Origin of the sequence: Sulfuricurvum sp. PD_MW2, assembly GCF_002633015.1 — a bacterium.
GTDB lineage: Bacteria > Campylobacterota > Campylobacteria > Campylobacterales > Sulfurimonadaceae > Sulfuricurvum.
The window spans coordinates 1-45,458 of the sequence record NZ_NSIU01000018.1 but is presented as its reverse complement, the minus strand read 5'-3'; the positions used below and the strand labels follow the sequence as shown (position 1 = coordinate 45,458).

General features: G+C 42.0%; 43 protein-coding genes. 17 read left to right on the top strand and 26 right to left on the bottom strand.

The annotated features are described in order from the left end of the window. Positions 1–2,755, bottom strand: a 2,755-nt coding sequence (locus CJD30_RS08700; RefSeq protein WP_294918386.1) for a filamentous hemagglutinin N-terminal domain-containing protein, incomplete at its 3' end; no start/stop codon positions are given. Positions 2,756–2,943: 188 nt separating this feature from the next. Here CJD30_RS08700 and CJD30_RS08695 point away from each other — a divergent pair. Both CJD30_RS08695 and CJD30_RS08690 read left to right on the top strand, forming a co-directional pair. Next, a complete protein-coding gene (locus CJD30_RS08695; protein WP_294918382.1) occupies positions 2,944–4,779 on the top strand; it encodes a 7TM diverse intracellular signaling domain-containing protein in 1,836 nt (611 codons plus the stop codon). Then, entirely contained in the window at positions 4,772–5,488 is a 717-nt protein-coding gene (locus CJD30_RS08690; protein ID WP_294918380.1) for a response regulator, read from the top strand. The genes CJD30_RS08695 and CJD30_RS08690 overlap by 8 nt, the downstream gene beginning before the upstream one ends. A gap of 163 nt (positions 5,489–5,651) precedes the next feature. On the opposite strand, the gene CJD30_RS08685 is transcribed toward CJD30_RS08690, so the two are convergent. From CJD30_RS08685 to pheS, 5 genes are read right to left on the bottom strand one after another with little or no spacing between them, the layout of a single operon-like run. Continuing rightward, positions 5,652–5,837, bottom strand: a complete 186-nt coding sequence (locus tag CJD30_RS08685) for a hypothetical protein (protein ID WP_294918379.1) — start codon at positions 5,835–5,837, stop codon at positions 5,652–5,654. Next, positions 5,834–6,664, bottom strand: coding sequence for a 4-hydroxy-3-methylbut-2-enyl diphosphate reductase (locus CJD30_RS08680; protein WP_294918378.1), 831 nt, complete (start codon positions 6,662–6,664; stop codon positions 5,834–5,836). Before CJD30_RS08680 ends, CJD30_RS08685 begins: the two co-directional genes overlap by 4 nt. Further along, positions 6,661–7,938: a 3-phosphoshikimate 1-carboxyvinyltransferase gene (gene aroA, locus CJD30_RS08675; RefSeq protein WP_294918377.1), complete on the bottom strand. Its 1,278-nt coding sequence runs from the start codon at positions 7,936–7,938 to the stop codon at positions 6,661–6,663. Before aroA ends, CJD30_RS08680 begins: the two co-directional genes overlap by 4 nt. Next, positions 7,935–10,265: a phenylalanine--tRNA ligase subunit beta gene (pheT, locus tag CJD30_RS08670; protein WP_294918376.1), complete on the bottom strand. Its 2,331-nt coding sequence runs from the start codon at positions 10,263–10,265 to the stop codon at positions 7,935–7,937. Before pheT ends, aroA begins: the two co-directional genes overlap by 4 nt. Next, positions 10,262–11,254, bottom strand: a complete 993-nt coding sequence (gene pheS, locus CJD30_RS08665; RefSeq protein WP_294918375.1) for a phenylalanine--tRNA ligase subunit alpha — start codon at positions 11,252–11,254, stop codon at positions 10,262–10,264. The genes pheT and pheS overlap by 4 nt, the downstream gene beginning before the upstream one ends. A 159-nt stretch (positions 11,255–11,413) precedes the next feature. On the opposite strand from pheS, the gene CJD30_RS08660 reads away from it, so the two are divergent. Further along, positions 11,414–11,770, top strand: coding sequence for a histidine triad nucleotide-binding protein (locus CJD30_RS08660; RefSeq protein WP_294918374.1), 357 nt, complete (start codon positions 11,414–11,416; stop codon positions 11,768–11,770). A 3-nt stretch (positions 11,771–11,773) separates the two neighbouring features. On the opposite strand, the gene CJD30_RS08655 is transcribed toward CJD30_RS08660, so the two are convergent. The 14 genes from CJD30_RS08655 to CJD30_RS08590 form a co-directional block, all read right to left on the bottom strand. After that, entirely contained in the window at positions 11,774–12,238 is a 465-nt protein-coding gene (locus tag CJD30_RS08655) for an OsmC family protein (RefSeq protein WP_294918373.1), read from the bottom strand. Beyond that, on the bottom strand, positions 12,235–13,620 hold the full coding sequence (argH, locus tag CJD30_RS08650) for an argininosuccinate lyase (protein WP_294918372.1): 1,386 nt from the start codon (positions 13,618–13,620) through the stop codon (positions 12,235–12,237). Before argH ends, CJD30_RS08655 begins: the two co-directional genes overlap by 4 nt. A gap of 87 nt (positions 13,621–13,707) precedes the next feature. Beyond that, positions 13,708–14,043: a cytochrome c gene (locus CJD30_RS08645; protein ID WP_294918371.1), complete on the bottom strand. Its 336-nt coding sequence runs from the start codon at positions 14,041–14,043 to the stop codon at positions 13,708–13,710. A gap of 98 nt (positions 14,044–14,141) precedes the next feature. Continuing rightward, complete coding sequence (locus CJD30_RS08640; protein WP_294918385.1) at positions 14,142–15,956, bottom strand: menaquinone biosynthesis decarboxylase; 1,815 nt, start codon at positions 15,954–15,956, stop codon at positions 14,142–14,144. A 9-nt stretch (positions 15,957–15,965) separates the two neighbouring features. Further along, positions 15,966–16,907, bottom strand: a complete 942-nt coding sequence (hemC, locus tag CJD30_RS08635) for a hydroxymethylbilane synthase (protein ID WP_294918369.1) — start codon at positions 16,905–16,907, stop codon at positions 15,966–15,968. 3 nt (positions 16,908–16,910) lie between these two features. Beyond that, on the bottom strand, positions 16,911–17,747 hold the full coding sequence (locus CJD30_RS08630) for a thioredoxin domain-containing protein (RefSeq protein ID WP_294918367.1): 837 nt from the start codon (positions 17,745–17,747) through the stop codon (positions 16,911–16,913). Next, positions 17,701–18,120, bottom strand: coding sequence for an FxsA family protein (locus CJD30_RS08625; RefSeq protein WP_294918365.1), 420 nt, complete (start codon positions 18,118–18,120; stop codon positions 17,701–17,703). The genes CJD30_RS08630 and CJD30_RS08625 overlap by 47 nt, the downstream gene beginning before the upstream one ends. Then, positions 18,117–19,820 carry a proline--tRNA ligase gene (locus tag CJD30_RS08620; protein ID WP_294918364.1) on the bottom strand — a complete coding sequence of 568 codons (1,704 nt, stop codon included), beginning with the start codon at positions 19,818–19,820 and terminating at the stop codon, positions 18,117–18,119. The genes CJD30_RS08625 and CJD30_RS08620 overlap by 4 nt, the downstream gene beginning before the upstream one ends. After that, entirely contained in the window at positions 19,820–21,112 is a 1,293-nt protein-coding gene (gene hemA, locus CJD30_RS08615; protein WP_294918363.1) for a glutamyl-tRNA reductase, read from the bottom strand. The genes CJD30_RS08620 and hemA overlap by 1 nt, the downstream gene beginning before the upstream one ends. Beyond that, positions 21,112–22,002 carry a polyprenyl synthetase family protein gene (locus CJD30_RS08610; RefSeq protein ID WP_366722936.1) on the bottom strand — a complete coding sequence of 297 codons (891 nt, stop codon included), beginning with the start codon at positions 22,000–22,002 and terminating at the stop codon, positions 21,112–21,114. The genes hemA and CJD30_RS08610 overlap by 1 nt, the downstream gene beginning before the upstream one ends. A 9-nt stretch (positions 22,003–22,011) precedes the next feature. Continuing rightward, positions 22,012–22,422 carry a hypothetical protein gene (locus CJD30_RS08605; protein WP_294918362.1) on the bottom strand — a complete coding sequence of 137 codons (411 nt, stop codon included), beginning with the start codon at positions 22,420–22,422 and terminating at the stop codon, positions 22,012–22,014. Positions 22,423–22,560: 138 nt separating this feature from the next. Further along, positions 22,561–22,839 carry a hypothetical protein gene (locus tag CJD30_RS08600; protein ID WP_294918360.1) on the bottom strand — a complete coding sequence of 93 codons (279 nt, stop codon included), beginning with the start codon at positions 22,837–22,839 and terminating at the stop codon, positions 22,561–22,563. A 6-nt stretch (positions 22,840–22,845) separates the two neighbouring features. Then, entirely contained in the window at positions 22,846–23,769 is a 924-nt protein-coding gene (gene rsmH / locus CJD30_RS08595) for a 16S rRNA (cytosine(1402)-N(4))-methyltransferase RsmH (protein ID WP_294918358.1), read from the bottom strand. A gap of 56 nt (positions 23,770–23,825) precedes the next feature. Further along, complete coding sequence (locus CJD30_RS08590; RefSeq protein ID WP_294918356.1) at positions 23,826–25,121, bottom strand: adenosylmethionine--8-amino-7-oxononanoate transaminase; 1,296 nt, start codon at positions 25,119–25,121, stop codon at positions 23,826–23,828. A 119-nt stretch (positions 25,122–25,240) separates the two neighbouring features. Here CJD30_RS08590 and CJD30_RS08585 point away from each other — a divergent pair, with 119 nt between their 5' ends. The 4 genes from CJD30_RS08585 to CJD30_RS08570 are packed head-to-tail and all read left to right on the top strand — an operon-like array spanning position 25,241 to position 29,602. Next, positions 25,241–26,707, top strand: a complete 1,467-nt coding sequence (locus CJD30_RS08585) for a peptidylprolyl isomerase (RefSeq protein WP_294918355.1) — start codon at positions 25,241–25,243, stop codon at positions 26,705–26,707. Between the two features lies 1 nt (position 26,708). Beyond that, positions 26,709–28,133, top strand: coding sequence for a cell division protein FtsA (gene ftsA, locus CJD30_RS08580; protein ID WP_294918353.1), 1,425 nt, complete (start codon positions 26,709–26,711; stop codon positions 28,131–28,133). Positions 28,134–28,151: 18 nt separating this feature from the next. Then, entirely contained in the window at positions 28,152–29,300 is a 1,149-nt protein-coding gene (ftsZ, locus tag CJD30_RS08575; protein WP_294918351.1) for a cell division protein FtsZ, read from the top strand. 11 nt (positions 29,301–29,311) lie between these two features. Next, a complete protein-coding gene (locus CJD30_RS08570) occupies positions 29,312–29,602 on the top strand; it encodes a J domain-containing protein (RefSeq protein ID WP_294918349.1) in 291 nt (96 codons plus the stop codon). On the opposite strand, the gene CJD30_RS08565 is transcribed toward CJD30_RS08570, so the two are convergent. From CJD30_RS08565 to CJD30_RS08540, 6 genes are all read right to left on the bottom strand, one after another. Beyond that, positions 29,599–30,351 carry an ABC transporter ATP-binding protein gene (locus tag CJD30_RS08565; RefSeq protein ID WP_294918347.1) on the bottom strand — a complete coding sequence of 251 codons (753 nt, stop codon included), beginning with the start codon at positions 30,349–30,351 and terminating at the stop codon, positions 29,599–29,601. The genes CJD30_RS08570 and CJD30_RS08565 overlap by 4 nt on opposite strands. Continuing rightward, positions 30,348–30,827 carry a DUF4149 domain-containing protein gene (locus CJD30_RS08560; protein WP_294918345.1) on the bottom strand — a complete coding sequence of 160 codons (480 nt, stop codon included), beginning with the start codon at positions 30,825–30,827 and terminating at the stop codon, positions 30,348–30,350. The genes CJD30_RS08565 and CJD30_RS08560 overlap by 4 nt, the downstream gene beginning before the upstream one ends. Beyond that, the gene (prmC, locus tag CJD30_RS08555) at positions 30,820–31,653 is read right to left on the bottom strand and encodes a peptide chain release factor N(5)-glutamine methyltransferase (RefSeq protein WP_294918343.1); all 834 of its coding nucleotides are present in this window, start codon (positions 31,651–31,653) and stop codon (positions 30,820–30,822) included. The genes CJD30_RS08560 and prmC overlap by 8 nt, the downstream gene beginning before the upstream one ends. Next, positions 31,638–32,885, bottom strand: coding sequence for a M48 family metallopeptidase (locus CJD30_RS08550; RefSeq protein WP_294918341.1), 1,248 nt, complete (start codon positions 32,883–32,885; stop codon positions 31,638–31,640). The genes prmC and CJD30_RS08550 overlap by 16 nt, the downstream gene beginning before the upstream one ends. 34 nt (positions 32,886–32,919) lie before the next feature. Next, the gene (locus CJD30_RS08545; protein ID WP_294918340.1) at positions 32,920–33,117 is read right to left on the bottom strand and encodes a hypothetical protein; all 198 of its coding nucleotides are present in this window, start codon (positions 33,115–33,117) and stop codon (positions 32,920–32,922) included. 115 nt (positions 33,118–33,232) lie between these two features. Then, positions 33,233–35,242, bottom strand: a complete 2,010-nt coding sequence (locus CJD30_RS08540) for a TonB-dependent receptor (RefSeq protein WP_294918338.1) — start codon at positions 35,240–35,242, stop codon at positions 33,233–33,235. 94 nt (positions 35,243–35,336) lie between these two features. On the opposite strand from CJD30_RS08540, the gene CJD30_RS08535 reads away from it, so the two are divergent. The 10 genes from CJD30_RS08535 to CJD30_RS08490 all read left to right on the top strand — a co-directional run. Beyond that, positions 35,337–37,067 carry a sensor histidine kinase gene (locus CJD30_RS08535; RefSeq protein ID WP_294918336.1) on the top strand — a complete coding sequence of 577 codons (1,731 nt, stop codon included), beginning with the start codon at positions 35,337–35,339 and terminating at the stop codon, positions 37,065–37,067. Between the two features lie 66 nt (positions 37,068–37,133). Continuing rightward, positions 37,134–37,853, top strand: coding sequence for a response regulator transcription factor (locus CJD30_RS08530; RefSeq protein WP_294918334.1), 720 nt, complete (start codon positions 37,134–37,136; stop codon positions 37,851–37,853). Positions 37,854–37,965: 112 nt separating this feature from the next. Next, the gene (locus CJD30_RS08525) at positions 37,966–38,346 is read left to right on the top strand and encodes a PAS domain-containing protein (protein ID WP_294918332.1); all 381 of its coding nucleotides are present in this window, start codon (positions 37,966–37,968) and stop codon (positions 38,344–38,346) included. Positions 38,347–38,358: 12 nt separating this feature from the next. Next, positions 38,359–39,468, top strand: coding sequence for a methyl-accepting chemotaxis protein (locus CJD30_RS08520; protein ID WP_294918330.1), 1,110 nt, complete (start codon positions 38,359–38,361; stop codon positions 39,466–39,468). Positions 39,469–39,830: 362 nt separating this feature from the next. Then, positions 39,831–41,045 carry a TolC family protein gene (locus CJD30_RS08515; RefSeq protein WP_294918329.1) on the top strand — a complete coding sequence of 405 codons (1,215 nt, stop codon included), beginning with the start codon at positions 39,831–39,833 and terminating at the stop codon, positions 41,043–41,045. Beyond that, complete coding sequence (locus CJD30_RS08510) at positions 41,042–42,250, top strand: efflux RND transporter periplasmic adaptor subunit (protein ID WP_294918327.1); 1,209 nt, start codon at positions 41,042–41,044, stop codon at positions 42,248–42,250. Before CJD30_RS08515 ends, CJD30_RS08510 begins: the two co-directional genes overlap by 4 nt. Before the next feature lie 2 nt (positions 42,251–42,252). Beyond that, positions 42,253–42,939: an ABC transporter ATP-binding protein gene (locus CJD30_RS08505; RefSeq protein WP_294918325.1), complete on the top strand. Its 687-nt coding sequence runs from the start codon at positions 42,253–42,255 to the stop codon at positions 42,937–42,939. Beyond that, positions 42,936–44,147 (top strand): ABC transporter permease, encoded by a 1,212-nt coding sequence (locus tag CJD30_RS08500; RefSeq protein ID WP_294918323.1) that lies wholly within the window; start codon positions 42,936–42,938, stop codon positions 44,145–44,147. Before CJD30_RS08505 ends, CJD30_RS08500 begins: the two co-directional genes overlap by 4 nt. Positions 44,148–44,291: 144 nt before the next feature. After that, positions 44,292–45,161: a serine hydrolase gene (locus CJD30_RS08495; protein ID WP_294918321.1), complete on the top strand. Its 870-nt coding sequence runs from the start codon at positions 44,292–44,294 to the stop codon at positions 45,159–45,161. A 1-nt stretch (position 45,162) separates the two neighbouring features. Then, on the top strand, positions 45,163–45,458 hold a 296-nt coding region (locus CJD30_RS08490), incomplete at its 3' end, for a hypothetical protein (RefSeq protein ID WP_294918319.1).

Genomic DNA, 45,458 nt, shown 5'->3' with positions numbered 1-45,458 from the left:
CTGTTCTATTCGTTGCTACTACATAAAACTCTTGACTGACACCTTTTGGAAGTGTTACCCCTCCATTAATCAAATCGACAACACTGCCATTCCCCAAAGGTACACGGATTTCACCTACACCTTGAGTGAGAGCAGCACTTTGGAGTTGATCCATGCTTACCGTTTGTACCGGAGCATTGCCATCAGTAGTTCCGACAAGATTGTACGATCCTCTATAAGTATCGCCTTTAGGCATCATTGTTTGTAGGAGTTCTGTGGTTTTTATTTGTGCTTGAGTCGGTTTCGGTGCTATAGGTGCAATAACTCGTGGTATGGGTGGAGTTACCGCCGTTGAATTTACGATTGTTGTGATATCATAATGTGGTCGGGTTAAAGGTGTTGGTCTGGCTCCGCCTATTACCCAAACAGATGTTCCCGCATTTAGTCCTGATTTCGTCCATCTCAGCTGCGGATAACCATTTGACAGGGATGAGTCTTCTACAATGTCCCATGCAGGAGTAGTACTATTAAAAGTAGCCAAAGATTTCATCTCAGATGTTGTTTTACCTATAACTGTACTTCCTGCTAGTCCATTTGATGATTGTCCACTTGTATCGCTATTCCAAAAACTATTAGTTCCTATACCTGCACCATAACCAGCAAAGCCACCTATATATGTTTCGGTACCAACGACAGTACCAATTGAGTAGCTATTTACTATCTCACCGCTTCTAACCTGTCCCACTAAACCACCTACTAGACCAGCAGCAGTTACATTACCAGTAGAATAACTATTAGCTATACTACTACCATCACTGTTACCCACTAAACCACCTGCTGTATGAGCAGCAGTTACATCACCGGTTGAGTAGCTTGATGATATATATGCAGCATTCTTATTCCAACCGACTAAACCACCTACATAATTATTACTAGCTGTTACATCACCGGTTGAGTAGCTTTCCATTATCCCTGAACCATCATTAACACCAACTAACCCACCTACAGATTCACCATGACTAACTGTTACATCCGCAGTTGAGTAACTATTGAATATTAAACTAGAACTGCGGTTGTATCCAACTAAACCACCTATATAAAAAGTAGGATTAGCCGTAGAAGCTACAGAACCGGTTATGTAGCTATTTATGATTTGATTGCTATTTGTAGCAAATCCAACTAAACCACCGACATAACTTCTACCCGTAATATCTGCATTGATCAATCCAACACTTTCAATCTTTGCACCCATTGTACCACCAAATAAACCTATATAAGACGTTGTAGACCTGTCTATCAAAAGATTTGAGATAGTATGTCCAAGTCCATTAAATATACCTGCAAAATAAGATGAACTACTTCCTATAGGATTAAACCCAGCAGCACTCCATGTATTAGCTGTATCAGCCGCATCAATATTAGAACCAAGTACATAATTGCCACTTAAATTACCGTTGATACCTTGCAAATCTGTACCTGTTGTACTCCCTTCTGCTCCAAGAGAGTTAATAATAGTATAAGCCGTACCATTGATATTAATACTTGAAGTAGAAGCTAAATCAATACTACCTTTAAATGCACCTGTACTATAATCAATACCTATAAATACATGTCCGCCATTGCTTTGATTTGTGGAATCTGTAATCAATACCAATCCGGCTGTACCTGTCGCACGCATAATAGCATTGATATTAATATGTTGATAAGCTTCTAGTGTTAAAGTATTTGTATTCCAAGAGATCCTGTCATTTACATTAATATTACCATCTGTTCCATTGCGTCCTTGTGAGCTTTGGATTATTACATTACCGTTTGCTAAGTTGGTTGTAAGTGTTGTACCTGTCATATCTCCCCCACTAGCAGCAATAGTAAAATCTACAGGGTCAATCAACCATGTTCCACTAATGCCCTGATTTGCCTTGGTTATAATACGAGCACGATCATCTATTTTAACTTTGTCACCCGATGTTTCAATAAATCCTCCATTTCCATCATTGGGTGCGCTTGCATCAATGGTTCCGCCGATATTAGCTGTCCCACCGTGAGCAAATAAAATTACTTTACCTGTTACATCGTTCAGTGTTTGTGCTTCGATGATACCGGTGTTGTTGACCATACCATCAAGAATTGTATTGAGGGCTTGGGTTGTCAGGTAGACTTGACCTCCGTCAGCTTTGATGAGTCCTTTGTTCTCTACTAATGCATCCATAGTTCCTTGGTCAATAGTGAGTTTAACGAGGGAGTTACCGTTTAGGTTGAGGCTGATCTTTTCACCTGATGCCATCTGCACATTTCCCATTGTTGCTACGATGGTTCCCTTATTGGCAACATGTTTACCCATCATAGCAACATAGCCGTTATTGGCAGTAATCGTTCCCATATTGATAATGGAGTTTTGGGAGTTACCTTCGAAGGTGTAGTTACCTGCTTGGAAGTTTGCGTCGCTAAGATTAAGGGTAGAAGCGACGAGCCCTCCTACGTTTACTTGTGCACCGTTAGCGAAGAGTACACCATTTGGATTAAGAAGAAATACTTGACCGTTAGCGTTCATGGCTCCTTCGATAAGAGATTGGGTTGTTCCTACAACACGGTTCAAGGTAACTGATTGTGCTGATGGTTGTACGAAGTTGACCGTTTCAGTTTTTCCGATACTGAAATCTTGCCAGTTGATTGAAGCTTTGTTCGTGGATTGGTTGATCGTCGTGATTGATCCGTTTTGGTTGATCGTTGCGCTACCGCTTGTTACGCTCCCGCCGCTCGGTGCCGCAAAGCTCATGGTTGAACCGGCTAAGAGTGCCGATACAACAAGGGAGATTTTGCCCCCTTTGAGTATCCGAAAACGGGAGTTGTATTCTATCTGTCGTTTCATTTATACTCCGATTTTATATTTTGGGTTATCGTAACAAACTGCTGACGGAAAGCTGACGGAAAATTGACATATTTTTTCATGGTATAATCCATATTATGGTCAAGTATCTTTTTTTACTCCTTTATTTATTCGGTACACTTCACGCCAATACTCTCATTTTAGACGACAGACATCTATCAATCAATGATTTCCGATTTTCTTATCTCAAAGATGAACACTCCACCTACACGATCGCCGATATTCAGCATCAGAAATTTCTCGGAAACTCATCCAATGCATTTGCTCTAGGCTATACAAAAGGGACACTGTGGATCAAAATCGATGTACGTAATATAAGCGATCATGAAAATTTTGTCCTGAGTCTCGGAGAACATTTTTACGAAAAAGCAAATCTTTATTACCTGAAAGATCATCAATACATTCAAAAACACAATGGCCTTTTTGTACCCGTAAGTCAACGGGAGATATACGCCAATCAACTCTTATACAAACTCACTATCCCAAAAAATACTACCCAAAGCCTCTATCTGGAACTTCAAGGGAAATATGCCTATTTCGGATACATTACCCTCACTAAGGAAAAGGATTTCCACCCTTATACGTTACTGAATATCAATACGGTCTATCTTCTGCTGCTCGGGATTACAGCTATCATCATGATTTTGAACCTCTTTTTATACTTCAAGGTCAAAGAGAGAGTCTACGCCTACTATGTAGGATACGGTTTTTTCAATCTCATCTACATCATTAATATCAGCGGACTGCTGGTTTACCTGAATCTACAGCACTATATCTACAAACTTCAGTTTACAGCCTCGTTTATGATGGGTTTTTTAATTCTATTTTCAATTGAAATATTAGAGATGAAAAGGTATCTCCCTCGAATCGGAAAAGTAGCTCCCTATTTTTCCTTGCCTGCTTTTTTCTTTGGGATCATGATTTTGTTTACCTATCAGCCATGGAACAAACTGATAAACGATTATGCTGGGCTAGGAAGTTTAATTTTGATAGTACTCTCCATCATAATCTATCTTGAAGGGCATAAAAAAATCAAATACTATATCTTTGCGATGGTAACCTTTTTTGCTTTTGTGATACTGTTTACGTTTATGGTAGCAGGGGTGTTTGAGTACTCTTTTGGAACACGGTACGGCTATGTATTTGCTTCGGTCATTGAGATTATCGTATTCTCATTGATCCTCTCAAACCGATATTACGATATGCGCGAAGATTTTATCCGTTCGCAAAGTGAACTCATCGAAATCAAAAGCAAAAATGAGGCTTTTTTGGAAAACGAGGTCAGAAATCGAACCGAACAACTGGAAAATCTTTTAGGCGAGAGAGAGATGCTGGTCAAAGAAGTACACCATCGGGTAAAAAATAATTTTCATACTCTCATCGGGCTCTTATGGCTGGAAGAGCAAAACGGTGCATCGGATGAGAACAAGTTTCAAAATCTTCGCAATCGCATCAAATCAATGTCGATGATCCATGAAAAGCTCTATCAATCCAAAGATATCAACAATATCCCCATCAAAGAGTACATAGAGGAGATTATCGCCAATCTGCTATCCGCACAAAAAGTGGTTCACGTACAGCTTCATCAAGATATCAAAGATACCATTTTCAAGTTCGATTATGTCGTATCACTAGGGATTATTGTCAATGAGATTATCAGCAATACTCTCAAACACAATCAGGGTACAAAAAATCTTGCAATAGAGGTGAACTTTACCTATGAAGGTGGTATCGCAACTTTGATAATCAAAGACAACGGAAAAGGGTTTGAAAGGGAGAACGTGACTGAAGGACTAGGTATGAATATCATCCAAAGCTTTTCAAAAAAACTTCCAAATAGTACTTGGCATTTTGATACGAATGATGGGGTAGTATTTACACTTCGTTTTCAAACAGGGGAATTTGATGGATAAACAGATCAATATACTAATCGTCGAAGATGAAATCTTCGCCCAAAAGTATCTATTTAAGATCTTGCAATCACTCGGATTTTCAAATATCGATGAAGCCTCAAATGCCAAAGAGGCTCTTGAGATCGTCAAAAACAAACCGATCAATCTGGCTTTTATGGATATCAATATTGATGGTGCTGTGGATGGGATCGAGTGCAGTAAACTGCTCAACAAAGAATACGATCTGCCCGTGATATTCACCACGGCGTATGGGGATAGCCGAACAATCAACGAAGCCAAAGAGGGGAATATCTACGGATATCTGATCAAGCCGTTTGAACAAAACGATGTGGACGCGGCCCTCGGCGTCGCCTTGAAAATGATCTCTCTGCATCAACGATTTGAAGACAAACAATCGGTTTGTAATGATAGTGATGCAATTGATTTGGGTGAAGGTCACATTTACCATTTTTCTAGTAAAACGCTGTTTTGGCAAAATAATTCTCTCAATCTAACTAAAAAAGAACTGGATGTTCTGGATTTTTTTTGCCGAAATATCAATCAGAACCTCTCGTATGACACACTCAAGGCTCATGTATGGGAAAACAGAGATGTATCGGATTCAACTATCAGAGATACCATTTCTAGACTTAAAAGGAAAGTACCCTTACTACAGATAGGAAATATTTTGAGTTTTGGATACATTTTACGATCTAGCTGCAATAATTAACCCTGCACTTAAATCTACAAAGTTGCAAACGATCCGAACAAAACTTTTTTCACTCAAATACCATGTAAACATTTTCTAAAGAAGATTTTATTCAAACCTATCGACAAGAAGAATATATGTGGGAAAATTAAAACAATAGAAAGCCACTGTTTGTTTGCACATATCAAACTCTATTTATGAATTTTGCACCGTAGAGTTCATACGAACCATCCAGTCCGAGAGTATGTAAAAAATTTTTGAATTTTCCCTGCTCTCGGACACCGTATCCTTGAACTTCGAGTGTAGCGAACAATGGAGAGGATAGAATAAAACAAGAAAAGAAAGTAATCGATTTCGATGAAGAACTCATTCGCTGATAGTTTGAATTGCCTTAATAACCTCGTCGATAATCCAATCAGGAGTTGACGCTCCGGCACTAATCCCACAAAACTGTTTATTCTTAAACCATTCGTTTTTCAAATCATCTTTGCTTTCGATATGGTAACTATCGAAACAATACTCTTTTGCAATCGAATGGAGTTGTTTGGTATTGGACGAGTTCTTCCCACCGATAATAATCATCACATCGGCTTTTTGCGCCAAATCACGCACCGCATCTTGGTTATCGAAGGTAGCATTGCAAATCGTGTTAAAAACACGTACCTCTTTATGCTTCGCCATCAATTTTCCGACGATTTGTTGGTATTCTTCAACCTTGCGGGTTGTTTGAGCTACCGTAGCGACTTTTTCGCGAAGTTTTAACGCATCAATCTCATCGGGGCTATTAACGACAAAAACATTCCCGATCGCATAGCTTTTTACCCCTTTGATCTCAGGATGAGCTTCATCTCCAAAAATCACAATATCATACCCTTGTGCAGACATCTCCTCGACAATCTGTTGCGGCTTTGTCACATAAGGGCACGTAGCATCGACTACATTGACCTGACGTTCATTGAGGGTTGAAAGCTCTTGCTTCGGAATACCGTGAGTTCGGATGACCGCCGTATCTCCGGCATGAAAAGAATCGAGGTTTTCGCTGAGAGCAACGTTGAAATCATTTTTGAGTCGATCAATTTCATTGGCGTTATGAATAAGCGGACCATATGTTGCCGAGTTTCGGTTCTCTTCGGCAATTTTTATCGCCCGTTTCACTCCGAAACAAAACCCGTAACTCTCCGCCAACTCAATTTTCATCTCTCGACCTTTGTACACATCTCCAAAAGTTCAAAAAAGTTCGGGAAAGAGGTGTTGATACACTCGATATCTTCTACCTCCATACCGCAACGAAGACCCGCAATTAAAAAACTCATTGCAATGCGATGATCACCATAGCTGTTCACTACAGCCGATGTCAATTCTCCGCCTTTTACCGCATACCCATCCGGATACTCTTCGGTTTCGATACCGCAAAGGTTCAGATTATCCACGACGGTTTTAATGCGATCAGACTCTTTCACACGCAACTCTTCGGCATTTTTGATAATGCTTTTCCCCTCAGCGCACGCCATAGCGATAGAGAGTGCCGGCAATTCATCGATCAGCCATGCGATGTTCTCTTCTACCGTGACAGCATGAAGCGGAGCATGTTCTACCCGAATCGTCCCGATCGGTTCATAACGCTCGTCGGTAATGGTATACGTAATTTTCGCCCCCATACGTTCCAAAACTTTGAACGCTTCGATACGGGTAGGATTGAGAGTTACCCCTTCAATTGTTGCGGAAGAATTCGGTGTAATCGCTGCGGCAACCGCAAAGAAAAACGCGCTTGACGGATCGGCAGGAACACGAATATCAAGCGGTTTGAGCGGTTGTTCTAAAGGCCAAATTTTCGTTTCCAGACCGTTGATTTCAACGCGTGCACCCATCCCACGAAGCATTCGCTCGGTATGATCACGGCTGAGCTCCGGTTCACGAAATGTACAAACGCCATCCGAACGTAGAGCCGCAAGCATCATCGCACTTTTCACCTGAGCCGATGCAATCGGAGAAACATAATCAAAGGCTTTAAGAGAAGCCCCACGAATCGAAAGCGGAGCAAGATCTCCGTTGTTACGACCGTCCAATTTTGCTCCGATAGAACGGAGCGGCTGCGTAACCCGTTTCATCGGTCGACGTTTGAGATATTCATCGCCAGTAAGGACAAAATGCCCCTCTGCGGAGCTTAAAAGGCCGCAAAAAAGTCGTATTCCCGTTCCTGAATTACCGCAATCAAGGATTTCAGAGGTCTCTTTGATCCCGTTAGATCGGATAGTGATAATTTTTCCATCATCGCTAATATCAGCACCCAAATGACCGACGATTTTGAGGGTATTGAGGGTGTCTTCCGCACGAAGAAAATTCTCGATTTTACTCTCACCTTCTGCCAAAACCGAAAACATGGCCGAACGATGCGAAATCGATTTGTCCGGGGCAATCGCATCACTTTTAAAATTAAAAGCGTGTGCAGAAAAAACCTTGGCAGAGATCATCTCAAACCTGCCCCAAGTTCATCACGTAATCCACCGAGTATCCACTCCATAGCTGCATTAATGTCCTCTTCTTCAAGCGTTTTTTCATCGGATTGAAGTACAAATCGAAGGGTCAAACTCATTTGATCTCCCAAACTCTCTGATACGTACCGATCTACCGGATAAAAACGGCGAATTTGAGGTGATACATGTTTTTCTATGACTGTTTTGATCGTCTCATAACTCACCTCTTTAGAGATCAAAACACTGAGATCTCGATACGAAGCTTGGTATTTTGAATACGGTTGTGCTTCAATCAGGTCGTATGGCAATACATCTATACTGAGTTCACACATAAATGTTTGGGAAAGATCAAATTCTTCTTCAACCTGAGGGTGCAAACGGAACAATTCTCCCGCTTCCTGACCATTAATCAATACTTTTGCACATACATACGGATGTGCCAGGGAATGACTTGGTGTGTGTGCAACAAGTTCGAACGAACCGGCTACATCAGCAATCAATTTTGTAAACGCTGCAAAATCAATCACGGCAGGTTTGCCGGCATTAGAGATCTTATCGCTTTCCAATGCACCCGATACGATAAATCCGATACGCTTCGATTCACGACGTGCAGAATCAAAGATCATCCCTGTTTCAAACAATGCGATCTTCTTTTGGTTGACTTTTACGTTTGCAGAAGCCGAATTCAAAAGCCCTACCAATAGTGTTGGACGCAATGTATCGAATGTTGCAGTAATAGGATTCAGGAGTTCTTTATCTTCATCCGTACAAACGAATCCGAACTTTTCTACCTGAGCACGTTCATTGAAAACGAAATGGACCGATTCATAAAATCCGCTTTGTGCCGCGCGATGACGGTAAAGACGTGTTTTTTTGTATTCAGCCAAATCATCGCTCATCTGATTTTTTTCAGCGAATACAAGAGGTTTCGAAGGGATATTATCGATTCCGACAATACGAACAATCTCTTCAATAATATCTTGTTTATTCACAATATCATGTCGAAATTTCGGAACCGAAATAGCAAATGTCGATCCCTTAGGTTTACCGATATCAAGGCCCAAATGTTTAAAGATTTGAGTAATACGGGTTTTATCGATTTTTAGACCGATAAACGATTCAAACTCTTCTTCGACCATACTGATCAAACGGGGTTCATACGTTGTAGTAAGCTCGATGTTCCCGCCGTACAGTTGAGAATCCGAATATTTTTCAAACAACTCTGCCACATACGCCGTTCCAAGGGCGATACTCGGTTCGCTTCCGCGTGAAGTACGGTAATAGTGAGGGCAGCTAGGGACTTTTTTCTCTCCCATTTGTTTGGAAATAAGATCCGGTGCAATATAACTCGCTTCTATAACGGCAAGCCCTTCATTAGCACTAAAATGAGCCTCTTTTTCTTGTGAAACGCCTATAACAGAGACTTTCTCTTTTCCGTACAACGCTGCATAGCCGTTTTCATCATTTTGGAGAGTAATAATCCCCTTTGAATCCGCGTCACCGAACTTTTCGAACGGATACGCCCGCAGAATAACACCTGTGCTGTGGGTAGCATACGCCAACAAAGCATCTACGGCCGTAGCACTTGTCTCTTCAATCATTGCCAAACGCAACGAGATGATAAACGGTACATGCAAATTTTTAACATCAACGGCACCGAATAAAAGATCCGCACTAAATGTTTCAGTATGATGAAGCTGTAAAATACGTCCGATTCCCAAGCGGTTATCTTGTTCGTCTTTTGTATTTTTTTCTCTCAAAGGACGTGACAACGCCGCACGCAAATCACGCGCTACCCCGTGAATACTGAGACAATCACCACGATTTGCGGTCAATTCAATCTCAATTACATCGTCATTAAACGCAACGTATTCATTAAGATTTTTCCCCAGTACCAATTCACCGATACTCTCATCGAGGATCATAATCCCCTCACCCATCGACGGCAAACCGATCTCTTTGCTAGAGCAGATCATACCGTGTGATTCAACACCACGAAGCTTTGCCTCTTTGATTTTCAATCCACCTGGAAGCTCCGCACCGACTGTTGCTAATGCAATGTGAATCCCTTCACGGACATTCGATGCACCGCAAACGATTTGACGTACTTCACTCCCGACATTGACTTGACACACATTCAATTTATCGGCATCAGGATGTTTTTCACATTTCTCGACAAACCCGACAACTACACCGTCTGCGACGCGGATCGCTTCATGCGCATCAACTTCCAGCCCGATCGCATTGAATGTTTTGCACAACTCCTCAGCACTGATACCGTCCAGATCGATCCATTCATTTAACCAATTTTTTGTAACGATCATCTAAACTGCTCCAATAATCTCGTATCACCCTCAAACAATGAGCGCAAATCACCGATACGGTGAATCAACATAGCAAAACGCTCGACTCCAAGACCGAATGCGTATCCGCTAACATTCTCATATCCGACCGCTTTGAATACGTTCGGATCGACGATACCGCATCCAAGAACTTCAAGCCAACCGGTTTTCGAACATACGCGGCACCCTTCTCCGCCACAGAAAATACAGCTGATATCAACTTCTGCCGAAGGTTCCGTGAATGGAAAAAAACTTGGGCGAAAACGGACGTTAACATCCCCGAACATTGTTTTTAGAAAGTCTTCCAGAATAAATTTGAGATTTGCAAATGAAACTTTCCCCGCTTCTTCGACTACCAATCCCTCAACCTGATGAAACATCGGCGTATGGGTAATATCATAATCACGACGGAAAACAGCCCCCGGAGCAATCATCCGAATCGGCGGTTTTTGACTCAGCATAGTACGGATTTGTACAGGTGAAGTATGGGTTCGAAGAAGCATTGAGTCTTTGAAATAAAACGTATCTTGCATATCACGGGCAGGATGGTATTTCGGCAAATTCAGCGCCTCAAAATTGTGAAAATCATCTTCTACCATCGGTCCTGTTTTAACCGAAAAATTCATCGCAACAAAATGCTCGACAATACGATCCATAGTCTCCATAACCGGATGCAATGAACCGCGTTCCGTTGTAGTCGAATAGAGACTAACATCGATCGCTTCCGCTTTCATCGTTGCTTGTAAATGCTCCATCGCTAAAAAAAGCTTGCGGTCGACCAACAAAGCATTCAATCCCTCTTTGTGAATATTCAGCTCTTTAGCAAACGAGCCTTTTTCAGCATCGGGAATATCTTTCATACGGGCGAACTCAGCGTTCATAATCCCTTTTTTTCCGAAAATAGCGATTCGGATCTCTTCGATTTTATCAATCGAGTCGGCCGATTTTATAGCGTCATACCACTCTTGCAAAATAGAGTCTCCATTGTGATTTTCTGAAAGCTTTAGTATAGATCTTTACAATTGTAGAAAAGTGCTTTCAATTTAGTGGATATTGTAGTCAAATCTCTTTTATAAATAGCTTCAAGCGATCTTCCATGTGCTACAATAGCATAAAAAAAAAGGTTTACAATGTGCATTTTCTGCAAAATAATTAATAAAGAAATCCCATCAAATGCCGTTGCCGAAAACGAAGAATTTTATGCGTTTCATGACATTAATCCAAAAGCGCCTGTTCATGTTTTGGCGATCCCAAAAGAGCACTACCAAAGCTTTAACGACATTCCATCAGAGCTTATGGGACGTATGACGACATTTATGCAAGAAGTAGCGAGTACGGTAGGAATCAAAGAGAGCGGATATCGTATTATCACCAATATCGGAGAAAACGGTGGACAGGAAGTGGGACATTTACACTTTCATATCCTCGGCGGAGCAAAGCTCAAATGGGGTCATTTTGCAGACGCCGATCCTAAGGATTTCTTTTAATCCTTAGGCATTACACCCTTGAAGTGAGCCAAAATCGACGCTGTTGCCTCCGCCACTGATCATCTCTTCATTTTCACGAATTACATTGCCATTATGAATAATCGTATAGGTTATTTTTGTAGTATCACGGATCGTATTGATTGTTGAACAATAAGTCTCAACACTCGCCATCACCCAACGAGCTGCAGTAGTATCATCAGCATCCGAATCAAAGCTGTATTCCAAATGCAATGTATTGAATTTTCTCGGCGGGGTTTCGTTGCGAACAACTTCTCCTGAAACACTCAAATTTTTGACGCTATTTCCACTTTTTTGGGGGAGCATGACGATATCGGTCGCGGTACATCCGATCAATCCGCTCAAAAAATACTCAATCGGAGAGACCTGAGGGCAATCGATGATAAAACTCCCTTTTTCCGTTTTTGCTTCAAAACGCATTGCGTCTTGATGAGATACAACTATTTTCATTTTACATCCTTAAGATAATGGTCAAAATAGAGAATTTGCTCTAGCGTACGTACTTCTGCCGTACCGCCTTGAGAAATACGGGCATTCATTGAATGTTTGATTGCCAAGAAGCCGATCACATCTTCTTTGATTCGGTTGTCAATCGCGTGAAGCTCACTGTAGGCTATATCGCTTAAATCGATTCCCAATACTTCGGCACGGGCAACTGCACGACCTGTAATGTGGTGTGCTTCACGGAACGGTACCCCGCAATGCTCAACCAAATAATCGGCCAAATCGGTGGCGGAGAGATGACCGAGCTTACACGCTTTTTCCATGTTATGCGGTTTTACGGTCATTGTTTTGAGCGCTTCACGGAGAATCTCTAATGAAATCTCGGCTGTTTCAACGCTGTCGAATACTCCCTCTTTGTCTTCTTGGGTATCTTTGTTATACGCAAGAGGCAACCCTTTCATAACGGTTAAAAGCCCCATCAGATTTCCGAAAACACGCCCTGTTTTACCGCGAAGCAATTCAGGGACGTCCGGGTTTTTCTTTTGCGGCATGATAGAACTACCGGTAGAGTATTCATCTGAGAGTTCTACGAAACGGAACTCATAACTCGACCAAAGGATAATCTCTTCAGCCAAACGGGAAATATGCATCATCAATGTCGAAATATTGAACAAAATTTCCAAAGCAAAATCACGATCACTGACGGTATCAAGACAGTTTACGCTGACTGAATCAAAGCCTAATATCTTAGCTGTCATCTCTCGATTGATATTATGCGGTGTGCCGGCTAGAGCCGCACATCCGATCGGAGAGATATTGTTACGCTCAGCAGAGCTTTCAAAACGCTCAACGTCACGTTTTAACATAGAAGCATACGCTAAGAGATGAAAGCCAAAATTGATCGGTTGTGCATGCTGCAAATGGGTCATCCCCGGAAGCAGTGTCGTCGTATGCTCACGCGCGATGTCGACAATCACATTCATCAATGCTTTGATATGTCCCACAATTTCAAGATTTTTACGAAGTACGTATCGGCGGAAATCAAGAGCTACCTGATCGTTACGACTACGGGCTGTATGGAGTTTTTTTCCTGCTTCTCCAATGATCGCAGTAAGCCGTTTTTCAATCGCCATATGCAAATCTTCATCGGCAATTTTCCATTCAAATACGCCCGATTCGATCTCCTCTTTTACTTGTGCCATCCCTGATTCGATTAAAGCACACTCTTCATTCGTTAGAATTCCTTGATGTGCCAGCATTTTCGCATGTGCAATTGATCCTTCGATATCTTCTCTGTAAAGTTTTTGATCAAACATGATCGAAGCATTAAATTTTTCCAATAAAGTTGACGCATCTTGTGTAAAACGTCCCGACCACATCTTTTCCATGGTGTCTCCGAATAGTAATTAATAAGGGGATTTTAGCGAAGTTTGGTTTAGAAAACATTACCTATTACAGGTAATGTCGAAGAAGAGTTAATTACAGGCGGGAACGTTACCGCTATCTTTGGCATATTCGACTAAAAAATCTTCAAGATGTTTTGCATTTTTAGAGTATACACGGTTATTAAAATATTCCCACGCAGGCTCTGCTTTTTTAGAATTTAAATGGATTTGGGCGAGTTGATCCCCATTATTATCCATAATTTTTTTCCATTCTCGCTGTTTTTTTGACGCAGCCAATGCTTGCCCTCCGCCATGGCACTCTTTACATGTTTCTATGTAGATTTTCTGCCCTTTGTAGGTAGCTGCATTAAGTGCACACGAGCCGGCTAAAAGTGTTATCACGACTGCAGCAGAAAAAGTATGCATAAATTCTATATCCTATTTTAACTGAATTGGTTAATACTACATTAGCAATAATAATAAATTGCTTAATCTAAACAGCCCTAAAGAAGGAAAAATTCCGTTTAGAGCTGATATTTTTTCTCTAATTTTTGATCTAAATCCCAAAGCCCTAATGTTCTCAAACGTTCGACCACAGAAGGTGTGCATTCTACATCTCCAGGCCATTCACGTTCAAATCCGTCTACAGTTGTTTTGGTTGTTCCATCAATCGCCACAATCGATTCTGAACGGTACAAATCTCTCGCCGCGTCCATATTGTTGGTAACCCGCCATAGCAGCATATACGGATTATGAATATCATTTTTTGCTTCATCAACAAAAATAACGATTCTCAAATACCTATTTAAAGATTCCAATGCACCGAATACATTTCTAAGCGAACGTTGCTTTTGTACACTCACTACAGTAATCGGATTCGCCGTATGACGCATATACTGCGTCACCCCTGTGACTTCAGGAATCACTGAACGGATTTGTTCGAGTAAAGTAGAACTGTCAATACTCTCCGGTGCTACAGGTGAATACGATGCTGTAAAATCAATTCCCAATTTTCCTCCGACTAAACTCTCCGGACTCGAGTGATCCAAAGCATCGGTAATCCCTTCTGAGACAAAGAGGCATTTTGGCAAGAATCGATTGAGAGCATAGGTAACCAGTGCTTCGTAGTTATTGAGTTTCGGTGCATCTTCGCCAAAAAACAAGGCATGTTTTACAAAACTCATTTGACCCGAGCCCCAAAAAATATGCATAAACTGTTTTGCATGCCCTTTGTAAAGCGGTTTCATTTTTGCCAAAATAAGGTTGTGAAATACACCGTTTTCCGGCATATGATAATCGATCAAATCAGCCGCATTGGTTTTGAGTAACGGCAAGAAAATGCGCTCCGTCGCCCATCCCATATATTTATCTTCCAGTGGCGGTTTTCCGACAACCGTGGCCAAATAATATGGATCTTTGCGATGAGTGATTGCAGTCACTTCCAACTCAGGATAATACTCTTTTAGTGTATAGTACCCTGTGTGATCTCCAAAAGGCCCCTCTTCTCGAAGTTTTGCCGTATCAACCCATCCTTCGATCACAAAGTCAACATCTTCGGGTATGTACAACGGTGTCGTCAATGATTCCACAAGCTTCGGAGACTCTTTTTTAATTAATCCGTACAAGAGTAGTTCATTGACCCCATACGGCAATGGAGCGGTTGCACACCACGTATAAAGAGGATCGCCTCCGATAGCGATAGAAACAGGCATTTTTTTACCCGCACGCTGATATTGATCAAAAAAGTGAGATGAGTCTTTATGTATCTGCCAATGCATACCCAAATGATTTTTGTCGTATACCTGCAAACGATACATCCCAAGATTGACCACTTCTCCGTTCAAACTTTGGGTATAAACCTGCCCCATCGTGATAAACGGTCCGCCGTCTTCTTCCCATGTAGTTAAAACCGGTAAATCGTATAGATTAACTTCATCGCCTTGCTTCACAATCTCTTGGCAGCTTCCCCGTTTTGGAAGTTTTTTCGGAAAAATATCTTTCATCGAAAACAGATCTCCAAGCATTCCGATTTTCTCTTTGAACCCTTGCGGAGGCTTCATATGAAGCAGTTTTTCAATTTCGCTCGCAACCCCTTCGACATCACGGCCAAAAAGAAGTTCGGTACGGCGGTACGATCCAAACAGATTCATTACAACAGGTATTTCAAACTTTTGCCCCGTCGCTTTATCAATTGGATTGGTAAATAAAAGAGCTTTTCCGCCATCATGCTTTTTGACTTCGGCGTACGCAAGATGAGGAATTTCAAGATTTATATCCAACGGCGTATCGATGATACGAAGTTCGCCGTTATTTTGGAGTAGATCAATCGTTTTTTTCAATGTCACGACTTAACCTTTATTTGCCATAGCTTCGGCACGTTGCAATAATTCCAACGCCCCTTTTTCAATCAATCGCTGTGCCATCGCTTCCCCAACCCCTTGGGTGTTATCTTTGGACACTACAACCTCTTCGCCCATTACCTCAGAACCATCGGGCATGCCAAGTGTAGAGCGAACAATCACTTCACCATTTGGCTGTACTCGCGCACTCACACCGATCGGAACCTGACATCCCCCTTGCAGCGTATCGACAAATCCACGTTCAATGGTTGTTTCAATACGGCTATTCTCATCTTCTAAAAACTTGGCAATTTCCAATACCCACGGCTCATTGACCGTTTCAATCCCCAAAGCACCTTGCCCCATTGCAGGAAGCATTTCATCCAAAGAGATGGGATAAAAATAGTGTACCAAATCACAAAAGCCCAAACGGTTGATCCCTGCTGCAGCTAAAATGATTGCATCAAATTCACCCTCTTTCAGTTTTCGAATTCGGGTATCAACATTGCCCCGCAGATCTTTGATGACTAAATCAGGACGCTCTTTGATCAACTGCATACGGCGGCGTAATGACGATGTCCCGACAACGGCACCCTGAGGAAGAGACTGGATATCAGGATATTTTTCACTCAACATCGCATCTCGGACATCTTCGCGCAATGTAATAGCAGAGAGTAATAACCCCTCTGGCATCACCGTAGGGACATCTTTGAGGGAATGGACTGCCATCTGTGCTTCACCGCGAAGCATTGATTCCTCAATCTCTTTTAGAAACAACCCTTTCCCTCCGATTTTCGCCAACGGAACATCCAAAATTTTATCTCCCGATGTAATGATAATTTTGAGTTCTACTTCGACATCTTTGAAATTTGATTCAATAAGCGATTTGATATGGTTGGATTGCCAAAGTGCGAGTTTGCTTCCGCGTGTTGCAATGGTGAGTTTTTTCATGAATTATTTAACCTTGATCTCTTTGTATTTATTTTTAGACGCATCTTTTTGACCGTTCACAAACACCGTTGGTGTTCCGGCTACCATCATTGAACTTGCCACTTTTTGATCAAATTCAAATTGTTTTAGTACCGATGAGCGGCGAATATCATCTTTGTCTATCTTTGTTCCGAATGTTTTGTTAAATGCATTCAGAATTTTTTGTTCATCCCGTTCACTGGCATTGATATCAACTTTATACAATCCTAAAATGGTGTTATCCGTTCCACCTTGTTCTGCGGCAATCGCAGCTTTTGTCAATGTCACAGCAGCCGGATGAAGCCCTGAGAGCGGAAAATGGTAATAATAAACAGAGAATACTTTAGGATACTTCATCATATACGTAAGTGCTTCCGGAACGTAACGGCGGCAAAACGGACAAAGCGGATCAGAAAAAATTGCTACTTTATTCGGGGCATCTGCATCTCCACTTATACGGTTGCTTTTGGTATAAAATGAATTACTAAAATCAGGGGCTACCGTATCGTTGTAACGTTCACTGGTTTTTACATTAATCAACTCAGGCGCAATCACATTGCCATTGACAAAATAGGTACCGTTTTGGTTGATATGACGTATATCATTACCTTGTTTTACATCCGCTTCGATCGTCATAAAATAGGCTTGCCATCCACTCATTGAGGGGAGATTTTTCTTCCCGTTTACTTCAATCTGCAAATTTGAAATATTCGGATTGCCACCAATCCCTTTTTTTAGAAAAGCAATAACCTCCGCATCGGTAGCGGCCATAAGACTAGCGGAGAGAGCGAGTATCGTCGATAATTTCTGCATCAATAACATAATCATCCTTTTGTGGGGTTTGTGTGGTATTTTCTGTAGGGTATTTTCTCGTAAAACGGTTAATGAGCAATGTTCCTAAGAGGGAAAGTAGCATCACCATACCGATAATATCCGTTAAGACTCCGGGAAGAATCAAAAGAAGCGATCCCAGCAATCCGGAGATATTACGATTCGAAAATCCCTGCATATCAATTTGTCGTGTCCGCAACGCATCAAGATTTTCAGCCAATGCATGGCGGAAATTCATCAAAATGAAAACTCCAAAAAATGCACTGCCGACAATCTCCAAAAACATCGCTAATCCACCAATTCGAGAAGCAACTTCAACCGTTAAAATTACTTCTGCGAAGAGATAGATCAAAAAATAGATCATTTACAAAGTTCTCCGATTTTTGAAATGACTTCAGATGCATCAACCGTAATGATCTCACGAGTAGCACGAATCATAATCTGAACCGATCCATTATCTAGCTCTTTTCCAATAATGATCGTAAATGGAAATCCGATCAACTCAGCATCAGACATCTTGAAGCCGAAACGTTCTTTACGATCATCAAGAATCACTTCCGTACCATTTTTTTGAAGCGTCGCATACAACTCTTCTGCATACGCCATATGGCTCTCTTCTTTGATATTGGAAACCATAATATTTACCAAATACGGAGCGGTAGCAGGTGTCCAGATACACCCTTTTTCGTCATGATGCTGCTCGATTACCGCAGCAACCAAACGGCTGACACCCATACCGTACGTTCCCATGATAAACGGCTGAGCACGACCGTTTTCATCCAAAAATTCTGCTTTCAGCGGTGCGGAGTAAACGGTACCGAGTTTGAAGATATGTCCGACTTCAATCCCTTTAGTATGGAGGATTTTACCGTTACAGTGGGGACATCCATCCCCCTCTTGGACACTTGCGAGATCGGCGAAGTGCGCTTCATGCATAACAGAGAGATCAACACCGACAAAATGATAATCCGCTTCATTCGCACCGCAGATCATCGATGTTGCATTTTTAGTATCATTATCCATCACGATACGAATTTTATCTTGATCAAGCGGCCCCATGAATCCCGGAACAAGACCTATCTCGATCAACTCTGCTTCCGTTGCATCTACTAAATCGATCGCTCCGATACTATTACGAGCTTTGACCTCTTGAAGTTCGTCACATCCGCGAACAAAGAAACAAACCAATTCACTCCCCTCGATATAAACCGCACGTTGGACTACCGCTTTGAGAGTATAGTACGGATCTACATGGAAGAAATTGCTCAAATCATCGATTGATTTGATATTCGGTGTTCTAAAACGGGCAAAATCAGCACTCGGCGCTTCCGGTATATCAGTACGCTGTGCTCGGCGTGCGGCTTCGACATTGGCTCCATATTCACAGGTATCACACACGGCAAGAGTATCTTCACCGCTTCCTGCTAATACCATTAGCTCTTTTGAACCTGTCCCGCCGATAGCACCGCTATCGGCTTCGACAATACGAAATTCCAATCCCAAACGCTCCAAAATACGTTTGTATGCTGCTTCCATCGCATCAAATTCGCGATCCAAATCTTCAGTAGACGCGTGAAAACTGTAGCCATCTTTCATCACAAATTCCCGTCCGCGCATTAGTCCAAATCTTGGACGTGCTTCATCACGAAATTTGGTTTTGATCTGATAGAGATTGAGCGGAAGCTGTTTGTAACTGGTGACACGATTGCGTACGATATTCACCATCATCTCTTCATGGGTCGGCCCAAGAACAAAAAGGTTCTCTTTGCGATCACGAAATCGCAATAGCTCTTTACCAAATTTCTCTATACGGCCACTCTCTTCCCATAGTTCAGCCGGAGTAACAAAACTCAAATCGACCTCTTGTGCATCACACACAGCCATCTCTTCATTAATGATCGTTTCAATTTTACGTAATACCCGTTTTCCCAACGGTAAAAAATTATACAATCCTGCTGCAACCTGACTCACAAATCCGGCGCGAGAGAGATAAATATGACTTGGAAGCTGTGCATCTTTCGGTGCTTCCTTGGTGGTTGGGATATAGGCTTTACTAAAACGCATTATTTTCCTTTAGGGTAATAGTTACAAGATTTTTGAGAGAGATCTTCCCCATCTTCTTCATTCATTAAAAAGCTCATTGCTTCAATCAGAGTATCGATCCGCATCGGATCAGAGCCATCACGCATCCTTTCGGCAAACGGATGTAAGAAACGTTTTAATGTTTGAAGAGTTGCTTTATGAAGTTCAGTCTCATACTCTTTTGGAATATAGCCGTTGCCGATAACTCTGTTCGATTCTTGCAACGCTGCTTCATATGCTTTGAGATACATATTTTTAATTAACGGCTCGACGGAGAGAGTTTTAAGCCACTCAAAAAAGAGAGCTACGTGACGTCGAATAATCACATAAGAGAGTTTTGCTTCATCTTCACGCAATGCAATGTTTTCCGAAACGATCTCTTTGAGATCATCTACATAAAAAAGATTGATCGACCACAACGATGGATCACATTCGATGTCTCGCGGTACCGCCATATCAAACCAGTATCGATCAAATGTTGTCGGTTTAATCATCTCCTCCGTGATAATCGGAGTCAGTGAGCCTGTTGCAGTAAATAAAAGCTCATTTTCATTAATAGCATACAAAAGTTCTTCATACGAGCGCACTCGGGCATTACACTCTTTCGCTATCGCCTCAGCTTTTTCAAATGTCCGATTCATAATCGTAACATCAACGCCCTGAGCACTTAGATGTTTACAGGTAATGACAGACATCTCACCCGAACCGATCACCAACGCTTTTTTACCGGCTACATCACCTAGCGACTCTTTTACTTTTGCGATGGCTACACTCGCAACCGATACCGGTTTTGAAGAGATATTCGTTGCATTGCGCACTTCTGCCGCACACTTAAACGCATAGTTCATTGCACGGGCAATTTTTTGCGCCGAATAGCCGTTCTCTTGCGAGAGTTTGAACGCGTCTTTGAGCTGACCGGATATCTGCGTCTCCCCGACAACCATCGAATCGAGTGAACTCGCTACACTAAAGAGGTGATGGATCCCCCCCTCATCGTCAAAAATATCAGCACGGGAATAGAGTTCCGTGTGACTCAAACCCGAATGCTTTGTCAAAAGAAAAAAAAGTTCTTCTTTCGCCGCATCCGTATCGTTACAGCTACAAAATACTTCAACACGGTTACAGGTAGAAAGAACCATCGATTCACTGATGTACGGACTTGCATTCAATTGTTTCATCGCATTGAGCTGCGATGCTTCATCGACAAACGCAAGTTTCTCACGTATGGCTAATGTCGAGTTTTTGTGGGAAAAGCTAACGATCAAATAATGCATCAGTAACTTCTTTTGATCACAGTTTCTATAATGGCACGCAAGGCAGCGTCATCACCGATCGCACCGATCGCTTCATCACACAATGCTCTTGCATAACTGTACGATTGCTCAATCGTTCCGAACGCATCCATTTTGGAACGAATCCACCCTTTCTCTGCATCGTCCAATACCTTGGCATGATTGGCGATCAAACGCGTTTTTTCATTCTCATCGAGATTGTTGTACAAATCGATGTACGGCAAAGTCGCTTTCCCTTCCGAAAAATCATTCAGAGAAGGTTTCCCAAGAGTCGCTTCATCCGCGGTAATATCGAGAATATCATCCACAATTTGAAACGCCAATCCTAAGTTTTTACCGTATATGGCGTATGCCTCTTCGTCTTTCCCCGCCAAAATCGCCGCACTGTATGCACACGCTTCGATCAAGGTCGCCGTTTTCAGATAAAGCATTTTAAGATACAGTTCACGATCACTGTTGAAACGCTCTGCCATCCCTACATCCATCATCTCTCCGACTGAGAGGCGAGTTACCGATTCGGCGACGGAGCGGGCGATACGAGGGTCAAAAGAGGTAAGCTCACTAAACGCTTTGGAGTAGAGAATATCACCCAGCATAATCGCCGTTTTTGATCCTTCGGTAGCATTGACAGAGGGGACACCTCGACGCAATTGTGCCTCATCGATTACATCATCATGAAGTAAACTCGCCGCATGAATAAGTTCGACAATCGCTCCCAGCAACGGAGCTTGAGCAGATTCGGGAGCAATGGTGAGGATCAAGCGTGCACGGAGTCGTTTACCGCCGGAGAGTTTTTGAAACAGATGCGCTGCGGGGGGATAATCAACCTCATCAATCAACTTAGCAATAAGGGTTTCTACAGTTTCCAACATACCTAATCATCACTTATTCGTTAAATAATCCAACACAATCCGGTTCTCTTTATCAATTAAAAACAGATCCATCTGCGCGGTTTTGTTGCCGTCATCAAATTTTTTAAATACGACTATTATATAGGGAACGTCCCTTTGAGTTTTCTGTGCACTCAAAAGTACTTTACGAAAGCTCTGATTTGTATGTCCGACATACAAAACATGCTGACCGACGAAGCGATCAAAACTTTCGTGAACAACTAATGCTTTGTCGGCGTATAAGGTCCACCGAAAATTCAAGAGCCGTTCTTGCCCTTCACTTTTAACCAGAATTTTAGCCAATTCATCTTTTTTGAGGATAAAACTTTTTGATTCTCTCCATGCAGCTGCGTGTGTGATTACAAAAGTTCCTATGAGCAAAAATATGAATAAACGGCTCACACCCACTCGTTCTGTCAAAATTTTAAATCTATATGGTTTGGGGATTATACATCGACTCTACACAAGATCTATTTTAAGTTGGTGATTATACCACCACTATTCTTAGTTGATTGGAATGAGGTTAATAAAGTCGTTGTTTTAAAAAAGTGTATCCAAAACTTGGCTTTTATATTTCAAAGCTTCAACTTTTGCTCGGATCAAGCGGTTTTCTTCCAAAAGAGAGTCGTGTTCATGACTCAACGTAGAAATTTCACGACTTTTAAAATAAATTTGAGTGTTAATAAAAATTTTCGGGAATACGACTACCAGTACTAAAAAAATACCGATGAATACATTCCGTAAAAAAAGAGGCCCCATCGAATCATCAGGGCTGATGATGTGCTGTGTCTCTTCTAAAATATCAAGTTTATCGCTCATACCCTATCAATCTCTTCGTATCTCAAATATTCTTAGTTTCGCACTTCGGCTTCGCGAATTTGCACGCAATTCATCGTCCGCCGCACACAACGGCTTTTTGGTAATGGTTTTGCCGATCGCATGATTGTTTCCGCACGTACATCGCATTGCATCATCCGGACAAATACAGTTTTTTGACCATTTTGAAAAGCGATTTTTCACAATCCGATCTTCAAGCGAATGAAAGGTGATAATCGCCACCCGAAGCTTTTTGATCTTGGAGGCCTCAATCGCATCGAGAAGCCGGGTCAATTCACCCAATTCATCGTTGACTTCGATCCGAATCGCCTGCATTACAAGCGTTGAGGGGTGAATCTTTTTTCCCTTCGGCATCAGATGAAAAATCGCGTTCGAAAGCTCTTTAGCCGAAGCAAACGGACGGCGCTGAACAATCGTTTCCGCCACTTTTCGGGAGTTTGTCACTTCCCCGTATTCACGCAAAATACTCTCAAGAGCACTCTGAGAATATTCATTCACGACCTCATACGCGCTCAGCACTGCATTGGGGTTCATTCGCATATCGAGAGTATCGCTTTCATACGAAAATCCTCTCTCTCGTTGATCCAATTGCAGTGATGACACCCCTATATCGGCCAAAATACCGCAAATTTTATCGCCGAATTGCGCTATCGTTTCTGACGCAACCTCTGAAAAACGTCCTTGACGGATCTCAACACGCTTTCCGAAAGGTTCTAAACGTTTACTCGAAAAAGCAATAGCGGTAGGATCTTGGTCAATTCCGATCAACGATATCGCAGGATTGTTTTCCAACAGGAGTGAAGAGTGCCCTCCATACCCCATCGTACAATCAACAACCCATCCATCGCTGCAAGGAGCAAATGCTTCAAGAACTTCTCTATACAGTACGGGAATATGAGGAATCTCTTGCACAAAAGGCCTTTAGGTTTAATAGCCCTTATGATAACCTAAGCGCACTAATAACACCTTTAAATGTTATCCAAAGCAAATTCGATCGCATCAAACACTTTTGTAAGTTCATCGGATGTAATGACATAAGGGGTCATGACGTAAACCACACTCCCTAACGGTCGTATCAACACCCCCCGTTTCAGGCACAATTGATGGATTTTCAGGCCGATACGTTCATGCGCTTCAAAACTCTCTAACTCTATCGCCGCAATCATCCCGCACTGGCGTACTTCCTTGACTTTTGGACGGGATTCAAAACGCTTTAGCTCATCAGCCATCAACGCACTCGTTTTACGGTTATTTTCAATCACGTTTTGCGATTCAAAAATATCGAGAGTCGCATTTGCTGCAGCGCACGCCAACGCATTTCCCGTATAACTGTGTGAGTGCAAAAACGAGCGGATCGGATTGTAATCACAGTAAAACGAGTTATAAATATTTTCATTTGTTAGTACGACGGATAGCGGCAAATAGCCGCCTGTAAGCCCTTTGGATAGAACTAAAAAATCGGGTGTTATCTCTGCTTGTTGACACGCAAACATACTCCCTGTCCGTCCGAATCCGACCAAAATTTCATCGGCGATAAAATGGACGCCATATTCTTCACACAATCGTTTGGCTTCGTGCAAAAAGATCGGATGATACATTCTCATCCCCCCTGCTCCCTGGACCAGCGGTTCAACGATGAATGCCGCTATATCATCGGCATTTTCTTTTAAGAGATTTTCAAAAAGTTTTGCCGCTGCCAAAGCAGCTTCAACACTTTGATTTTCAGGAGAAGGAGTTTGAATCGATCGGATCAAAAGAGGCTCGTACGTCTCTTTGTACAACGCAACATCACCAACCGATAATGCTCCCAACGTCTCTCCGTGATAACTCTCACTGAGCGAAACAAAAAGCCCTTTCTCCTTTCCGTTGTTTTTGTGGGAGTGATAGGACATTTTCAGAGCAACTTCTATCGCACTCGAACCGTTGTCTGCATAAAAACAGCGTGTTAGCCCATCCGGAGCAAGTCCGACAAGCCGTTCAGAAAGACGTACGATCCCCTCGTGGGTAAATCCCGCCAATATGACGTGTTCGAGAACTTCTAACTGCTCTTTGATTTTTTGATTGATATAGGGGTTGCAATGCCCAAAAAGATTGACCCACCAGCTGCTGATCGCATCAATGACCCGATTTCCTTCAAAATCTTCCAAATAGACACCGTATGCCTTTGATACTGGGGTTAACGGGATTGTTTCATGATCTTTCATTTGTGTACACGGATGCCACAAAACGTTTAGATCCCGCGATGAAATTTCAACATTATTCATTAAAAAACCCCTAAAATTGCATTTTTTTATGCTAACATTTGTTAGCTCTCTTCCATTTTCATCCAAGTTTAATGGTAAAGTGAATAGAATATCTGAATTTTACAACAGGATCGTTTAATATGATTACTTGGATGCAGCGCCATCGCAAATACTTGGTGATTACCATTTGGATCTCCACTATCGCTTTTATCGGAGCAGGATTTGTCGGATGGGGACAGTACAGTTACGGAGATAAAGCGGGCGCCGTTGCCAAAGTGGGTGATATTTCTATCACATCAGCCGAACTTCAAAAAAGCTACACCAATATTTTCAACCAATACAACCAGCTCTTTCAAGGAAAATTGGATGAAAAACAAGCCCAGCAGTTTGGTCTTCAACGTCAAGCACTTCGCCAACTCGTTAACCAAGCATTGATTTTGAACCTTGCAAAAAGTTACGGATTGATCGTAACGGATGATGAACTTTGGAATGTCATTAAATCGCAAAGCGTTTTTGCTAAAGACGGTACGTTTGACAAAGCGGTGTATGCCGAAGCATTGAAACAAAATCATTTAAGCATCAAAGAGTACGAAGAATCGATGAAAAAAGAGCTATTGATCCAAAAAACGCTCTATCTTTTGTCTTCCGGAACCAAACCTATCGAAACAAACGCTTTGGCCAATGCACTCGGTGTTGCCGATAAAATCAGTTACAAAATTTTAACCCCGGGTATGATTTCATTGTCACCAACCGAAGCGGAATTAAAAGCGCTTTGGGAAAAAAATCAAAAAGAGTTCAAAACTGCACCAAGTTATGAAATTAGCTACGTGACACAAAAATCACTGACAACAGTACCGACAGCAAAAGAGATCAGCGATTATTACGATACCAATCGTCAACTGCTCAAAGATCCATCAGGGAAAATATTAACCCCTGCTGAAGCACAAAACACGATTGTAGCGGCACTCAACGACAAAGCAACCGAGAAAGAGGCGCTTCGTCTTTACATCGACTACAAAAAAGGCGCACTAAAAGCCGGAATGACTCCTTCTAAAGCAACCATGAGTGCTGAAACCTCAACATTCGATCCTGAACTTACCAAAGAGATCATGAGTCTCAATGAACAAAAACAATTTCTCAAACCCCGCAAAGTCGGTAATGACTATATCATTGTCAAGTTAGACAAAATGAATCCATCACGATCAAAAACATTTGACGAAGCTAAAACGGATGTTATCGCGCTTTATATGAATGAAGCAAAAAAATCCAAACTTCAAGAATTGGCTCAAAACAGCTATAAAACATTCATCGGCACTTCAACGGATTTTATCACACGCAAAGATAGTGAAAAAATCGCCGGTTTAAGCGCACCTGAGGGATCAGAGTTTTTAACAAAACTGTTTGCATCCAAACAAAAACAAGGTTTTATTACTTTGGAGAGCGGAAATGTTATTATGTATAACGTTTTGGAACAAAAGTTGCTTCAAGATAAAACATTAGCGGATGGGAATGCCGTACTTAAATTCAAAGGGAATTTGTTAGATCAAGGTTTACTCAAAACACTTGAAAGCAAATACCCCGTTGAAATCTATGTAGAGGGGATTTGATTTGAAACGAACCGTTTTAGCCATTGATATCGGCTCAACAAAAGTTTGTGCACTCATCGCCGAAATCGACGATGAGAACAATGCTACAATCATCGGAGCCGGTATCTCAAAAGCACAAGGGCTTCGAAAAGGGAGTATCACTAATATCGAGCTTGCAAGCAAATCGATTAAAAGTGCACTTAACGATGCCAAACGAGTTGCAGGTACTGAACTGCGAAGTGCTATCGTCAGTATCTCCGGAGCCTATACAAAAAGCCTAAACTCGAGCGGTATCGTCAATATCCCGAATAAAGAGATCACCCTCAACGAAATTCAACGTGTTATGCATACCTCCCTCTACAATGCAAACATACCGAATGAATTTGAAGTACTTCATGCGCTTCCGTACAACTTCAAAGTAGACGATCAAGATTTCATCGAAGATCCGCTTGGAATGAATGCCTCTCGCCTCGAAGTAGAAACACACATTATCACCACGCAAAAAAGCAATCTTAACAATCTGCGAAAAGCGGTAAAAGCAGCAGGAGTTGAAGTAGAAAGCGTTGTACTCAGCGGCTATGCCTCTGCCATTGCAGTCTTGAATGCCGATGAGAAAGAACTCGGTGCGGCCGTTGTCGATATGGGCGGAAATACGAGCAACATCGTTATCCATTCAGGACACGCGATTCGTTACAACGACTTTTTGGGAGTCGGTTCTAACCACATCACCAATGACCTCTCTATGGCATTACATACTCCTCTTCATACTGCGGATAATGTCAAAATCAACTACGGTTCGCTTTATGCGCCAAGCAATGATTTAATTGAACTCCCGGTCATCGGTGATGAAACATCCAGCCACGAAGTCTCCCTCGAAGTTGTCCATAACGTTATTTACGCGCGTGTGGAAGAGACGCTGATGATCATTGCACAATCGATTGAAAAAAGCGGTCTTAAAGAGCATATGGGAGCCGGTGTAGTTCTTACCGGCGGTTTTACAAAAATCGAAGGGTTGCGTGAACTTGCGGTCGCTATTTTAGACAATATGCCGGTTCGCCTTGCAAAACCTGCAGATGTCGGAGGGCTTTTTGATACCCTTCGAGATCCTTCATACTCCGGTGCAGTCGGTCTGATCAAATACATGGCAGATGGATATACTGCCTATGAAATCGATGTCAATCGACGCATGCGCCATGCCAGTGAAGATATGGGAACACAGCAACATCCTGCTTCATCCGTATCTGCTGTTGAAGAAGCACCAAAATTCGACACTGTCACCCCTCCTGCATCTTCAACTCCTGCACCGGCAGCTACAACGCCGCCGGCGAAGGATGAGAAGATTGCAGAAACAACAAAAATGGTCAATATTGGCTCCAACAAGTCAGTACAGAGCGATCAACCAAACCCCATTTCCAAGTTTTGGAACTGGGCAACTCAACTATTTTAATCACGTCAAGGAGCAAGCATGGAACCATTTTCAATTGAAGAATCAACAACTCTTACAGGAGCTCGTATCGTAGCAGTCGGTGTCGGCGGCGGCGGCGGTAATATGATCGGGTATATGCTCAGAGAGCAAATTCCGGGCATTGAACTCATCATTGCCAATACTGATGCGCAGGTTTTAGAGCAAGGATCAGCCGCAACAAAAGTTCAACTCGGTGCAAAACTCACTAAAGGTTTGGGTGCAGGGATGAAGCCGGAAATCGGTAAAGAATCTGCATTGGAGAGTTATGAAGATTTGGCACGTGTACTCAGCGGTGCAGATATCGTTTTCGTAGCAGCCGGTCTAGGGGGCGGTACAGGTACGGGTGCCGCACCGATTATTGCAAAATGTGCAAAAGAAGTAGGTGCATTGACGATTGCGGTTGTTACAAAACCATTCTCATTTGAGGGTAAAAAACGTCTCAAATTGGCGGAAGACGGCCTTCAAGAATTGAAAAATGAATCTGATTGTATCGTTGTTATCCCGAATGACAAACTTCTCTCGATCATTGATCCGAAACTCGGAATCAAAGAGAGCTTTAAAATCGTTGACAGCGTACTTGCTCGCGCCGTTAGCGGAACATCGGGTGTTATCCTCGCAAGCGGTGACAACGATATCAACCTTGACTTTGCCGACTTACAAACCGTTATGAGCCACCGTGGGTTAGCTCTCATGGGTGTGGGCGAATACAAAGGGGAAAATGCCGCCTACGAAGCGATCAAAAACGCTATCGAATCTCCGTTGCTTGATAATATGTCAGTTAACGGTGCACTTGGAGTATTGGTTCACTTCAGTATGCATCCTGAATTCCCGTTCATGGAACTCTCAGCAGCGATGGATGTTGTCCACAACAGTGTTGATGAAGCTGCGGATGTTATTTTCGGAACCACTACCGATGAGTCATTGCCAAAAGACTTCATCCGCATTACCCTTGTAGCAACCGGTTTTGAGAAAAAAGCATCAATGGGGATCAATAACTGCGAATTTGAAAACAAAGAAGCTGTAGCGGCAACCGCAACCGTAGCACAACCACGTGTTGTTGCTCGTCCAGCTGCACGTATGGTTGCTAACGGTGACTATACCGAAGATTTCTTAGACGTTCCAACGTTTATGCGCCAACAAAGAGATTAATCTCTCTTTCCATGCTCTCCTCCGACGCGCTCATCAAGGCCAAAACGCTCCTTGGCCTGAGCGATAAAGCCACCCTCTCCGATATCAAAACACGCTATAAAAAAATGATGCAGCAATGGCATCCGGATAAGCACCCTGATGATGAAGCAACGGCACATGCCATGAGCACCCAGATCAATGAAGCATACGCCCTGCTTTTGGAATATTGTTCTCAATACGAATTTAATTTCGATGAAGAGTATTTGCGAGAAAAAACCCTCACTCCGCAAGAGTGGTGGACGAAGAAGTTCGGAGGGCGTTAGTGAAACGCAATCGGTCCGTTTGAGCGGGCGTGTATAAACTGCTGAACCACTTCATTGGTTGAATTTCGAAACGACTCTTTGTCCCCCGATTCAACGATTTTACCTTCAAACAGCATTGCGTAGTTATCACCCGCTTTAAAACTCTCCGCAATATCATGACTGATCAAAATAGAGGTCATTCCGATCTCATCACGCAATCGGCAAATCATTTGGGTAATAAAGTCACTCGTAACAGGATCCAATCCGGAGGTCGGTTCGTCGTATAAGATTACCTCCGGTTCCAGTGCAAGAGTACGGGCAAGACCTACCCGTTTGCGCATTCCGCCGCTCAATTCTTCCGGATACAGAGTTTTGACGATTTCCGGATCCAATCCTACCATTCGCAATTTTTCATCGATTTTATACTCGAGTTCTTTTGCCGTGAGTTTTTGGTGTTCATTCATTGGAAATGCCACGTTCTCTCGAATGTTCATACTATCAAACAGCGCTCCACTTTGAAAAAGAAATCCGATCTTTTTCCGTATCTCTCGTAGAGTTGCTTCATCCGCATTATCGATATTGGTTCCCTTGTAAGTAATCGTTCCGCTATCGGGTTTGAGCAACCCGACCATGTGTTTGATGATCGTTGATTTGCCGCCGCCGGATACGCCGAAAATGACCGTCGTTTTCCCCTGCTCAATCTCAAGATTTACTCCCCGTAAAATCTCACGTTTGCCAAAGCGTTTGGTGACATTTTCAAATCGAATCATTTTTTCACCGCCATCAGGTAAGCTCTACGACCAAAAAGAATCAGCAACATCACTAATAAAATTTTGAAATCGATCTCACTGGCTTTATGAAGCGCTTCAAACGAGTCATCGATTGCCAATTCTCCACGTGTTTGGTACTCTAAAATTTTTGGGGTATAAACCGCACTGAATAGCAACAATGTTCCGATCGAACCCAATGCACTCAGAATGGCAATTTTATCAATCTGCATCACTTTGTAACGAGCCACTTCATAAACGGCAATGACAACACTCATAAAATAAGCCCAATAGGTAAAGCGTCGAAAAATCTCGCCCATAATTTTCCCCTCTTCATAACGGGACAATAACGGAACAGAGAGATAGACTTCGGAATGAAATACGACCGCAGCAACAAATGCTCCTAATACAAAAACCGCGCCAGCGGTCATAGCAATCAATAAAAGATACGTGATATCGAAAATAACTTTTCTATGCATGTAAAGCCTTTAATACAAATCCCCGATCCAACGAGGCTAAATCTTTGTAAAATTCCAACGATTGTATCGAAAATGGTTTGAGATATTCCTGCACTTTGAAACGTTGATCGTACCCCATTTCACAGACAAACATCGGTATACGTCGTACAATCACTTCATCCAATAAACGGCGTATAATCTCATCTCCAATTTCACCCCCGAAAAGGGCATTTTGCGGCTCATACGAGAGATTGGATTCGAGCGGTGCATCATCGGCAATATAGGGTGGGTTGGAGACCAGCAGATCAATCGGCTCGGTTACACATGAGAGAAGATCACCTTCTCGCAGTTCAATCCGATGGGAGAGATTAAATTTCTCAATATTGCGCCGTGCAACCGCCAATGCTTTGGGAGAAATATCAACAGCGATAAAACGGGCTTTTGGCAGATGGGATGCCAGCATAATCGAGATAATTCCGCTCCCTACTCCTACTTCGACAATTGTTATTGCATCGTTAGGCGAAACACGTGCCAGTACTTCATCAATCAAATGTTCCGTCTCAGGTCTTGGGATCAATGCACCATCATCGATGTAAAACGTCTCACTGTAAAAACTGACCCGATTGGTCAAATACTCCAAAGGGACGTTAGCACACCGCTTTGCGATCCATTCACACAATGAGGGATCGTTTTCATCAATGAGATCATCTTGATGGGTGATGAAATAGAGCTGATCTTTTTGAAGATACGCCATCAATAGTAACTCTGCTTCGCGACGAGGAAATTCAACGATTCCTACAAGAGATTGGGTAATCTCTTCGTGAAGCTCTTTTAATCGTTTGGACATGGATCAGCGTATCCCTCATCTGAGGTATTGAGATGAATATCGTATCCCAATGCCCGAAGCCGATCAACAACCGGCGGATGGGTCGTGTGGAAAAAACGGTATAGCGGATGAGAGAGAGGGAAACTTTTGTTCTCACTCACCAGTTTTTTGAGGGCATTGACCAAATGTTCCGCACCCCCCAATTCTGATCCGGTACGATCCGCTTCGTATTCGTTGTGGCGGCTCATCATCCCAAATAACGGCATAATAAAAAAGCTTACAACCGGAAGCAACAGAATAAAGAGCATCATAATGACCTGCGGACTTTGCGAAACACCTAGTTCCATATACAGGGTTTCGGGAAGGTTGCCAAAAAGGGCAAACATTCCAAAGAGCATCGCCCCTACCATCGCGATATTTTTGTACAAATCACCGTGTGCAAAATGCCCGAGTTCATGCCCTAATACCGCTATAAGCTCGGCAGGAGTCAGTTTTTGGATCAACGTATCAAATAAAACCACCCGTTTTGTTTTTCCGATTCCACCGAAATAGGCATTCAATCTGGCATCCCGTTTGCTTGCATCACTCACGAATATTCCGCTGCTCACGAATCCTGTTTTTGCCATGAGTTCTTCGATTTTTTCACGTAATTCACCGTTTTCCAGCGGTGTCACTTTGTCGAAAAACAAGGCACGTATCGTCGGAAAAAACATATTGATCGCAATCACCACGCTCATGATAAATGCAAAACTCCATAACCACCACATCTGATTGGAACCGATAATCGATGCGACCGCCCATACTACCAATGAGCCGAAAACGAGGCTTAATACCATGCTAATCAGGGTATCTTTGATAAATTGTCCGATACTTGAACGGTTGAATCCGTACTTTTGATCGATTTTAAACTTTGAAATCCATCCAAAAGGCAAGGTTAAAAGGGTATTGATCAGTATCAGTCCCATAACCGCACCGATCGTTTGAACCATAGGCGATTGCGACAGAAATGCGGCATCCAACCATGCCATCATACCGCCGATCCAGACGAGGAAAAGGAGATACTCAACAAACGCTTCGGCCATAGAGAGTTTCTCTTTGGCTACGGCATACCCAGCTGCATCGAGGTATTCACGCTCACCCATCAAAACAGCACCTTTGCGCTTGATTTGATTGATGTAGCCGATTTGCATGACACTCACATAGAGTCGTACAAAAATATAAAACGTATAGACGGTGATAATCGAAGTTAGCATAAAATTCCTTGGATTGAAAAGGGGAATTTTACCATTATTTTACGGGTACTTTGCCAATCGCTTCTTGTACGGAGATTGAATCATTCACGCCGCCATAATAACTCTTGACAACGACAAATATAATTCCGATCAGGAGCCCAATCAAAATGACACTCCATACAACGCGCTTTTTTGACCCTTTAAGGGTATCATAATCGTCAAGCGATTCAAGTGTAGGTTCATTGTCTTTCATACGATGCCTCCAATGTAGATTGAGAAGAATACTAACCATCTTAACCTACAATCGGTTAACGAATTCTCCCTATAATGACGGATTAAGTTTAGATATAGCTTTATTTATTCGTCAATTACCAGCGACCATCCAATGTAACCAAAAAGTGGAATCGAGAATTTTCATCAGAAACTTGGGTGTGCCCATACCCTTTGGTTGTCGTTACGATTGATTCTTGGGTGATATTTTTGAGGTTCAATCCCATTTTAAAGGTCTGATTCAACCGTTTGGTGGCATAAAGGTCAAGCGTTCCATGACCGTCTTGCGTTTCCATAATTCCATTCTCATCGATCGGATCGTCATAACCGCTGACATACCGATATGCAGCTCCGTAGGTCAAACGATACTCTTTGAGGGTGTGGTCAACTCCTATGTTATAAAGATAATCACTTGTCCCTTTAATCTTTCGTTCCACTCCATTGCTCACCAACGATGTATCTTGCAACGTTGCATTAGCAAAAACTCCCAATCCCGAAACATACGAATCAAGTGATTTTTTGAGTTCCAATTCTAGACTCCACAATTTCCCCTCACCCGAATTGTAAGGGCGTTGGATATATCGTCCGGCTTGGAACGTTGTCATTTTTTCGATCTTATCGCTGATATTGCGATAAAAACCTCCGACACTCACAATCCCTTTATCCTCAAAAAAGTGCTCATAGCGCAATTCATAGCTAAGAGCCCTTTCTTCTTTGAGATTCGGATTTCCGATGACATCCGGATGAGAAAAATCATTTTGATCCAACGAGCTATCCAGTGAGGATGAGAGTTCATCCAACCGTGGCAATCGAACCGTTTTCGCGATACTGGCACGGAGGTTGTCATTCTCACTCAGCTTATAAAGAGCATGAAGTGAGGGAGCAACATAGCCGATTGCAGCGCTTTGGTCAAATTGCCGTACGGAACGTTCAAAGCGAATTCCAGGGGTAATAACTGTTTTTTCCCCAATGTTCACCTCATCTTGAATATACCATGCCCCTTTATTTTCACGAAGGCGCTGATGATCGTCGCTACTTTGAACACCATTAACATAGTTCGTTACGTCATCGCTTTGATGCAATTGTTTGAGATCCACACCTGTTTTGATAAAATGTTCATTCAACGCTAACGAATAGCTCCCTTCAACGCCAAGTACCCGTAATGCACTTTCGTCTTTTTGTTCACGGTAGGTTGAACCGTTATTGCTGCGCGTCAAACCATCCGAATCGTTTTGATGATATTTTAGTTTCCACTCTAACAATTCCGTTCCGGAGAGGTTATGACTCCCTGAAAACTTGGTCCATAGCATAAGCGCATCTCCCTCATCTTGCTGGGATATCGTTTCATTCACACCGCTGTATCGATTTTTGAGACTCTCTTTCGTGTAGTCACTCCGATTGATTGCACCGTCAAACATATACTTATCTTTGGATGTAGGGGTAAAAATCAGCTTTGTATTCAATCCCAATGAGCGAAATCGTGCCGATGTATTGGTATTTTCACTGTACGTATCGGTTTGTGCCGATGAAGTATCCTCTTGGTTGTTATCCGATACCGTGGTATTAAAAAGATACGCTAGTTTGCCGTTTTTTCCCTCATGCTGTGCGAACAAAGAACTCATCGGCTCACCGTTGTACAAACCACCTGTGAGTTTTGCAGTGGTTTTGGTAGATGAAGAGGGTTTTTTAAGCACAATATTGACAATACCTCCCATAGACTCAGCCGTATATTCAGCAGAACCATTACTCATCACTTCTACACGTTGAATCATATCCGGGCTGATCTGCTCAAGCGGATTTCCCCGTTTTGTCGATGTGACTTCCTCCCCGTCAATCAATACTTTCGTATAACCTTTTCCGGGAGAGCCTTTTTTCCCTTTTCCCTCATTAATCGTTACACCCGGAGTTCGTTTTAGCATCTCAAGCGCATTCATATCACCGTATTGAGTTAACTCTTCACCTTTGATGATACGCTTGGCGATAGAATTTTCTTTACGCTCCTCAACAACACTATAGTGTTCTTCAACCTCAATTTTGTCCAGTTGTAAGATCTCTTGTGCGCAAGCAAGTGACAACGTACAGGTAAGAAAAAGAAAAGAACGGTACACTAAATAATTCCTTATGAAAATTGGCGGTATTATACTCCGTTCATGAAACAATTAAATGTCCCCGGCAAAGGATTATTCCAAATACGATGTTTAGATGCTAAAAAATCCAAACTTTTCACTCAAAATAGGTGTTTTTCTCTCTATTATTATCATGGTGTGCGGTATGTGGCTCATCCATTACGACATACAATCACAAACACTGACTCTTCTTTCTCAACAAAACAAGATTAATCAATTTTATCTCGATGACTTTAAAAAAATACAATCTAATGTCATCAGGACACTAGCCGACAATGGGGAAATTCAAACGTATATCGATGACAACAATTCAGAAGCAATAAAATTGCTCTACCATTGTTTAAAGGCTGATTCACAAATTATGCAAATCAGACTAATAGGCTTAAACGGAGATGAACGGATCCGATTTGACCGTCGACGTGATGGAACGCTCTACAAAACGCCGATTAACGAACTCCAGAACAAATCAGATCGGCCCTATTTTAAACAGTTTGTCTCTCTTCCAAAAAACTCTGTCGGTTTTTCAGATTTTGACCTCAATATTGAGCATGGGAAAATCGATATTCCCTTTAACCCTACATTACGTCTTGGGATACCAGTTTATAAAGATGGGAAGAAACAAGCCCTTATTGTTATCAACTACTACATGCAAGAGTGGATTACACACCTGCTGCAATACAACCATTCCCATTTTTATCTTGTCGATAATGAAGGATATTTTTTGATTCATCCCGATCCGCAATGGGCATGGTCACGATATCAATCAGATAAAAAAAAGGCGCCGGATTTTTTTCATCAATCTCTAGAGTATTTCTCGCCGCTTCTAAATGAAGAATATCGTTGGGTAAATAGCAACACCATTGCATTTTCATTTGATCTTTACGGAAAAAAACTCTTGGCTTTGTATCAGCCTGAAGTATCACCCAATGAAATTCTGACCCGAAGACTTATCCAATTTGGCTCAATCATTTTAGTATCGCTTTTATTGATTGTAGCACCCATGGTCAGAATAATACGCTTGAATGCACGTCGTATCGAAGAAGAAAAAAATAAAAACGAGAGGATGGTTCTTCATCATTCAAGGCTGGATGCAATGGGTAATATGATTGCAGTTATTGAACACCAATGGAGACAACCTTTAAATTCTATCGGATTGATAATGCAAGATTTGGTATCAGCATTTCACCATCAAGAACTCACCAAAGAATATTTTGCTGAATCTCAAAAAAACGTTATGCATCAACTCCAATTCATGTCTCAGACACTTGATACATTCCGAGACTTTTTTTATACACAAAAAAATCAGCATGAATGCAATCTTCTTCATGTAGTCCATGAAATTAGTCAACTTTGCGACATGCAATTCAAAACATTAGGGATTATTTTAGAGATCCGATGTAAAAACAAAACGGGAGAAATGTATCCTGTAGATCAAGAAAAACATCCTGAAATATTTAATCTTTCTACTCATTCAACAGAGATAAAACATATTCTTCTCAATCTGATTTCAAATGCAAAAGAGGCGTTGAACCAATTACAAATTTCCCAATCCTCGAAACACATCATCATAACCCTGAGTGCTGAAAATAACATTTTATGTATTGATGTAACCGATTTCGCAGGGGGGATTGATCCCTCTATCGCTGATAAAATTTTTACCCCCTATTTCACAACAAAAAAATCGGGAACCGGATTAGGTCTTTATATTGCCAAAACACTCACAGAGTATTTCATGCAAGGTCAACTCTCCTACACAACCGATACAAAAGAAGGTTGGAGTACTTTTCATTTGATGATTCCGAAATAATTTACACCAATTATCTAGAGTTATTGCTATAATATTTTAATATAACGAAAAACAAGGTGAAACGGATTGGTCACAGAAGACAATAGTTATGAAGATTTAAAAAACTACTCCATTCTGATTATCGAAGATGATGCGACAGCATTGTCTTTTCTAGCAAACATTATGAGAAGATATTTTAAAAATGTTATCACGGCAACAAACGGAAACCAGGCCGGAGATATCGTTTTATCTCAACATGTCGATATCATCCTCACCGATATGCGGATGCCCTATCAAGACGGAGCCGATTTTGTTAAACAACTTCGAGATCTCGATCTCAATATCCCCGTAATTTTTATGTCTGCATACACAGATTCTGAAACACTGCTCAGAGTGATTCCGCTCAATATTGCGGATTATCTGATCAAACCCATCGAAATTGATAAAGTACTTGCTCTCGCTAAAAAATCGTTGGAAGGGAAAGCAGCAGCAACCAACAATAACCATGTTGAAAAAAATATAATTATACTCGTCAATGGGATCACCATTGATATGATGCATAAAGTTGTAAGCAAGGATAACGAAATGATTTTTTTAACCAAAAAAGAGTTTGAGCTACTTACGTTGTTTGTCAAAAACAAATATTCCGTTTTGAGTAAAACACAAATCGAATACGCCATATGGTACGATGAAATGACATCTGAAAGCAGTGTTAAGACCCTTATTAAAAAGCTTCGTTCAAAAATTGGTGAAGAAGCGATTATTACAGTCAAAAATATAGGTTATAAAATCAATATTCTTCCGTAAATCCCCTAAAATAACCAAAAAGTAACCTTATACCGTTATTATATATCTCAAATATATCAAAATAAATCCCCAATATACACTTATTGCAGTTTATTAAGATCATGGAGAACCGATGGAACATGTATTAAAAGATACTGATTTTTTAGTATCACAAACAGATTCAAAAGGGAAAATTCTTTTTGCGAACGAGGATTTTTGTAAGATTGCCGGTTATGCTCTCGAAGAGTTAATCGGGCAGCCTCATAGCATCGTTCGTCATCCCGATATGCCAAAAGCAGCTTTCAAAGATTTGTGGGACACCGTAAAAAGCGGGAAAGTATGGAAAGGGTATGTAAAAAATGCTACTAAAAGCGGCGGTTTTTACTGGGTATTTGCTACCGTTTATCCTAATATTGCCTGCGGAGACGGAGAAGGCGGTTATATGTCCTGCCGACGCAAAGCATCAACAGCTGAAATCCAAAAAGCGGAAACGCTCTACAAAACAATGCGATAAGGTGAAGATCCAATGAATAAAAATACAAAAATGATTATTTTATCGCTCTTAGGGGTTGTAGGACTAGTTTTGACAATTACCATGAATTCTCTATGGGTAAGTGCCGGGGTTGTCTTTCTACTCAGTATAACAGCAATAGGGATGAGTCTTTCGACTTCATCAGGGTCTGATGATTTAGATACGCATCTCCAAGAGTTTGAAGATTTACTGTTGTTTAAACGAAATCAACTTGAGCCTATCGCTGCTGAACCAAACACTACGGAAGACAAACTGAATCATCTTGCAAAAACATATGAATCTATTTTGGAACAAGATACCAAAGTTGCTGGAGAAATGGTATTGTTAGCCGATAAAGTGGGCCGTGGACATTTTATGTGCCGCGTTGCGAGCGATTCAAAAACACCGCATGTCCATCTTCTGCGAAAAACCATGAACCATATGCTCGATTCCACCGAAAAAAATCTCGATCAAGCGATTAAAGTGTTAGAGTCGTTGAGTGAAGGGAAATTTTCCGCTCGGGCACACATTACAGTCGAAGGAAAAATGGCTCAGGTATTAGAAAAAATCAATGCATTAGGCAGTGCGTTAGAATCGATGGAAGATCAAAACAATCAAGCCAAAGAGGTTCTAAATAATAATACAAAGCAACTAAAAGAGACCATTGAAGCACTTCGTGCAAATCAATTCGTAGAGCTCAATTCCATGATTAATACGACCGTCGATCGTATTCAAAATGTAGCAAACAAAGAGCATGAGCTATCCGGCAACCTTCAAACATTGGCAGGAAACGCACAAGAGACGAAACAAATTTTGACCACCATCGGTGATATCGCCGATCAAACCAATCTTTTGGCTCTCAATGCCGCGATCGAAGCGGCGCGTGCGGGGGAACACGGTCGGGGATTCGCGGTCGTTGCAGACGAAGTCCGTAAACTTGCAGAACGAACACAAAAAAGCTTGGCCGAAACATCCGCTACAATCAATATTTTGATTCAAGCCATTACCGATAACAGTGAATCGCTCAATAAAAATATGGATGAAATGATGGATTTGACCCAATTTGTCGGCAGTGTAGACGATAAGATGGAAGAATTGCTTCGTACGATGGATCAATTAAGCTAAAAACCTCCAACAGCCCTAAATACATTAAAAAATGGGCTGTTTTTCATCTCATTAAACACTTTTTTTCTCTTTTTCTTTCACATTACATTCTAATTGTCAAAATTGCATTACAATAAGGGCATAAATAGTATCCAAAGGAAATTTAGATGAAAACACTTTGTAAACTCAAAAAAAATGAACTGAATACTCAGATCAAAAAAATAATCAAAATTGTCAAAAAACCGAAGTTTATCTGTGAAAAATGTGCCCGGGTTTCGAATGAAAAAAAATATTTGTGCGACCCCAAAAAAATCAAACTTTTTTCAAAAAACATTTAATTTCTGTTTACACTAAAATTACCTAAATTAGACTACAATCAAAGAATGAAACTCCTATATTATTTTCCGTTTTCTTTGTTTCTCGTTCTAGCTTCATCTGTAAATGGTGATGATCTCTCACTCCTCAGTGATACTAAAAAAAATATACTACACTACGAATACGAAAATATTGATGCCGAACATCAAAAACTTCGCAATGATTGGCTCTCTCCGATCAATCTGAACGGATCGTATTCAACCAATAAAAGTGCCCAAGGCGATTATCACAACACGCTCGGTTCCGTATCGGCGTCCCTTTCCCAAGACATTTTCCGATCCGGCGGAATCACCTATCAGATAGAGTACGCTGACGCAAAACAACAAACACGTAATATACAACTCAAACAAACCATCGCATCCCTCAACGGCCAAATATTCAATACGCTTCTCAATCTCAAAAAAAATAACTATCAGCTTGAGCAAAGCAATCTTCGTCTCAAAAACAAAGAAATAGAGATTTTTATCAAACATCAGCTCTATGATGCTGGAAAAGTCGATATCACCGAACTCAATAACGCACTGATGGGAAAAAGCAGCGAGCTCAAAACACGCTCATCGCTTCGCTATGTGATTGCACAAGAGCACCTGGAACTCTCAAAATACAGTGATCTCGATCCCGATACGCTCTCTCTTCCTACTTTCTCTTTGATTGAAAAAGACTCATATCTCAAAGATCAGTTTGATCTTGCGTACAATCGTGCTCAAAGCCAAACACTTGCACGGTTGTATGACGTAACAAAAACCAAATATCTCCCCTCTCTTGCGCTTAATACGACAGTGGGGTATCAAAACTATGACGCCCACGAACTTCCAACCGATTATAGAGGCAATTATTATACCGCTGGGCTCTCATTGAACATTCCGCTCAGTTACAACGCCTCATCAACGATTCAAGAATCGCGTTCAGCCTATCTCAAAGAAAATGCATCAACCGCTGACAAATCGCGTCAAATCGAAGCGATCTATAAACAATCGCTCGAATTGATTGCAAGCTATAATGATGTGATTGCTATCACTCATCAAAACCTCACTCTCTATAATGACTTGATCCAAGCTACCCAAGCAGGCGTCAATGCGGGAGTAAAAACCGGCTACGATCTCCAAACCCTCAAAAATACCAAATCAATCGAAGAGTTAGAGATTAAAATCAATGAAATCAACATCCAAATCGAATTAGCCAAACTCCATTTTTCTCTCAATACTTCCAAGGACATCCGATGAACAGCGAATCTATCAAACAAACATTAGGGCTTAATTCCCCCTCATCCTCACCCATGAAAAAATATCTCCCCCTTTTTTTTATCTTGTTAGCGATCTTAACGGGAGGATGGTTTTGGATCAATCACACTAAAAAAGAGACCATACACTATATCACTGCCCCAGTAGAGAGAAAAGATCTCACAACTGCCGTCTCAGCGACGGGAAACCTCGAACCGACAAACACTATCGATGTCGGAATTGAGGTATCGGGGACGATTAGCGACGTTCTTGTTGATTATAACGATCGTGTCAAAGTGGGTCAAATCATGGCGAGAATCGATACAACACGACTATCGTCGAATGTAACAAGTGCTGAAGCGGCTTTGAAACGTTCTCAAGCAAATGTTTCCGTTGCAAAAGCATCACTGGCAAATGCTCAAAATGAGTGGGAGCGTGTTCACAAGATGTATACGTCTACCGGAGGGAACTACCCTTCCAAACAAGCGGTGGACGAAGCGGATAATGCCCTCCTTTCGGCTAAAGCCTCCGTTGCAGCCACCATGGCACAAACACAACAATCGCAAGCCGAACTCGCTATCGGCAAAGATAACCTCCGAAAAGCGGTCGTTGTTTCACCGATTGATGGAATCGTATTGAACCGCAAAGTTGAACCCGGGCAAACCGTCGTTGCAGCAATGCAAACACCGGTGTTGTTTACGATGGCCAAAAATCTCAATACGATGAAAGTGATCGTCAGTGTCGATGAAGCGGACATTGGAGAAGTCAAAGAACACCAAAACGTTAGTTTTAGCGTTGATGCCTATCCCCATCAAACCTTTAAAGGGGTTATTACCCAACTTCGTTTGAATTCGAAAATACTCAACGGAGTCGTTACCTATGACGCCGTTGTGGAAGTTCCTAACGATGACTTGCGTCTGCGTCCGGGAATGACGGCTACCGCTCAAATTATTACGGGCATCTTGCATGATAAGCTAACAGTCCCTAATGCCGCGTTACGTTTTACTCCTCCAAAAGATAAAAATACCTCATCCCAAAAAGCCAAAGAAGGGATCAACACCGATGGCAAATCAGTATGGGTACTTCGTCAAAACAAACCCATCAAAATTGATGTTAGCGCCGGAAAAAGCGATGGAGTTTCAACCGCTATTGTCGCAACCGAGTTAAAGTCCAATGACAGTGTCATCATCGGAATCGACGAGAAGTGACTATGCAAAAGCCGATTATCACCTTTGAGGCAATTAGCAAATCCTACGGCACAGGCGAAGCAACAGCATATGCTCTGCGCGGGATCGATTTGTCGATTGAACACGGTGAATTTGTCGCTATCATGGGGCCAAGCGGATCGGGAAAATCAACCGCGATGAATATCATCGGATGTCTCGATACCCCTAGCGAGGGAACATACCTCTTTGAAGGGGTAAATGTAACAACCCTGGATCGAGATCAGAGGGCTTTACTACGGCGCAACTATATTGGATTCATTTTTCAAGGATTCAATCTGCTCGGTAAAACGTCAGCAGTCGAAAATGTAGAGCTTCCGCTACTTTATCGCGGAGTTGACGCATCAACACGTAGAATCAAGGCTCTTAGTGCACTCAAAAGTGTCGGATTGGAACACGTTGCTCATCACACTCCCGGAGAACTATCAGGAGGTCAACAACAGCGCGTTGCGATTGCACGTGCTATCGTTACCGATCCGTTGATTCTTGTTGCCGATGAACCGACCGGGAATCTCGATACTGCAAAAAGTATCGAAGTAATGGAGCTGTTACAATCGTTTAATCGTGACAAAGGGATTACCATCATAATGGTCACCCATGAGGATGATATGGCCTCATATGCGCAGCGTACGATCCGTTTTCGTGACGGACTCATCGATAAGGTACAAGCATGATATGGAATGCTTTTATTTTAGCCCTCAGAGAGATTCGGCGTAGTGCTTTACGCTCTATTCTGACGACACTCGGGATTGTGATCGGAGTTGCTTCAGTTATCGCTATGGTAATGCTCGGAGATGCTACCACCGCGTATGTGACCAATAGCATCTCAAAACTCGGCAGTAACATGCTCATCGTCCGCCCGGGGCAAGATCGACACGGACCCCAAGGGACCGATGCAACGGCTAAGCGCTTTACCCATAATGATATTGCTACTATTCGACGCGAAATAGGAGGATTAAAAGGGGTAGCACCCGTAGCCTCCAAAGGGATGCAGGCCGTCTATGGAAACCAAAACTACTCCACCTCGATCGACGGTAGTGACAACGATTACTTTAGTGTCAAAGATTGGGCATTTGAATCGGGAAGAATGTTTTCACCTGCTGAACTGCAAGGTGGAAAAGCCGTTTGTGTCATCGGAGAAACGATACGCAAAGAGCTCTTCGGTGATCAAGACCCCATCGGCGCTTCCATACGGTTAGGCAACTTTTCTTGTAAAGTGATCGGTCTGCTCCACCCTAAAGGGGCCTCTATGTTTGGAATGGATCAAGATGATATCATCGTTGTCCCCATCCGTATGTTCCAACGCCGTATCAGCGGTAATCAAGATATTTCAGTCATCATGCTCTCAACTAAAAATGCATCAAGCATCGAAAACATCAAATCTTCACTCACCGCTATGATGCGAGAGCGACGCCATATCCGCAGCGGAGATGAAGATGATTTTAATGTCCGCGATTTGCGAGAAGTAGTTCAGACTCTTACCTCCACGACAAAAATGCTCACCGTATTGTTAGGTGCCGTCGCTACGATCAGTCTCCTCGTCGGAGGGATCGGGATTATGAATATCATGCTTGTTTCTGTCACAGAACGTACCCGTGAAATCGGAATACGTCTCGCCATCGGGGCATTAGAGAGAGAAGTACTTTTACAGTTTTTGGTCGAAGCGATTGTCCTCTCTTCGCTTGGAGGCGTCATCGGGGTCATTTTGGGAATCGGCTTTGGGATAGGAATCAGTGTATTCTTTGACCTGCCGCTGATTTTTAACACGATGATTGTATTGGTCGCCTTTTTATTCTCTACCCTTGTAGGAATCGTATTCGGCTATTTTCCGGCGCGGAAAGCAGCACGTCTTAATCCGATCGATGCACTGCGATACGAATGATTATGCAACATATCATATCGATATACGTTCCATTTTTCTACATTTTAAACAAAAATATGGAAAAATAACAATTTTAGTGTTGAGTGTTTACATTTTTTCGTAATCATAAAAAAATCCTATCCTTTTATAAAGTAATATAGCCTAATGATATATCGATACCTAATTGTCTTAACCTTTTTTCTTTCTTTGTCCGTACATGCCCAAGTCGACAAAGAGAAACTCGATAAACTCAATGTCGAAGCACTCTTGGTCAAAGAGCTGACAACGAGTGAAATCATTTACGATAAAGAAGCCCTCAAAGAGGTTAAACCTGCCAGCCTCACTAAAATCATGACTGCAATTTTGGCAATTGAACAGGGAAATTTGGATCGCGGCGTTACCATTACCGCTGAAATGATCGGAGTTGAACCGACCAAAGCCGGTTACAAAGAGGGAGAGGTGATCCGTCTTGATGATTTGATTAAAGCCGCCATGATTAAATCCGATAATGACGCAGCAATGGCTATTGCTATCGCTATCGGGGGGGATTTGAAAACATTTGTTGAAATGATGAATCTCAAAGCTCAACAAATCGGGATGGAAAATACCCTTTTTACCAATCCGTGCGGTTTTGATATCGGAATGCATCATTCTACCCCACTCGATCTTCTCCATCTGGCCGAATACGCCATCCAAAACCCTCTATTCAACGACATAACTCGACAAAATGAACATACCTATTATTCACTCAATACCAATCGAAAATTCATCGCTAAAACACACAACCATCTTTTAGGAAAATACGAATATGCCGTAGGGGTTAAAACAGGATACACCTCTAAAGCGGGACCATGTTTCATTGCGCGTGCAAAAAAAGACGGGAATGACTGTCTTATCGTTATGCTCAATTCCAAAGAAAACCGATGGAATACAGCCCAACAGATTTTTGAGCAAGTGTTTGTAGAACCTCAAAGCATCGAAGATACATTTGTAGCGCAACGTGAAGCTACATCTGATGAAAAAATGCAGCTTTAGTATGCATACGGAACCCTTAACCTTTCATATCGATCCGACTCCGACATTGCCGACACGTCAATGCAGATTACAAGCCCGAATCATCGGATATTCACTTAGCTATGGGAACTATTGTATTGGAGCACTGATATGGTGGAGTTATGATTGGTTCATGGCATTAGGCGCTCTTTTGTTAGGATTCATTCTTTTTGGCATTATTCGAAGCAAACTTCGTAATGATTCGATCCCCTTGGCACAGAGAGAAACTCCTTATAGTGACTATGCAATTGCAACATGGTATCTGTCCCGTCACCATTT

Coding starts and splice junctions, on each gene's coding strand:
- CJD30_RS08695 (WP_294918382.1), top strand. CDS start 2,944: ATGGTCAAGTATCTTTTTTTACTCCTTTATTTATTCGGTACACTTCAC.
- CJD30_RS08690 (WP_294918380.1), top strand. CDS start 4,772: ATGGATAAACAGATCAATATACTAATCGTCGAAGATGAAATCTTCGCC.
- CJD30_RS08685 (WP_294918379.1), bottom strand. CDS start 5,837: ATGAGTTCTTCATCGAAATCGATTACTTTCTTTTCTTGTTTTATTCTA.
- CJD30_RS08680 (WP_294918378.1), bottom strand. CDS start 6,664: ATGAAAATTGAGTTGGCGGAGAGTTACGGGTTTTGTTTCGGAGTGAAA.
- aroA (WP_294918377.1), bottom strand. CDS start 7,938: ATGATCTCTGCCAAGGTTTTTTCTGCACACGCTTTTAATTTTAAAAGT.
- pheT (WP_294918376.1), bottom strand. CDS start 10,265: ATGATCGTTACAAAAAATTGGTTAAATGAATGGATCGATCTGGACGGT.
- CJD30_RS08660 (WP_294918374.1), top strand. CDS start 11,414: ATGTGCATTTTCTGCAAAATAATTAATAAAGAAATCCCATCAAATGCC.
- CJD30_RS08655 (WP_294918373.1), bottom strand. CDS start 12,238: ATGAAAATAGTTGTATCTCATCAAGACGCAATGCGTTTTGAAGCAAAA.
- argH (WP_294918372.1), bottom strand. CDS start 13,620: ATGGAAAAGATGTGGTCGGGACGTTTTACACAAGATGCGTCAACTTTA.
- CJD30_RS08645 (WP_294918371.1), bottom strand. CDS start 14,043: ATGCATACTTTTTCTGCTGCAGTCGTGATAACACTTTTAGCCGGCTCG.
- hemC (WP_294918369.1), bottom strand. CDS start 16,907: ATGAAAAAACTCACCATTGCAACACGCGGAAGCAAACTCGCACTTTGG.
- CJD30_RS08630 (WP_294918367.1), bottom strand. CDS start 17,747: ATGTTATTGATGCAGAAATTATCGACGATACTCGCTCTCTCCGCTAGT.
- CJD30_RS08625 (WP_294918365.1), bottom strand. CDS start 18,120: ATGATCTATTTTTTGATCTATCTCTTCGCAGAAGTAATTTTAACGGTT.
- CJD30_RS08620 (WP_294918364.1), bottom strand. CDS start 19,820: ATGCGTTTTAGTAAAGCCTATATCCCAACCACCAAGGAAGCACCGAAA.
- hemA (WP_294918363.1), bottom strand. CDS start 21,112: ATGCATTATTTGATCGTTAGCTTTTCCCACAAAAACTCGACATTAGCC.
- CJD30_RS08610 (WP_366722936.1), bottom strand. CDS start 22,002: ATGTTGGAAACTGTAGAAACCCTTATTGCTAAGTTGATTGATGAGGTT.
- CJD30_RS08600 (WP_294918360.1), bottom strand. CDS start 22,839: ATGAGCGATAAACTTGATATTTTAGAAGAGACACAGCACATCATCAGC.
- CJD30_RS08590 (WP_294918356.1), bottom strand. CDS start 25,121: ATGAATAATGTTGAAATTTCATCGCGGGATCTAAACGTTTTGTGGCAT.
- CJD30_RS08585 (WP_294918355.1), top strand. CDS start 25,241: ATGATTACTTGGATGCAGCGCCATCGCAAATACTTGGTGATTACCATT.
- ftsZ (WP_294918351.1), top strand. CDS start 28,152: ATGGAACCATTTTCAATTGAAGAATCAACAACTCTTACAGGAGCTCGT.
- CJD30_RS08570 (WP_294918349.1), top strand. CDS start 29,312: ATGCTCTCCTCCGACGCGCTCATCAAGGCCAAAACGCTCCTTGGCCTG.
- CJD30_RS08565 (WP_294918347.1), bottom strand. CDS start 30,351: ATGATTCGATTTGAAAATGTCACCAAACGCTTTGGCAAACGTGAGATT.
- CJD30_RS08560 (WP_294918345.1), bottom strand. CDS start 30,827: ATGCATAGAAAAGTTATTTTCGATATCACGTATCTTTTATTGATTGCT.
- prmC (WP_294918343.1), bottom strand. CDS start 31,653: ATGTCCAAACGATTAAAAGAGCTTCACGAAGAGATTACCCAATCTCTT.
- CJD30_RS08550 (WP_294918341.1), bottom strand. CDS start 32,885: ATGCTAACTTCGATTATCACCGTCTATACGTTTTATATTTTTGTACGA.
- CJD30_RS08545 (WP_294918340.1), bottom strand. CDS start 33,117: ATGAAAGACAATGAACCTACACTTGAATCGCTTGACGATTATGATACC.
- CJD30_RS08535 (WP_294918336.1), top strand. CDS start 35,337: ATGCTAAAAAATCCAAACTTTTCACTCAAAATAGGTGTTTTTCTCTCT.
- CJD30_RS08525 (WP_294918332.1), top strand. CDS start 37,966: ATGGAACATGTATTAAAAGATACTGATTTTTTAGTATCACAAACAGAT.
- CJD30_RS08520 (WP_294918330.1), top strand. CDS start 38,359: ATGAATAAAAATACAAAAATGATTATTTTATCGCTCTTAGGGGTTGTA.
- CJD30_RS08515 (WP_294918329.1), top strand. CDS start 39,831: ATGAAACTCCTATATTATTTTCCGTTTTCTTTGTTTCTCGTTCTAGCT.
- CJD30_RS08510 (WP_294918327.1), top strand. CDS start 41,042: ATGAACAGCGAATCTATCAAACAAACATTAGGGCTTAATTCCCCCTCA.
- CJD30_RS08505 (WP_294918325.1), top strand. CDS start 42,253: ATGCAAAAGCCGATTATCACCTTTGAGGCAATTAGCAAATCCTACGGC.
- CJD30_RS08500 (WP_294918323.1), top strand. CDS start 42,936: ATGATATGGAATGCTTTTATTTTAGCCCTCAGAGAGATTCGGCGTAGT.
- CJD30_RS08495 (WP_294918321.1), top strand. CDS start 44,292: ATGATATATCGATACCTAATTGTCTTAACCTTTTTTCTTTCTTTGTCC.